The 54,201-nt window shown below is 65.7% G+C and carries 56 protein-coding genes (2 of these 56 only partly in view); 33 read left to right on the forward strand and 23 right to left on the reverse strand.

Annotation, left to right across the window (positions count from 1 at the left end):
- From ACN0V4_RS02415 to ACN0V4_RS02430, 4 genes are all read right to left on the reverse strand, one after another.
- Positions 1-462, reverse strand: partial view of a DUF1028 domain-containing protein gene (locus tag ACN0V4_RS02415; RefSeq protein ID WP_417672916.1) — the 5' portion only. The gene continues 216 nt to the left of window position 1, outside the view; the window shows 462 of its 678 coding nt (coding positions 1-462); the start codon lies at positions 460-462; its stop codon lies beyond the left edge, outside the window.
- Positions 463-471: 9 nt separating this feature from the next.
- Positions 472-885, reverse strand: coding sequence for a RidA family protein (locus tag ACN0V4_RS02420; protein WP_417672917.1), 414 nt, complete (start codon positions 883-885; stop codon positions 472-474).
- Between the two features lie 77 nt (positions 886-962).
- Entirely contained in the window at positions 963-2,225 is a 1,263-nt protein-coding gene (locus ACN0V4_RS02425; protein WP_417672918.1) for a flavin-containing monooxygenase, read from the reverse strand.
- A gap of 122 nt (positions 2,226-2,347) precedes the next feature.
- Positions 2,348-3,046 carry a TetR/AcrR family transcriptional regulator gene (locus ACN0V4_RS02430; RefSeq protein WP_417672919.1) on the reverse strand — a complete coding sequence of 233 codons (699 nt, stop codon included), beginning with the start codon at positions 3,044-3,046 and terminating at the stop codon, positions 2,348-2,350.
- Positions 3,047-3,171: 125 nt separating this feature from the next.
- Here ACN0V4_RS02430 and ACN0V4_RS02435 point away from each other — a divergent pair, with 125 nt between their 5' ends.
- Both ACN0V4_RS02435 and ACN0V4_RS02440 read left to right on the forward strand, forming a co-directional pair.
- Positions 3,172-4,326 carry an HlyD family secretion protein gene (locus ACN0V4_RS02435; RefSeq protein ID WP_417672920.1) on the forward strand — a complete coding sequence of 385 codons (1,155 nt, stop codon included), beginning with the start codon at positions 3,172-3,174 and terminating at the stop codon, positions 4,324-4,326.
- Positions 4,326-5,882: a DHA2 family efflux MFS transporter permease subunit gene (locus tag ACN0V4_RS02440; protein WP_417672921.1), complete on the forward strand. Its 1,557-nt coding sequence runs from the start codon at positions 4,326-4,328 to the stop codon at positions 5,880-5,882. Before ACN0V4_RS02435 ends, ACN0V4_RS02440 begins: the two co-directional genes overlap by 1 nt.
- Before the next feature lie 25 nt (positions 5,883-5,907).
- Here ACN0V4_RS02440 and ACN0V4_RS02445 read toward each other — a convergent pair whose 3' ends face one another.
- A complete protein-coding gene (locus tag ACN0V4_RS02445; RefSeq protein ID WP_417672922.1) occupies positions 5,908-6,357 on the reverse strand; it encodes a GNAT family N-acetyltransferase in 450 nt (149 codons plus the stop codon).
- A gap of 162 nt (positions 6,358-6,519) precedes the next feature.
- On the opposite strand from ACN0V4_RS02445, the gene ACN0V4_RS02450 reads away from it, so the two are divergent.
- The 5 genes from ACN0V4_RS02450 to ACN0V4_RS02470 all read left to right on the forward strand — a co-directional run bounded on the left by ACN0V4_RS02450 (position 6,520) and on the right by ACN0V4_RS02470 (position 11,897).
- A complete protein-coding gene (locus ACN0V4_RS02450; RefSeq protein ID WP_417672923.1) occupies positions 6,520-6,954 on the forward strand; it encodes a MarR family winged helix-turn-helix transcriptional regulator in 435 nt (144 codons plus the stop codon).
- Positions 6,951-8,603, forward strand: a complete 1,653-nt coding sequence (locus tag ACN0V4_RS02455; RefSeq protein WP_417672924.1) for an MFS transporter — start codon at positions 6,951-6,953, stop codon at positions 8,601-8,603. Before ACN0V4_RS02450 ends, ACN0V4_RS02455 begins: the two co-directional genes overlap by 4 nt.
- Complete coding sequence (locus tag ACN0V4_RS02460; protein WP_417672925.1) at positions 8,600-9,637, forward strand: HlyD family secretion protein; 1,038 nt, start codon at positions 8,600-8,602, stop codon at positions 9,635-9,637. Before ACN0V4_RS02455 ends, ACN0V4_RS02460 begins: the two co-directional genes overlap by 4 nt.
- A 121-nt stretch (positions 9,638-9,758) precedes the next feature.
- Positions 9,759-10,733 carry a lipid A-modifier LpxR family protein gene (locus tag ACN0V4_RS02465; RefSeq protein ID WP_417672926.1) on the forward strand — a complete coding sequence of 325 codons (975 nt, stop codon included), beginning with the start codon at positions 9,759-9,761 and terminating at the stop codon, positions 10,731-10,733.
- Positions 10,734-10,832: 99 nt separating this feature from the next.
- Positions 10,833-11,897, forward strand: coding sequence for a Hint domain-containing protein (locus ACN0V4_RS02470; protein ID WP_417672927.1), 1,065 nt, complete (start codon positions 10,833-10,835; stop codon positions 11,895-11,897).
- Positions 11,898-11,974: 77 nt separating this feature from the next.
- Here ACN0V4_RS02470 and ACN0V4_RS02475 read toward each other — a convergent pair whose 3' ends face one another.
- On the reverse strand, positions 11,975-12,802 hold the full coding sequence (locus tag ACN0V4_RS02475; protein WP_417672928.1) for an NAD(P)H-binding protein: 828 nt from the start codon (positions 12,800-12,802) through the stop codon (positions 11,975-11,977).
- Complete coding sequence (locus ACN0V4_RS02480) at positions 12,795-13,241, reverse strand: nuclear transport factor 2 family protein (protein WP_417672929.1); 447 nt, start codon at positions 13,239-13,241, stop codon at positions 12,795-12,797. Before ACN0V4_RS02480 ends, ACN0V4_RS02475 begins: the two co-directional genes overlap by 8 nt.
- Before the next feature lie 56 nt (positions 13,242-13,297).
- Here ACN0V4_RS02480 and ACN0V4_RS02485 point away from each other — a divergent pair, with 56 nt between their 5' ends.
- The 5 genes from ACN0V4_RS02485 (at position 13,298) to ACN0V4_RS02505 (ending at position 17,939) form a co-directional block, all read left to right on the forward strand.
- Positions 13,298-13,912, forward strand: coding sequence for a TetR/AcrR family transcriptional regulator (locus ACN0V4_RS02485; protein WP_417672930.1), 615 nt, complete (start codon positions 13,298-13,300; stop codon positions 13,910-13,912).
- A 319-nt stretch (positions 13,913-14,231) separates the two neighbouring features.
- Entirely contained in the window at positions 14,232-14,852 is a 621-nt protein-coding gene (gene rpsD, locus ACN0V4_RS02490; protein WP_417672931.1) for a 30S ribosomal protein S4, read from the forward strand.
- Between the two features lie 224 nt (positions 14,853-15,076).
- Entirely contained in the window at positions 15,077-16,162 is a 1,086-nt protein-coding gene (gene hisC, locus ACN0V4_RS02495) for a histidinol-phosphate transaminase (RefSeq protein ID WP_417672932.1), read from the forward strand.
- Positions 16,159-17,097 carry a prephenate/arogenate dehydrogenase family protein gene (locus ACN0V4_RS02500; protein WP_417672933.1) on the forward strand — a complete coding sequence of 313 codons (939 nt, stop codon included), beginning with the start codon at positions 16,159-16,161 and terminating at the stop codon, positions 17,095-17,097. The genes hisC and ACN0V4_RS02500 overlap by 4 nt, the downstream gene beginning before the upstream one ends.
- Complete coding sequence (locus ACN0V4_RS02505) at positions 17,094-17,939, forward strand: extensin family protein (protein ID WP_417672934.1); 846 nt, start codon at positions 17,094-17,096, stop codon at positions 17,937-17,939. The genes ACN0V4_RS02500 and ACN0V4_RS02505 overlap by 4 nt, the downstream gene beginning before the upstream one ends.
- A gap of 1 nt (position 17,940) precedes the next feature.
- Here ACN0V4_RS02505 and ACN0V4_RS02510 read toward each other — a convergent pair whose 3' ends face one another.
- Entirely contained in the window at positions 17,941-18,942 is a 1,002-nt protein-coding gene (locus ACN0V4_RS02510) for a DUF2125 domain-containing protein (RefSeq protein ID WP_417672935.1), read from the reverse strand.
- Positions 18,943-19,023: 81 nt separating this feature from the next.
- On the opposite strand from ACN0V4_RS02510, the gene ACN0V4_RS02515 reads away from it, so the two are divergent.
- From ACN0V4_RS02515 to ACN0V4_RS02525, 3 genes are all read left to right on the forward strand, one after another.
- Positions 19,024-19,554, forward strand: coding sequence for a gamma-glutamylcyclotransferase (locus ACN0V4_RS02515; protein WP_417672936.1), 531 nt, complete (start codon positions 19,024-19,026; stop codon positions 19,552-19,554).
- 67 nt (positions 19,555-19,621) lie between these two features.
- Positions 19,622-20,806 (forward strand): biopolymer transporter ExbB, encoded by a 1,185-nt coding sequence (locus ACN0V4_RS02520; RefSeq protein WP_417672937.1) that lies wholly within the window; start codon positions 19,622-19,624, stop codon positions 20,804-20,806.
- A 3-nt stretch (positions 20,807-20,809) separates the two neighbouring features.
- On the forward strand, positions 20,810-22,567 hold the full coding sequence (locus ACN0V4_RS02525) for a peptidoglycan -binding protein (RefSeq protein WP_417672938.1): 1,758 nt from the start codon (positions 20,810-20,812) through the stop codon (positions 22,565-22,567).
- Positions 22,568-22,661: 94 nt separating this feature from the next.
- Here the strand turns inward: ACN0V4_RS02525 and ACN0V4_RS02530 are convergent, their stop codons facing one another.
- The gene (locus ACN0V4_RS02530) at positions 22,662-23,459 is read right to left on the reverse strand and encodes an NAD(P)H-binding protein (RefSeq protein WP_417672939.1); all 798 of its coding nucleotides are present in this window, start codon (positions 23,457-23,459) and stop codon (positions 22,662-22,664) included.
- Between the two features lie 71 nt (positions 23,460-23,530).
- Between ACN0V4_RS02530 and ACN0V4_RS02535 the strand changes: the two genes are divergently transcribed.
- Positions 23,531-23,932, forward strand: a complete 402-nt coding sequence (locus tag ACN0V4_RS02535; RefSeq protein ID WP_417672940.1) for a winged helix-turn-helix transcriptional regulator — start codon at positions 23,531-23,533, stop codon at positions 23,930-23,932.
- A 78-nt stretch (positions 23,933-24,010) separates the two neighbouring features.
- Here ACN0V4_RS02535 and ACN0V4_RS02540 read toward each other — a convergent pair whose 3' ends face one another.
- From ACN0V4_RS02540 to gloB, 3 genes are all read right to left on the reverse strand, one after another.
- On the reverse strand, positions 24,011-24,994 hold the full coding sequence (locus ACN0V4_RS02540; protein WP_417672941.1) for a M23 family metallopeptidase: 984 nt from the start codon (positions 24,992-24,994) through the stop codon (positions 24,011-24,013).
- Positions 24,991-27,321: an ATP-dependent Clp protease ATP-binding subunit ClpA gene (gene clpA / locus ACN0V4_RS02545; protein WP_417672942.1), complete on the reverse strand. Its 2,331-nt coding sequence runs from the start codon at positions 27,319-27,321 to the stop codon at positions 24,991-24,993. Before clpA ends, ACN0V4_RS02540 begins: the two co-directional genes overlap by 4 nt.
- 354 nt (positions 27,322-27,675) lie before the next feature.
- Positions 27,676-28,446, reverse strand: a complete 771-nt coding sequence (gloB, locus tag ACN0V4_RS02550; RefSeq protein ID WP_417672943.1) for a hydroxyacylglutathione hydrolase — start codon at positions 28,444-28,446, stop codon at positions 27,676-27,678.
- 74 nt (positions 28,447-28,520) lie between these two features.
- Between gloB and ACN0V4_RS02555 the strand changes: the two genes are divergently transcribed.
- The 7 genes from ACN0V4_RS02555 to ACN0V4_RS02585 all read left to right on the forward strand — a co-directional run bounded on the left by ACN0V4_RS02555 (position 28,521) and on the right by ACN0V4_RS02585 (position 34,861).
- Positions 28,521-29,276 carry a class I SAM-dependent methyltransferase gene (locus tag ACN0V4_RS02555; RefSeq protein WP_417672944.1) on the forward strand — a complete coding sequence of 252 codons (756 nt, stop codon included), beginning with the start codon at positions 28,521-28,523 and terminating at the stop codon, positions 29,274-29,276.
- Positions 29,277-29,525: 249 nt separating this feature from the next.
- Complete coding sequence (locus tag ACN0V4_RS02560; RefSeq protein WP_417672945.1) at positions 29,526-30,086, forward strand: F0F1 ATP synthase subunit delta; 561 nt, start codon at positions 29,526-29,528, stop codon at positions 30,084-30,086.
- Entirely contained in the window at positions 30,087-31,625 is a 1,539-nt protein-coding gene (gene atpA / locus ACN0V4_RS02565) for a F0F1 ATP synthase subunit alpha (protein WP_417672946.1), read from the forward strand.
- A gap of 15 nt (positions 31,626-31,640) precedes the next feature.
- On the forward strand, positions 31,641-32,519 hold the full coding sequence (locus tag ACN0V4_RS02570) for a F0F1 ATP synthase subunit gamma (protein ID WP_417672947.1): 879 nt from the start codon (positions 31,641-31,643) through the stop codon (positions 32,517-32,519).
- Positions 32,520-32,538: 19 nt separating this feature from the next.
- Positions 32,539-33,963 (forward strand): F0F1 ATP synthase subunit beta, encoded by a 1,425-nt coding sequence (atpD, locus tag ACN0V4_RS02575; RefSeq protein ID WP_417672948.1) that lies wholly within the window; start codon positions 32,539-32,541, stop codon positions 33,961-33,963.
- Between the two features lie 11 nt (positions 33,964-33,974).
- Positions 33,975-34,391, forward strand: coding sequence for a F0F1 ATP synthase subunit epsilon (locus tag ACN0V4_RS02580; RefSeq protein WP_417672949.1), 417 nt, complete (start codon positions 33,975-33,977; stop codon positions 34,389-34,391).
- 119 nt (positions 34,392-34,510) lie between these two features.
- Positions 34,511-34,861 carry an H-type lectin domain-containing protein gene (locus ACN0V4_RS02585; protein WP_417672950.1) on the forward strand — a complete coding sequence of 117 codons (351 nt, stop codon included), beginning with the start codon at positions 34,511-34,513 and terminating at the stop codon, positions 34,859-34,861.
- A 27-nt stretch (positions 34,862-34,888) separates the two neighbouring features.
- On the opposite strand, the gene ACN0V4_RS02590 is transcribed toward ACN0V4_RS02585, so the two are convergent.
- Entirely contained in the window at positions 34,889-35,908 is a 1,020-nt protein-coding gene (locus tag ACN0V4_RS02590; protein ID WP_417672951.1) for a ribose-phosphate pyrophosphokinase, read from the reverse strand.
- A 105-nt stretch (positions 35,909-36,013) separates the two neighbouring features.
- On the opposite strand from ACN0V4_RS02590, the gene ACN0V4_RS02595 reads away from it, so the two are divergent.
- Both ACN0V4_RS02595 and ACN0V4_RS02600 read left to right on the forward strand, forming a co-directional pair.
- Entirely contained in the window at positions 36,014-36,616 is a 603-nt protein-coding gene (locus tag ACN0V4_RS02595; RefSeq protein WP_417672952.1) for a 2-hydroxychromene-2-carboxylate isomerase, read from the forward strand.
- On the forward strand, positions 36,616-37,431 hold the full coding sequence (locus ACN0V4_RS02600) for an alpha/beta fold hydrolase (RefSeq protein ID WP_417672953.1): 816 nt from the start codon (positions 36,616-36,618) through the stop codon (positions 37,429-37,431). The genes ACN0V4_RS02595 and ACN0V4_RS02600 overlap by 1 nt, the downstream gene beginning before the upstream one ends.
- Positions 37,432-37,507: 76 nt before the next feature.
- On the opposite strand, the gene ACN0V4_RS02605 is transcribed toward ACN0V4_RS02600, so the two are convergent.
- The 5 genes from ACN0V4_RS02605 to ACN0V4_RS02625 form a co-directional block, all read right to left on the reverse strand.
- The gene (locus tag ACN0V4_RS02605) at positions 37,508-38,551 is read right to left on the reverse strand and encodes a threonine aldolase family protein (RefSeq protein WP_417672954.1); all 1,044 of its coding nucleotides are present in this window, start codon (positions 38,549-38,551) and stop codon (positions 37,508-37,510) included.
- Complete coding sequence (locus ACN0V4_RS02610; RefSeq protein WP_417672955.1) at positions 38,551-39,021, reverse strand: YcgN family cysteine cluster protein; 471 nt, start codon at positions 39,019-39,021, stop codon at positions 38,551-38,553. The genes ACN0V4_RS02605 and ACN0V4_RS02610 overlap by 1 nt, the downstream gene beginning before the upstream one ends.
- Positions 39,018-39,950: a bifunctional riboflavin kinase/FAD synthetase gene (locus tag ACN0V4_RS02615; RefSeq protein ID WP_417672956.1), complete on the reverse strand. Its 933-nt coding sequence runs from the start codon at positions 39,948-39,950 to the stop codon at positions 39,018-39,020. Before ACN0V4_RS02615 ends, ACN0V4_RS02610 begins: the two co-directional genes overlap by 4 nt.
- A gap of 60 nt (positions 39,951-40,010) precedes the next feature.
- Positions 40,011-40,454 carry a MaoC family dehydratase gene (locus tag ACN0V4_RS02620; RefSeq protein ID WP_417672957.1) on the reverse strand — a complete coding sequence of 148 codons (444 nt, stop codon included), beginning with the start codon at positions 40,452-40,454 and terminating at the stop codon, positions 40,011-40,013.
- A gap of 104 nt (positions 40,455-40,558) precedes the next feature.
- Positions 40,559-41,434 (reverse strand): TIGR01459 family HAD-type hydrolase, encoded by an 876-nt coding sequence (locus tag ACN0V4_RS02625; RefSeq protein WP_417672958.1) that lies wholly within the window; start codon positions 41,432-41,434, stop codon positions 40,559-40,561.
- A gap of 168 nt (positions 41,435-41,602) precedes the next feature.
- Between ACN0V4_RS02625 and ACN0V4_RS02630 the strand changes: the two genes are divergently transcribed.
- Entirely contained in the window at positions 41,603-42,805 is a 1,203-nt protein-coding gene (locus ACN0V4_RS02630; RefSeq protein ID WP_417672959.1) for a hypothetical protein, read from the forward strand.
- 100 nt (positions 42,806-42,905) lie between these two features.
- On the opposite strand, the gene ACN0V4_RS02635 is transcribed toward ACN0V4_RS02630, so the two are convergent.
- The 3 genes from ACN0V4_RS02635 to ACN0V4_RS02645 form a co-directional block, all read right to left on the reverse strand.
- Positions 42,906-43,280 carry a hypothetical protein gene (locus ACN0V4_RS02635; protein ID WP_417672960.1) on the reverse strand — a complete coding sequence of 125 codons (375 nt, stop codon included), beginning with the start codon at positions 43,278-43,280 and terminating at the stop codon, positions 42,906-42,908.
- 75 nt (positions 43,281-43,355) lie between these two features.
- Positions 43,356-44,276 carry a manganese-dependent inorganic pyrophosphatase gene (locus ACN0V4_RS02640; RefSeq protein WP_417672961.1) on the reverse strand — a complete coding sequence of 307 codons (921 nt, stop codon included), beginning with the start codon at positions 44,274-44,276 and terminating at the stop codon, positions 43,356-43,358.
- Between the two features lie 106 nt (positions 44,277-44,382).
- Positions 44,383-45,369, reverse strand: a complete 987-nt coding sequence (locus tag ACN0V4_RS02645; RefSeq protein ID WP_417672962.1) for a TraB/GumN family protein — start codon at positions 45,367-45,369, stop codon at positions 44,383-44,385.
- A 95-nt stretch (positions 45,370-45,464) separates the two neighbouring features.
- Here ACN0V4_RS02645 and ACN0V4_RS02650 point away from each other — a divergent pair, with 95 nt between their 5' ends.
- The 7 genes from ACN0V4_RS02650 to ACN0V4_RS02680 all read left to right on the forward strand — a co-directional run bounded on the left by ACN0V4_RS02650 (position 45,465) and on the right by ACN0V4_RS02680 (position 52,642).
- Complete coding sequence (locus tag ACN0V4_RS02650) at positions 45,465-46,136, forward strand: DUF2161 domain-containing phosphodiesterase (RefSeq protein ID WP_417672963.1); 672 nt, start codon at positions 45,465-45,467, stop codon at positions 46,134-46,136.
- A 55-nt stretch (positions 46,137-46,191) separates the two neighbouring features.
- Entirely contained in the window at positions 46,192-46,830 is a 639-nt protein-coding gene (locus tag ACN0V4_RS02655) for a sulfotransferase family 2 domain-containing protein (RefSeq protein WP_417672964.1), read from the forward strand.
- 186 nt (positions 46,831-47,016) lie between these two features.
- On the forward strand, positions 47,017-47,304 hold the full coding sequence (groES, locus tag ACN0V4_RS02660; RefSeq protein WP_417672965.1) for a co-chaperone GroES: 288 nt from the start codon (positions 47,017-47,019) through the stop codon (positions 47,302-47,304).
- Positions 47,305-47,371: 67 nt separating this feature from the next.
- A complete protein-coding gene (gene groL / locus ACN0V4_RS02665; protein ID WP_417672966.1) occupies positions 47,372-49,012 on the forward strand; it encodes a chaperonin GroEL in 1,641 nt (546 codons plus the stop codon).
- A 409-nt stretch (positions 49,013-49,421) separates the two neighbouring features.
- Positions 49,422-50,552, forward strand: a complete 1,131-nt coding sequence (locus ACN0V4_RS02670; RefSeq protein ID WP_417672967.1) for a hypothetical protein — start codon at positions 49,422-49,424, stop codon at positions 50,550-50,552.
- A 10-nt stretch (positions 50,553-50,562) separates the two neighbouring features.
- Positions 50,563-51,411, forward strand: a complete 849-nt coding sequence (locus ACN0V4_RS02675; protein ID WP_417672968.1) for a DMT family transporter — start codon at positions 50,563-50,565, stop codon at positions 51,409-51,411.
- Between the two features lie 88 nt (positions 51,412-51,499).
- On the forward strand, positions 51,500-52,642 hold the full coding sequence (locus ACN0V4_RS02680) for an alpha-D-ribose 1-methylphosphonate 5-triphosphate diphosphatase (protein ID WP_417672969.1): 1,143 nt from the start codon (positions 51,500-51,502) through the stop codon (positions 52,640-52,642).
- 100 nt (positions 52,643-52,742) lie between these two features.
- Here the strand turns inward: ACN0V4_RS02680 and ACN0V4_RS02685 are convergent, their stop codons facing one another.
- Together ACN0V4_RS02685 and purE are read right to left on the reverse strand one after the other, a co-directional pair.
- A complete protein-coding gene (locus ACN0V4_RS02685; protein WP_417672970.1) occupies positions 52,743-53,819 on the reverse strand; it encodes a 5-(carboxyamino)imidazole ribonucleotide synthase in 1,077 nt (358 codons plus the stop codon).
- Positions 53,812-54,201: the 3' portion of a 5-(carboxyamino)imidazole ribonucleotide mutase gene (gene purE, locus ACN0V4_RS02690; protein WP_417672971.1), read on the reverse strand. 108 nt of this gene lie beyond the right edge of the window; 390 of the gene's 498 nt are visible here — the last part of the coding sequence; its start codon lies off the right edge, out of view — the gene reads right to left on this strand; it ends in the stop codon at positions 53,812-53,814. Before purE ends, ACN0V4_RS02685 begins: the two co-directional genes overlap by 8 nt.

A 54,201-nucleotide genomic window follows, 5' to 3' on the forward strand; every position in this document is an offset into this window, starting at 1 on the left:
CCCCTGGGTGAGGCCCGCCTGCATCGCGGCGATCAGCCGGTCGCCGATAGCGCCTGTTGTGGTTTCGAAGGCCGCGATCATGGCCGCCGGCACCCCGTCATTGGCCAGCAGGTTGCCGCCGGCGGCACAATCGCGCCCCTGCGCCTGGGTCCATATCCCCAGGGCCTGCGCGCCGGAGTGGATCGCGGTCCGGCCTTTGGCGTCGATTGCCAGCACCTGACGATAGGCGGCGAAAGGGTCGGTGGCGATGGCGGCGGCGACGGCGGCGGCGGCATCGTCCCCGGCCTGCAGCCGGCTCAGCGTCAGCGGCCCCAGCGCCGGATTGGTGACGTTCTGGCTGGCCACCGCGCCAACGCCGGCATGAGCAAAAGCGCAGCGCGCCGCCACCGCCGGAGAGGAGGAGGCGATCGCCATGCCGAAGCGCCCGGTTTCGGCGCAGCGCGCCACGATGGAAAAGGTCATCGCGCCGCCTCAGTCCGGGATCACGGCGGTGGCGTCGATCTCGACCAGCCAGGACGGGCGGGCAAGGCAGGTCACCACCACACCGGTCGAAACCGGGTGTACGCCTTTGATATAGTCCCCCATGGTCCGATAGACCGCCTCGCGGTGGCGCACGTCGGTCAGATAGACCACGACCTTGCACAGGTGTTCCATCTTGCCGCCGGCCTCTTCGAGCAGCTGCTGGATGTTCTGCATCACCTTATGGGTTTGTTCGACCGGATCGAAGCTGCCGATATCCGCGAAGGTGTCCAGATCCTGCGGACACTGGCCGCGGAGGAAGACCATCGTGCCGCGCGCCACCACCGCATGGCAGAGATCGTTGTCGAGCTTTTGTTCGGGATAGGTGTCGCGGGTGTTGAAGGGGCGGATGCGGGTATGGGCCATCGGATTCTCCGAAAGTTGGGTGGGGCGGCTTGTGGGCAAGCCTGACCCCGGGGGCGGGTCGGCTCAAGGGGCAGGGGTCAGGCGGGGGCGCTGTCGGGGCGATAGGCCAGATAGGCGCGCTGTTTGCAGATGTGATCGGCCAGATATTTGGCATCGAACCAGACCCCCCAGATGAAGGAGGAGCCGCGCCGGGTCTGCCACGGCAGGCCGAGGAAATAGACCCCCGGTTCGGCCGAGACGCCACGGATGTGGAGGGGGTGGCCATTGGCGTCGAAACTGTCGACCTGAAGCCAGCTGTAATCGACGCCGAAGCCGGTGGCCCAAATGATCATGGTGATCCCCGCCTTGGCCAGGTCGAGCGACAGGATGGGCTGGGTAAGGCAATCGGGATCGGGGCCGATCAGGTGCGCCTCGGGCTCCTCCGGCAGGTCGAGCCCGTTGGCCGCGACATAGGCGTCGGCCTCGCGCAGGAGAGACAGGTAATTCTCGTCCCCGCCGGCGATATTCGCGGCCAGATCGGGGGCAAAGCGCATCATGCCGGCGTCAAATCCTTCGGTTCGGCCCAGCAGGACCATGCCGCGCGAAGCCAGTTTGCGGAAATCGACCGTATGGCCGCCCGCCGCGCCGGACACCGCGATGGTGGTATGTTCGACGCCCGGGGTGGCCTCCATGTCCCATTTGTTCAGCACGCCGAGCCACCAGACGAAATCCCGCCCCCGATAGCGGCGCGGAGGTCGGTCGTGCGGCCCGACCGAGAGATAGACCTTGCGCCCGGCCTCCAGCAGCTCTGTCGCGATCTGCGCGCCAGAGGAGCCGGCGCCGACCACCAGCACCGCCCCTTCGGGCAATTGGCCGGGGGCGCGATAGGCGGCGGAATGGATCTGGGTCAGCCCGGTGGCTTCCGGCACCAAGGGCGGGATCAGCGGCGTCTGGAAGGCACCGGTGGCGGCGATCACATAATCGGCCTCGATCTCCTCTCCCGCGCCGGTCAGGGCGTGGAACCCGGGGCGTCCGATATTGCGGGTCACCTCGGTCACCTCGACCCCGCAGCGGATCGGCGCGTCGTATTTTTCGGCATAGGTTTCGAAATAGGCGGCGACCTCTTCCTTGCCGGGAAAGCCGTCGGGGGACGTGTCGGAGAACTCCAGATCGGGAAAGCGGTCGTGCCAGGCCGGGCCGTTGGCGACCAGCGACTCCCAGCGCGCGCTGCGCCAGCGTTCGGCGATGCGGTCACGCTCCAGCACCAGATGCGATACGCCCGCCGCGCCCAGATGGCGGCTCATCGCCAGACCCGCCTGGCCGCCACCGACGATCAGCGCCTCGACTTTTTCAACTGACATTCCTGGCCCCCGGCGTTCGAGTCGATATCGGGCAGCGTGGCGCAGCGGCGCCTTTGGGCAAAGAATTTCCTTCTTCAGCCTTGCTTAGGATCAGCCTAAGCAAGGCCGGGCCGGTCGCGTCGTCAGCAGCCGTAGGCAGCCATGAAGACGCGCACCGCCTCCTGCACGCAGCGCCTGATTTCTTCGGGGCTGGGGGGCTTGGGCTGCTGGCCGAACAGCCGCTTGCGCCAGAAGCCGACCGAGGAGAGTTCGATGAACTGCTGCGCGGCCAGCAGAGGATCATTGACCTTCAGGCGGCCGGCCTGAGCTTCGGCTTCGAACCAGGCGCAGAGATCGCCGAGAAACCGGCGCGCGCCGAATTCATAGAACCGCAGCCCCAGTTCCGGCATCCGTTCGACCATGCCGATCACCATCCGCTGGGCACGGATCGCCTCTTCCGAGGTCAGGAGCTTCGCCACGCCGACGCCATAGGCCGATAGCTGTTCCGCCGGGGTGCCGGGCCCGCGCAGTTTTTCGCGCAGCTCCTGGAACAGGGCCAACCGCTTTTCCCGGATGGTTTCGATGAACAGCTCTTCCTTGTCCTGGAAATAGACGTAGAGCGTGCCTTTCGAGACGCCGGCCGCCTTGCAGATGCTGTTCATCGAGGCCGCGTCAAAGCCCTGTTCCATGAAGACGCGCCAGGCGCCGGCGATGATCTGATCGCGTTTTCTCGGATCTTCGCCCGCCGCGTGGCGCCGCCGGTGCAGCGTGCAGCAGTCCTCTTCGGCCGCGGGCGGCGCGATGGAAAGGGTGCTGTCCTGGGACAAGGGGGCGTTTGACATGCCCGTGATATATTCGAACCGATCGGTTCGATAAAGGCTTGTCTTCGCGTCAGTGGCTGCCTATCTGTTTTCGAACCAATTGGTTCGATTTGTATTCGCGCAATCCTGATCAACGAAGGTCCACCATGTCCCGCCACGACCGCATCGACAATCCCGCCGAGGAAACCCGCCCGGTGCCGCCGGAGGTGCCTGCGATGGATGGTCCCGGCACGGGGGGCGGCAAGGCGGGCGGAAAGAAAAAGCGCGTGCTGCTGGGGGTGGCGCTGATCGCCCTTCTGGCCGGCGTCTACGAGGGCCACAAGTGGTGGACCGAAGGCCGCTTCATGATCGACACCGATGATGCCTATGTTCAGGCTGATCTGTCGTTGGTCTCGTCGAAGCTGACCGGCTATGTCGAGGCGATTCCGGCCAAGGCCAACCAGCATGTCAAGAAGGGCGATGTGTTGGTGCGGATCGACGATGGCGATTACCGGATCTCGCTGGAACAGGCGCAGGCCAAGTTGCCGACGCTGGATCGCACCCTGGCGCGGATCGACGCGCAGATCGCGGCGGCCCAAACCTCGGTCCTGCAGGCCCGGGCGCAATTGACCGCGGCCGAGGCGGCGCTGCGCACCGCGACCACCAATGCCGAGCGCACCCGTGATCTGGCGGCGCGCCAGGTGTCGTCGCAGGCCGCGCTCGACGCCGCGAACGAGGCGCTCGATACCGCCCAGGCCAGCAGGATTTCGGCGCTGGCGGCGATCGAGGGTGCCAAGGCGCAGGTCGAGGTGCTGAAGGCGCAGCGGGCCGAGACGGAATCGAGCCGGCGCGAGCTGCAGCTCGATGTCGATCAGGCGCAGCGCAATCTCGATCTGACCGTGCTGCGGGCGCCCTTCGATGGCACCGTCGCCAATATCGCCATCGAAGAGGGGGAGCTGGTCAGCGCCGGCGAACGCCTGGCCGCCGTGGTCCCCGATCATGGGCTTTATGTCGAGGCGAACTTCAAGGAAACCCAGCTCAGGGGCATTGCTCCGGGGGAAACCGCGCATGTCAGCATCGACGCGCTCGACGGTCACAGCGTCGAGGGCAAGGTGATCTCGATCGCGCCGGCGACCGGGGCGGTCTTCTCGCTGCTGCCGGCAGATAACGCCACCGGCAATTTCACCAAGATCGTGCAGCGGGTGCCGGTGCGGATCGAACTGCCGGCCGGGACCCCGGGGCTGCGCGCCGGGCTGTCGGTGGTGGTCGAGGTTGATCGGCGCACTGCGCCGGAGGGTGCCGTTTTCGCGGATGCCGAGTGATGAGCGCGGTGCCGGTCGATGAACCGCAGGTGACCCCGCGCCGGGTCGCGGCCTTCATGGTCATGGTCTTCGGCATGTTCATGGCGATCCTGGACATTCAGATCGTCTCGGCCTCGCTGCCCGAGATCCAGGCCGGGCTGGGCGCGTCTTCGGACGAGATTTCCTGGGTGCAGACGGCCTATCTGATCGCCGAGGTGATCATGATCCCGTTGTCGGGCCTGCTGGGCCGGATGATGTCCACCCGCTATCTCTTTGCGGCCTCGGCGGCGGGGTTCACCGCCGCCTCGTTCCTCTGCGCCACCTCCAGTTCGATCAACGAGATGATCCTGTGGCGGGCGCTGCAAGGGTTCCTTGGCGGCGGCATGATTCCTTCGGTCTTCGCCGCGGCCTTTACCGTCTTTCCGCCCTCCAAGCGCAATGTCGTCTCGCCGATGATCGGCCTGGTGGCGACATTGGCGCCGACGGTGGGGCCGACGGTGGGGGGCTATCTGTCTCATGCGATGTCCTGGCACTGGCTGTTCCTGGTCAACGTGCCCGCCGGCATTCTGGTGACGATTGGGGTTCTGACGCTGGTCGATTTCGACAAGCCCGACTGGTCGCTGTTCGATCGTTTCGACTGGCTGGGGCTGGGGGCGCTGGCCTGTTTCCTGGGGGCGATGGAATACGTGCTGGAGGAAGGCCCCTCGAACGACTGGTTCGACGACCGGGCGGTGGCGATCCTGTTCGTCGTCATGGTCGTGGGCGGTGTCACCACCTTCTGGCGGGCCTTCACCCGGACCGATCCGGTGGTGGATTTCAGCGCCTTCGCCAATACCAATTTCGCTGTCGGGTCGATCTTTTCCTTCGTGATGGGGATCGGGCTTTACGGGATGACCTATCTCTATCCGCTCTACCTCTCCTCGATCCGCGGCTATGACAGCCTGATGATCGGCGAGACGGTCTTTGTCTCCGGGTTGGCGATGTTCTTCACCGCGCCCTTGGCCGGCGCTCTGGCGTCGCGGATCGACCTGCGGGTGATGCTGATCTTCGGCTTTCTCTGCTTTGGCCTGTCGTCCTGGATGCTGACCGGGATGACGGCGGACTGGGATTTCCAGGAACTGCTGGTGCCGCAGATCCTGCGGGGCATGTCGCTGATGATCTGCATGGTGCCGATCAACAACCTGGCGCTGGGCACCCTGCCGCCGGCCAAGATGAAGGGGGCGTCGGGCCTTTACAACCTGACGCGCAACCTGGGCGGCGCGGTGGGGTTGGCCATCATCAACACGGTGCTGACCGATCGCGGCGCGCTGCATGCCGAGCGGTTGAGAGAGGCGCTGAACTGGGCCAATCCCGAGGCGTTGCGCCAGCTTGCTCTGATGGAGGCAAACCTTGACGCCCAGGGGCTGAACGGCAGCAAGGCGGCGCTGGCGCAGATGGCCGGCCGGGTGACCGAACAGGCGACGGTGATGTCCTTTGTCGACGTCTTCGTGCTGCTGACTGCGGTGTTCGTCGGGCTCGCGGTGATGGCGCTGCTGATGAAGCCGCCGCCCAAGGGGGTCAAGGCGCCGGCGCATTAGCCGGCTCGCGCTGGCCTCGGGGCCATCAGCCCAGCGGTTTTTCGAAATAGACCCGGTCGAAGCCATCCTCGTGCCGCCGGCCGGTTTCGACATAGCCGAGGCGCGGGTAGATCGACAGATTCTCGACCATCTTCACATTGGTATAGAGCTGGACCGAGCCGAGCCCCCGCCTGCGCGCCTCGCTTTCGCACCGGGCGATCAGCGCCTTGCCGATGCCCTGGCCGGCGGCCTCGGGGTGGACCGCGACGTTCTCCAGAAACATGTGATCGCCGCGCGGGAAAGAGACGATGAACCCCTGCAATGTGCCCGTGGTCTCATCTTCGGCCACCTCGATGTCCCCGGCGGCAATCTGGGCGGCGAAATCGGCCAGCATTGGCGCCGGTTTGCGCCCGATCGCCGCGACATAGCGTTGATAGGCCGCCATGGCACAGGCGCGGATCGCCTCCTCGTCCGCTGCGGTCGCGGGTCTGATCATGTCCTTCCTCCCTGAGGTCGCTGGAAAAATCTGCACGGATTCTGTGCCGGGGCAAGTTCCGAGACGCGGCTCACGGCACTGTGAGCGATCTCATCTTGCATTACATGCTGGATTCATGTTTAGCGAGCTAAGAACTTAGTATGCTAATGATCTGAGGCGCTGATGTCTGTCGATTCCGAGGTTCTCGATGCCCTGCTGCGGGTGATGCGCGAGTTGCGCCGGCATTATGATTCCAGCGCGCGCGAGGTCGGGTTGACCATGTCGCGGGCACGGGTGCTGTCGACCCTGGTGCGGATGGATGGGGCGACGCAGGCAGAGCTTGCCACCGAGCTGGAGATCGAGGCGCCGACGTTGAAGCGTCAGGTCGATGCGCTTTGCGCCGCGGGGCTGATCGAACGGCGGGCGATCGACGGGGATGCCCGCAAACGGGCCTTGTTCCTGACCCCCGCCGCCCGCCAGATTCGCGTCGTCCACTTCATTCAGGCTGCACGGGCCGGTCTGCTGACCGGGATCAGCGACGAGGATCAGGCGGTGACCTTGTCGGTGTTGCAGCGGATCGAGCAGAATGCCGCCAATCTGCTGGGGCGGGACGAATGAGCGCCGCCGCCCAGCCCGCTGCTGCCCAGCCCGCCGCCGCCCAGCCCGAGGCGGCGGCGGCGCTGCCGATCCGCCAGGCGCTGCCCTATGTCGGGGCAGGGGCGCTGGTGGCCTTGTCCCAGGGGTTGGGGCAGGGCTTCGTTTCGAACAATATTCCGCAGATCGCCGGCGATCTGGGGATCACCACCACCCAGGCGAGCTGGCTGATGGTGGCCTATATCGTGCCGCGTTCGGCCTTGCCGTTGATGCTGATCAAGATCCGCGCCCAGTTTGGCCTGCGCCGCTTCGCCGAGGTCAGCATCGTCATCTATGCGCTGATCGCCTTCGCGGCGCTTTGGATCAATGATTGGCGCTCGGCCATCGTGGTTCAGGCCCTGTCGGGTGCCGCTTCGGCGCCGCTGTCTACCTTGGCATTCCTCTATGTGCTCGAGCCGATGTCGGCGCGTTTCAAGATGGTGCTGGGGCTGCCGCTGGTGATGGCGTTTCTGATGGCCGGGCCGCTGCTGGCGCGGGTGGTTTCTCCGGTGCTGATCGGGGATGGCGGGCTTATACGGGTGCACCTGACCATTCTGGGGCTGGGAATGGTGTCGCTGGCCGCCATTTTCCGTCTGCCGCTGCGGCCGGTGCCGCATGCCAAGGTGATTCAGGCGATGGACGTTGTCAGCTTCGGGCTGATCCTGCTCGGCTTCGCCGGGCTGGCGACCGCCTTCGTGATCGGGCCGATCCGCTGGTGGACCGATGCCGCCTGGCTGGGCTGGGTGCTGGCCGGAGCCACTGCGGCCCTGGCGCTGGCGATGATGATCGAACTGCGCCGCGCGGCGCCGATGCTGGACGTGCGCTGGCTGGCCTCGCCGGCGATTTTGCACCTGATGGCAACCCTGTTCCTGTTCCGGGTTATCCTGTCCGAGCAGAGCTCGGGCGCGCCGAAGATGCTGCAGACCCTGGGAATGGGGCCCGCGCAGATGACCGATCTGTTCGTGGTGATCGTGATCGCCACCTTCGTCGGGGCGCTGGCCTGCCTGGCCTGGATGCGCCCGGGGCGCGAGGCCTATCTGCATCTGGTGGCCCTGGCGCTGATCGCGGCGGGGGCCTTCATGGATGCCCATGCCACCTATGACACGCGGCCCGAGCAGATGCTGATCAGCCAGGCGCTGATCGGCGTAGCGGGCATGTTGTTCATGCCGCCGGCGATGATGGCGGGCTTGCTCTCGGCGCTGGCGAAGGGGCCGAATTACATCCTGTCCTTCGTGATCGTCTTCGTTTCGACCCAGAGCCTGGGCGGGGTGATCGGGTCGGGCCTGTTCTCGACCGTGGTGAACCTGCGTCAGGCTTTTCATATCCAGCAACTCGCCGCCGAGCTGACGGCGACCAGCCCCGCCGTCTCCGCCGAGATCGCCAGCCGCATGGTGTCGCTTGCGCCCTATGCCCCCGATCTGGCGCAACGCAAGCTGCAGGCGATGTCGCAGATCGCCGCCGAAGCCTCGCGTCAATCCTATGTGCTGGCCTATAACGATGCCTATTTCCTGACCTTCCTGATCGCCGTCGTCGCGGCGGGGCTGCTGCTGTTGCATCTGTTTCGCGACGCGCTGGTTGCCCGCGCTCTGCGCCTCTCCTCTCCCTCTGACACCAAGAACCAGACCCAATCATGACCAAAGCTCACACTCTTCCCACCGCCATCGCCGGGATTATCGGACTTGCCGGGGTGCTCCTGTTGCTGTTCGCCTGGCATTTGCCGCCCTTCGCCTCGGCCATGCCGACCACCGAGAACGCCTATGTCCGCGGCAAGGTCACCACCTTGGCGCCACAGCTTGCCGGCTATCTGGTCGAGGTCGACGCGGTCGACTTCCAGGAGGTGAAGAAGGGCGACGTGATCGCCCGGATCGACGACCGCATCTATCGCCAGAAGCTGGCCCAGGCCGAGGCCAATCTGGAGACCGCGAAGACTGCGCTCGAGGTGGCCGAGCAGAGCGTGCGGTCGGCCGAGGCGTCTGAGCGGTCGGGCGAGGCTTCGCTCGATGCGGCGCGGTCGACCCTCGACAATGCGCAGACGAGCTGGGATCGCGCCCAGGCGCTGATGGCGCGGGGGATCAAGTCGCAATCCAGTCTGGATCAGTCCGAGCTGACCCTGCAGCAGGCCAAGGCCGCCGTGCGTCAGGCCGAGGCGCAACTGCAGGTGCAGAAGGAGAGCATCAACAGCGCACGGGTGCAGATCCTGGCGAAGAAGGCGGCGATCGACAGCGCTGAAGCGACGGTGGCGCTGGCCCGGATCGACCTTGAGAACACGGTGATCCATGCGCCCTCGGACGGCCGCCTGGGGCAGGTCTCGGCCCGGGTGGGGCAATATGTCACCGCCGGCACCGCGCTGGTGTCGCATGTCGGGCGCGATTACTGGGTGATCGCCAACTTCAAGGAAACCGGCATTCAGGGCATGCAGATCGGTCAGTCGGCCGAGTTCAGCGTCGATGCGCTGGGCGGCCAGGTGTTTCACGGCCATGTCGACTCCTTCTCGCCGGCCACGGCCTCGGAATTCAGCTTGCTGTCGGGCACCAATGCCACCGGGAACTTCACCAAGATCGCACAGCGGCTGCCGGTTCGAATCTCGATCGACGCGGATCAGGCACCGGCGGCGCTGCTGGCGCCGGGCATGTCGGTGGTGGTGGAAGTCGATACAGCGAAGCCTTGAAAAGTGAACTGACTTGTTTAGTTTTGCACAGGGAGCCGTGCGCCAGCGCAAGGTCGTTCGCTGGAAATTCGCCTGTGTTTCGCGTAGCTTGCCCCCTGTAAGATCGAGATGAGGACAAGAGATGTTGCGCAAAGTCGCCGCTGTGATCGCCGCCATGTCATCCATGGCCACATGGGTTCAGGCCGGCACGCTGGAGGAGGCTCCGGTCGGCGTCGTCGCCGTGGCGGAGCAGCAACCGGCCCAGATGCGGCGCCATGGCTTGGGAGCCGGCGTTTTCTGGGGCAATGATTTCCTCGGCGATCACGATGATCGCTGGCGCACCGGCTCGATCGGCGGGTCTTATGTGCGTGGCTATGACTGGACCGGCACGGCGCCGGCCGCGCTTGGCGATCTGATCGAATACCGCTTTCTGACCCAGGTGATCGCCCCCGACGATCTGGTGACGCCGAACGCTTCGGACCGGCCCTATGCCGGGGCGATCTCGCTCGGGGTGCATAGCCATATGAACCGTGGCGGGCTTGAGGTGGCGCTGGGGGGCGATCTCGTGTTCATCGGGCCGCAGACCGGTGTCGACAACTTTCACAAGACATTGCACGACCTCTTTGGGTCGGTCGAGCCGAGCGCGGCGATGCTGGCCAATCAGATCGGCAATACTGTCCGCCCCACCGCGGTGGCGGAGGTCGCGCGCAGCTATGATCTGAGCGAGCGAACCACCTTGCGTCCTTTCGTCGAGGCGCGCGCCGGGGATGAGACCCTGTTGCGCGTCGGGGCTGATCTGATGATCGGCCCGGCCGGGCGGGGCGAGCTGCTGGTCCGTGACCCGGTCAGCGGGCATCGGTATCGCGTCATCTCTGCCGGGCAGCGGGGCTTCAGCTTCACTTTCGGCGGTGATATCGCCTATGTCGCCGACAGCGTCTATTTGCCGTCCTCGCGCGGCTATGCGCTCAGCAACCACCGCGATCGGCTCCGCGCCGGGGTGCACTGGCAGGGTCAGCGGGCCGGCGTCTTTCTCGGCGTCGCCTATCTGGGGGAAGAGTTCGAGGCGCAGCCCGAAGGCCAGACCGTCGGGCTGCTGCAGGTCAAGCTGACGTTTTAAGATCACAGTCTAACTGCCCGGGATCCAGAAACTCTTTCTTCGGTCGAGTTCATTTGTTAACCTCCTCGCAACAATAAAATTGAGGCAGGCACAGAGCAGATGAGAACGGGCTTTCGTGGCACGTTCGTTATCTCTTGGTCGCAGACAGAGATCGACGGTCTGGAGGACGCGCCGCTCGGTGCGCTCGAGATCGGGGCGGCATGGTCCTGGCGCGGGGATACCCTGCGTGTCGATGGCCCAAACGGGCTGCTGCGGCTGGAAGGCGCGGACGGAGAGGTAGAGATACGCAGACGTGCGGCGCGCAGCGTGCGCCGTCTGGTCGGTGCCGCGGTGCAGAATGTCACCGATCTCGACGCCGTTGCCGTCGATGATCCGCTGATGGACCGTTATTTCGTCGTCACCGATGGCGCCCGCAGCTATACCGTCACCCTGATCGAAGCCGGCGGAAGCCGTCGGCCGCTGCTGATGTTCATTGACGATCTGCCGCCACGGCATACCGATCTCTGGGTGGTGCGCCATTCGCTCGCCGCCTCGGCCGACCGGTCACAGGGGCAGGGGCAGGGCGGGGTGATCTGCTTTACCCCCGGCACCCGACTGGCGACACCGGAGGGCTATCGCCCGATCGAGGAGCTGCGCGAAGGCGATCTGGTGCAGACCCGCGACAATGGGGCGCAGCCGGTGATCTGGACCGGCAGCCGGCGGTTGAGCGGGGCGCGGTTGCATGTGATGCCGCATCTGCGCCCGATCCGCCTGCGTCCCGGCGCGCTCGGCATCGAACGCCCGGATCAGGAGCTGCTGGTCTCGCCCGAACACCGCATGCTGGTGCACGGCCGCGCCGCCCGGGCGCTGTTCAACACCGACGAAGTTCTGGTCGCCGCCCGCGATCTGATCAATGACACCACGGTGATTCAGGATCACGCCCTGCGTGAGGTCACCTATGTGCATCTGTTGCTGCCGCAGCATGAGATTCTCATCGCCAACGGGGTGGAAACCGAAAGCTTCCATCCCGCCAATGCCGATCTCGGCTCGCTGGAGGCAGGGGATCGCGACCGGCTGCTGCGGCACCTGCCCGGTCTTGATCGCGATCCGGGGCTCTATGGCCCCGCCGCCCGGCCCAACCTCACCCGGTCCGAGGCGGCAATCCTGATGCATGAGGCGGCTTAGGTCCGTTGGTCAGCTATGCGGACCTTCCTGACATTCGCCGATAGGCGGCAGCCGTATATCGGCCCGCAATGCTTCGATCACCAGCGGGGCAGGTTGCGTTCGGCAAACTGCCGGAAGGATATCGGCTCCCGCCCGGTCAGCTGCAGGATTTCCGGGGTGGTCCGGTCCTCGCCCCCGTCGCGAATGACCTCGTCGAGATGCGCCAGCGCCTCGGCATAGTCGCGCGGCAGGCCCTGGGCCATGTGGCGCCGCACCAGATCCGCACTCTCCAGGCTGACATGGCGGACCGGACGCAACAGCAGGCCCGAGATCACCCCTGCGACATCACCGTAGCTCAGCGCTTCCGGGCCGGTGAGAATGGCATCCCTGTTGAGCGAGGTTTCGACCGTCAGCGCCGCGACAGCCGCCGCGGCGATGTCATCGGCGCTGATGAACCCGACGCGGCCGGTGCCGGTTGCGCTGAAGATCGCGTCTTCTTCGCGGATGGTCCGGGCATGCGGGCCGTGCGAGAAATTCTCCATGAACCAGGACGGCCGCAGGACGGCCCATTCGGGCACGGTCGCGGCGAGCCAGGCATGAACCTCGCCCATCATCGGGCCGCCTGACGCGAATTGCGACGAGCTGAGCAGCACGAAACGCCTGGTGCCACGCGCCATTGCGCGCTCGAGGATCGGCTGCATCACCGCCAGATGGTCGGTGCGGTCGGTGGGCGCCACGAGATAGGCGGCAGTGCAGCCGTCGAACGCGGCGGCGGAGGCCGGGTCGGCCCAGTCGAACGGGACATCGCTTGCCGCTTTCGGGCGCCGGGTTCCGATCGCCACCGGAATGCCCCTCTCTTCGAGGCGCCGGGCGACGCGGCTGCCGGTGGTGCCGGTGCCGCCCGTGACAAGAATACGCTCAGCCATGGGCCGCGTCCTCACCGGCCAGCGCCGCAACCCCGCCCTCCTCCCCGAGCGCCGCGCGCAGGATCAGCGGGTTCCAGTAGTCCCGGTACCGGGCAATGCGCCCATCCCTGAGGGTGACCACTGAAATGTAGCTCTGGTTGTAGGCCTTGCCGGTTGCCGCGCCACGCCCGTCGCAGGTGAATTCGAAGATGACCGTGTCACCAGATGGGTAGGAGGAGCTGAGCTCGAAGCCGTCGAATTCGAGCAGCGGGCCGAGCCGTTTCAGATGTGCGGCCAAGCTGTCGCGCCCGTCGAGGCGACGGGGCATCCCCGGCGGGGCATAGGGAAATTCGAAGATCACATCCTCGGCAAAGAGATCAAGGAAATCGTCGGTGGAGGTCAGGCGGGGGCCGAGGGCTCCCCTCAGGACGCCGCCGAAAGTGTCAAACTTGCCAGCCATGAGAAGCTCCGATAATGGTTGGAACGGTATCGTATCGACCATACGGGGGAATCTGGATGGAACGCAAGCGTTCCGACGCAAAAAGGAAACGCGCCCCGTCGGGCGCGGCGGTGCCCCGGGTCGATCTGACCGAGGCGCTCTATCGCGCGCTGTTTCTCGAATGGGCGGAGAAGGGGTTCGCGGCCGTCAGCCTCGAGCGGGTCGCCAGCCGGGCGGGTGCGGGGAAGGCGGCGATCTATCGGCGCTGGTCTTCGCGCGGGGAATTCGCCGCTGAGGCGCTCGAGGCGCTTGGCCTGCAAATGGCCATCATCGAGGATCAGGGATCGCTCGAGGCCGACGTGGAGGCTTTTCTCTTCCGGCTCCGCGCGGCGCTGCGGCATCCGCTGGTTCGGCGCATCCTGCCGGATATCCACGCGGAGGCGGTCCGGTCCTCGGAGATGCGCCAGTTGAATGCGCGCGTGGCAGGGCAGCGGCGCGGTCAGGGCCAGGCGCTCCTGTCGCGCGCCATATCGCGTGGCGAACTGCCCTCGACACTGGACCTGCAGCTCGCGCTCGACCTGCTCCCGGCACCGCTCTATTGGCGCATGATCGTCATCGGCATGACGCCCTCACGCGCGGAGGTGAGCAAACTGGCCGCGGCGATCACCGCGGGTCTGCGGGCAATGGGATGAACGTCAGCATCGCCTGACGTTCCCCTTGCGGCCTCCCACGCCACGCCGTGGGACACTCTGGTCCTCAGGGGGTCCGCAACGGTTACTAGGTCTTCCGCTTTAGCTGTGAATTCTGCACTGCGAAGGAATGTCTTGGATGGATTCTAGGTCGCCCTTCGCGCACACCCTGTTGACTCCCCGCCGAAGGCCTCTATAAGCGCCATCTCATTGGTGTTGGTGGCCCCCGCAAGGGGATGCCTGTCATGGGGGAGACCCCAAGAGGACAACGCCCTTCATAGCGGTCCCCTCGGTCCGCGACCATAACGAAGGAGATCAGACGGTGACCAAACGCACCTCTGCCAAGTACAAAATTGACCGCCGCATGGGCGAAAACATCTGGGGCCGTCCGAAGTCCCCGGTGAACCGTCGTGAATATGGCCCCGGCCAGCACGGCCAGCGCCGCAAGGGCAAACTGTCCGACTTCGGCATCCAGCTGCGCGCCAAGCAAAAGCTGAAGGGCTACTACGGCGATCTGACCGAAAAGCAGTTCCGCCGCATCTATGCCGAAGCCGAGCGGGTCAAGGGCGATACCGGTGAAAACCTGATCGGTCTGCTGGAGCGCCGCCTCGACGCCGTCGTCTATCGCGCCAAGTTCGTGCCGACCGTCTTCGCTGCCCGTCAGTTCGTCAACCACGGCCACGTGCTGGTGAACGGCAAGGCCGTGAACATCCCCTCCTACCGCGTGAAAGAGGGTGACGTGATCGAGGTCCGCGAGAAATCCAAGCAGATGGCCGTGCTGCTCGAAGCCGTGCAACTGCCGGAACGCGACGTGCCGGATTACCTCGAAGTCGACCACCACAAGATGGTTGCCACCTTCGTGCGCACCCCGGGCCTGGGCGACGTGCCGTACCCGGTGCAGATGGAACCGCATCTGGTCATCGAATTCTACGCGCAGAACTAAGTCTCTGCGCCACCCCGACTTTCCGAAACCCGCCGCGTTCCGCGCGGCGGGTTTTTCATGTCCGCCGCCGGCTGCGCCCTTTTTCTAGCTGCAAATATCCCGGGGAGTTTGAGGGGCTGGCCCCTCAATCCCGGCGGGTGCCGCCGGGCCGGCTCCGGTGATATCCCGGCTTCCCCTTGCGTCGCGCTGCGGCTATGACGGGCCCCAGTTAATGGAGTCCTGAAATGACCAAAATCACCCCTCAACCCGGCATCATGGAAATCGCGCTCTATCAAAGCGGCGCGGCGCATGTCGAGGGCGTGGCGAATGTGGTCAAGCTGTCGTCGAACGAGAACCCCTTCGGCCCCAGCCCCCGCGCCATCGCCGCCGTGCGTGACAGCGCCGCGGGGCTCCATCGCTATCCCTCGACCGATCACGGCGTTCTGCGCAAGGCCATCGGCGCGCTCAATGGCCTCGATCCAGACCGGATCATCTGCGGTGCCGGCTCGGACGAGATCATTTCCTTTCTCTGCCAGGCCTATGCCGGCCCGGGGGATGAGGTGCTTTATACCGAACACGGGTTTTCCATGTACCGGATTTCGGCGCTCGCCGTCGGGGCCACCCCGGTGGTGGTGCCGGAGCAGGACCGCGTGATCAGCGTCGACAATATCCTTGCCGCCGCCAATCCGAAAACCAAGCTGGTCTTCATCGCCAACCCGGCCAACCCCACCGGCACGATGATCGGGGCGGCCGAGGTGGCGCGGCTGGCCGAGGGCCTGCCGGAAGAGACGCTGCTGGTGCTGGATGGCGCCTATGCCGAATTCGTCGAAGGTTTCGATGCGGGCGCCGGGCTGGTTTCGGCCCGCGACAATGTCTTCATGACCCGGACCTTCTCCAAGATCTACGGGCTTGGTGGGCTGCGCGTCGGCTGGGGCTATGGCCCGCAAGAGATCGTGGACGTGCTGAACAGGGTGCGCGGCCCCTTCAACCTGTCGAACAGCGCGCTGGCGGCGGCGGTGGCGGCGCTCGATGATCAGGACTATGTCGACTATTGCCGGTCCGAGAACGCCAAGTGGCGCGGCTGGCTGGCCGAGGCGCTGGCCGAATGCGGCGTCGCCTCCGACACCTCCTGCGCCAACTTCATCCTGGCCCGCTTCACCGATCAGGCCGAGGCCGAGGCCTGCGATCAATATCTGCAGGGCCAGGGACTGATCGTGCGCCGGGTGGCCGGCTACGGGCTGCCCAATGCGCTCAGGATCACCATCGGGGACGAGGCCGCCTGCCGCCGGGTTGCCGGTGCCATCAAGGCCTTCAAGGAGGGCAGGGCATGAGCCTGCCCGCCACCAAACCGGTCTATGACCGGGTCGCGCTGATCGGCCTCGGTCTGATCGCCTCGTCGATGTTCTGGGCGATCCAGCGCGCCGGGCTGGCGGGCGAGGTGACGGGCTATGCCCGTTCCGAGACCACCCGCGACACCGCCCGCCGCATCGGTCTGTGTGACCGGATCTGCGACAGCGCCGCCGAGGCGGTCGAGGGCGCCGATCTGGTGGTGCTCTGCGTGCCCGTCGGTGCCATGGGGCAGGTCGCGGCCGAGATCGCGCCGGCGCTGAAACCCGGTGCCACGCTTTCGGATGTGGGCTCGGTCAAGCGTCACGTGATCGAGACGGTCTCTCCGCATGTGCCGGAGGGGGTGCATTTCGTGCCGTCCCACCCGCTGGCGGGGACCGAGCATTCCGGCCCGGAAAGCGGCTTTGCCGAGCTGTTCCAGAACCGCTGGTGCCTGCTGGTGCCGGTCGAGGATACCGAGCCCTCGGCGGTGATGCGGCTGCGTCGCTTCTGGGAGGGGATGGGCGCCAATGTCGACGAGATGGAGGCCGATCATCACGATCTGGTGCTTGCCGTCACCAGCCATACGCCGCATCTGATCGCCTATACGATGGTGGGCGTCGCCGACGATCTGCGGCGGGTGACCGATTCCGAGGTGATCAAATACTCTGCCGCCGGGTTTCGGGACTTCACCCGGATCGCGGCCTCGGACCCGACGATGTGGCGCGACATCTTCCTGACCAACAAGACGGCGACGCTGGAGATTCTCGGCCGGTTCACCGAGGAGCTCTTTGCGCTGCAACGGGCGATCCGGACCGGTGACGGCCAGCATCTGTTCGATTACTTCACGCGCACCCGCGCGATCCGGCGCGGCATCATCGAGGCGGGGCAGGATACCTCTGCGCCGGACTTCGGTCGCGGGGCCAAGGGCAAGGCATGATCCCTGCGCGCGGGGGCGTCGTCGCGGGGCTGCTGATCCTGGCATCGTCGGCGCTGGCCGGTGCGCCGGTGGAAAGCCTGCGCCCGCAAATGCGTGCCGTCGCCGCGGCCGAAGTGCCGCACGCGGCGGACGCCGAGGTGGTGGGGCTGCCCATCGGACCCGCGCCCGGCCCCGATGGGGGCTCTGCCGTGTCTCAGATCACCTCTGTCGCGACCCGGCAGGCGGCGCTGTCGCAATCTGGTCCCGTAACCTCTCTGCGTCCGCGGTCGCGGCCTGCGGGGTCTGCCGGCAAGGCGGTGCTGCGCCAGGTCGAACGGCAGCGCGGCGCCATCTGTGGCGATCCCGACATCCAGGGCGAGCAGGTCGGTCGGGTGCCGGGCAAGATCAAGGGCTGCGGCATCGACGAGGCGGTGCGGGTGCGCTCGGTCGCCGGGGTCAAGCTGAGCCAGCCGGCGCTGATCACCTGCGACGCCGCCCGGGCGCTTAAGACCTGGGTGGTGAATGGCGCCAAACCCGCCTTCCGCCAGCGTGGCCCGCTGGTCGAACTGAAGGTCGCCGCTGATTACGTCTGCCGCCCGCGCAACAATCAGCGGGGCGCCAAGATCTCGGAACACGGGCGTGGCCGGGCGATCGACATCTCGGGCTTCACCATGCAGGACGGCGAGGTCGTCACCGTGCTGCAGGGCTGGGGGCGGGGCTCGACGCTGCGCCCTCTCGGCCTGGCGCTCAAGGCCGCCTGCGGCCCGTTCGGGACCGTTCTGGGGCCGAAGTCGGACGGCTATCACGAGGATCACTTCCACATGGATGTGGCCCGCTATCGCAACGGCCCCTATTGCCGCTGATCTAGCGCAGGCGCAAATCCGGCGCCGGCCCCAGTGGCAGCGGCCCCAGCAGCATCATGCCTTCGGCAAAGCGTAATTCGGTGTCGAGCGTGTCGCTGTCGTCGCCGCTCCCCGCGAGCAGCGCCAGCACCCGGGCGAGCGGTTCGGCCTGCTGCGGCGACAGCGCGCCGGCGGCGACGCTCATGTCCAGCATCTGGCGCCAGTTCTCTGCCCGCAGTGCGATGGTGCCGCTCGGGCGACCCTGGGGGTCGATATCGAGCGCCCCGCGCGCCGAGAGCGTCAACTCGCCCCATCGGATATCGGCCTGATCGAGCAGCAGAGCGCGAGGCTGTGGTCGCCGCTCCTCAAGCGCGCGACGGTCCCAGGGGCGGTCGAAGCGGACGGTGGCCTGCAGGTCGAGGGCATCGAACCCCGGCGGCAGCGCCGCCCCGGCCGCCGCCGCCAGCCGCAGGGCGCCGCCGGGGGTGAAATCCGGGGCCGAGAAGGAGAGAGAATAGTTCTCTGGCGCGCCTTGCTGGACCATCGACAGGGTCAGCCCGTCGGCTCCCATCACCGTGCCATCGGCTGTCCTGAGCCGCCAGTCGCCGGCGCCCAGCTCCAGCCGGTCGAGCGACAGCGCGCGCCCCGGCCTTAGGTCAAGCCGCGCCTGCATCCCCGTCGCCCGCAGGACCGAGGTGCGGTCGAACACCGACAGCCGTTGATCGCTGTCGGGAAAGACCAGGGTCTGACGGCCGGGCCAGATCGCCGGGCTGTCCAGCCGCAGCCAGTCGGCGCGCCAGGCGGCGCCGGTGCCCGGGTCGGCCAGGGCCGGTGCGGCGATCTGGATCACATGCCGCAGCGGATAGCCCGCGCTGTCGAGCCCGGCCTGTTCCGCCTGCCAGCCGCGCGCCCGCTGCGCCGCGAACCACTGGTCGATGCCACGTTTCAGCCCATAGTCGGCGGCGATCCAGATGCCGGACCAGACCAGCCCCAGCAGCAACGCGATTTTGATCAGACGCCGCATCTGCGGTCCCCTTTTGTCGGTTCTGGTTTTGGTGTTTACAGGCAGCGATCGCACCAAGCAAAGGCGCAAGGAACCCGTCGCATGACCATGTGGGTATTCGGATATGGATCGCTGCTGTGGAACCCCGGCTTCGAGGTGGCGCAAAGCGCCGTTGCCCGGCTGCCCGGCTATCACCGGTCGTTCTGCATGCGCTCGATCCACCATCGCGGCACGCTGGAGGATCCCGGACTGGTGCTGGCGCTCGACCGGAACGAGGGGGCGGCCTGTTCCGGGCTCGCCCTGGCGGTGGCGGCGGGACGGGAGGCGGAGACGCTGGCCTATCTGCGCGAACGCGAGCTGATCTCCTCCGCCTATCTGGAAAAGAAGCTGCCGGTGGCGCTGGCCGACGGCGGCGAGGTGACCGCGCTGACCTATGTGGTCGATCCCGGCCACGGGCAATATTGTGGCGGTCTGGCGCTTGAGGAACAGGCGCGGATCATCGCCCATGCGGTGGGCGGGCGCGGACCCAATGCCGAATATCTGTTCAATACCGCCGCTCATCTGGCCCAGATCGGGCTGAGCGATCCGGATCTGGACTGGCTGGCGGCGCGGGTGCGGGCTTTGCTGGCATAAACCCTTGGCCTTGTCGGGGCTTAACTGTAATCTCCCGACCAGAGCAGAGATCACAGGACGCCCCAATATGGCGCAGAGACAGCGCGACCCCCGGCCGCAATTCTCACAACCAATCCGCCAGATCGTCATGATGTTGATCGCGGTGGGTCTGGCGGGCTTCGGTGCCTTCGTGGCGCTGCCGCGGGTGATGTCGGTGTTCTTCTCGAACATCTACCTGAACGGCTCGATCACGGTGGTCTTCCTGATCGGCGTCCTGGCCTGTTTCTGGCAGGTGACCCAGTTGATCAGCTCGGTCCGCTGGATCGAACGGTTCGTCGCCGGCGAGGCGGGCGAGATGCGGCCGCCGCAGCTTCTGGCGCCGCTGGCGTCGCTGCTGCGCACGCGGGGGGCGCGGATGCAGATCAGTTCCAGCTCGTCGCGGTCGATGCTGGATTCGGTGGCCGAACGCATCGACGAAGAACGCGAGATCACCCGCTATATTGCCAACCTGCTGATCTTTCTCGGCCTTCTGGGCACCTTCTACGGGCTTGCCACCACGGTGCCGGCGGTGGTCGACACCATCCGCAGCCTCGCGCCGCAAAAGGGGGACGAGGGGCTGACGATCTTCAGCCGGCTGATGACCGGGCTGGAGAGCCAACTGGGGGGCATGGGCACCGCATTCTCCTCCTCGCTCCTCGGCTTGGCGGGGTCGCTGCTGGTCGGGCTGCTCGAGCTGTTCGCGAGCCACGGGCAGAACCGCTTCTATCGTGAGCTTGAGGAATGGCTGTCCTCGATCACCCGGCTCGGCTTCTCCTCCGGCGAGGAGGGGGAGAGCGAGGCGAGCCTGCTCGAAGGCGTGATGGAACACATGTCCGAGCAGATGGAGGCGCTGAGCCAGATGTTCGCCCAGACCGACCAGAGCCGGGCGATGGTGGACCGCAAGCTTTCCGATCTGGCCGACAGCCTGGACCGCATGACCGACCGGATGGAGCAGAACGATACCATCACCGCCGCGCTCGAGCGGGTGGCGGTGGGGCAGGACACGCTGATCGAGCTGATCCGCGATCAGGGCACCGGCGACGGAATGGACGCCGAAAGCCGGATGCGCCTGCGGTCGATCGACGTGCAGATGCTGCGCATTCTCGAGGAAATCTCGGCCGGCCGGCAGGAAAGCATGGCCGAGCTGCGCAAGGATATCGACATCCTGATCAAGGCACTTGCCCCGCGTCCCGGCCGGGGCGGGCGGGGGCGGTCCGACCCGGCGGAGGGCTAGGGCATGGCCCTCTCCCGTCGCGGCAGCCAGCATTCGAACAGCCCGATCTGGCCCGGCTTCGTCGATGCGATGACCGGGCTTCTGATGGTGCTGATGTTCGTCCTGACCATCTTCATGGTGGTGCAATTCGTCCTGCGCGAGACCATCACCGGACAGGAAAGCGAGCTGGACAAGCTATCGGCCGAGGTCGCCACGCTGGCGCAATCGCTGGGGCTGCAGGAAAGGACCAACGCCCAGCTCAAGGCGCGGATGGGGGCGCTGACCTCGACCTTGAACGATACCCAGTCGAACCTGGATCAGGCCCAGGCCGCTTTGGCCGCGCTGACCGCGGAGCGGGATCAGAAGGTGGCGGCGCTCGATGCCGCGCAGGGCCGCATCGCCAGTTTCGAGGAACAGGTCGCGGGGCTTCTGGCCGACAAGACCAGGGTCGAGGGGCAGGTCGCCGCATTGGAGGGCGAGAAGGCCAAGCTGATCTCGGAGCAGGAGGCGCTGAACCTGGCGCTGGCCAAGCACCGCGAGGAGATCGACGCCCAGGCCGAGGCCGCCCGGCTTGACGCCGCCAAGCGAGAGGCGCTCGAGGCGCTGGTCGCCGATCTGCGCAAGAAGGATGCCGAGGGGGCGACCCAGATGGGCGCGCTGCAAAGCCAGCTCAGCGAGGCGGAGAAGGCGCGGCTGGCCGAAACCGCCGCTGCTGAGGCGCTGCGCGACAAGTTGAAGAATTCCGACGCCGAGCTGACCGCGATGACGCTGGAGCTGGAGCGTCAGCGCAAGGCGGCGGAGGACACGCTGACGCTGCTGGCCGCGGCGGATGCGGCGAAGAAGGAACTTGACCAGAAGTTGGCCGCGGCGCTTGCCGATCTCGATGCCAGCAAGGGGGCGAGCACCGATCCGGAGGAGCTGCGCCGCCAGTTGACGGCGGCGCTGGCCGCCAAGGCGGCGGCGGAAGTCCAGGCCTCGGACCAGCTCAGCGAGGCGGAGCAGCGCCAGATCTTGCTTGCCAAGGCCAGGGAGCAATTGGCCAAGGAACAGGAGATCTCGGCCGAGGCGCAGCGGCAGACGGCGCTGTTGAACCAGCAGGTGGCGGCGCTGCGTGGCCAGCTTGGCAGCCTGCAGGCGCTGCTGGACGATTACAAGGAACGCGACAGCTCTCAACAGGTGCGGCTGGACAGCCTTGGCAAGGATCTGAACGCCGCGCTCGCCCGTGCCGCCAGCGAGGAACGCAAGCGCCGGGTGCTGGAGGAGGCGGAGCGCAAGCGGCTTGAGGTCGAGGCGGCCAAGCTGAAGGAACAGACCAAGGATCTGGAACGCTACCGGTCGGAATTCTTCGGGCGGCTGCGCGATGTGCTGGGCACCCAGGAAGGGGTGCACATCCAGGGCGACCGCTTCGTCTTCTCCTCAGAGGTGCTGTTTCCCACCGGCGAGGCCGAGCTGTCGGATGCCGGCAAGGCGGAGCTGTCGAAGATCGCCCGGATCCTGCGCGGCATCGCCGCCGAGATCCCGCCCGAGATCGACTGGGTGATCCGGGTCGACGGCCATACCGACAACGTGCCGCTGCGTCCCGGTGCCATCTTCAAGGACAACTGGGAGTTGAGCCAGGCGCGCGCCCTGTCGGTGGTCCGCTATCTGGTCGATCAGGAGGGCATCCCGCCGGGCCGGCTGTCGGCCAACGGTTTCGGGGAATATCAGCCGATCAACCCGGCCAACACCCCCGAAGCCCGCGCCCAGAACCGGCGGATCGAGCTGAAGCTGACCGAGAAATAGGCCGGGGCGGCAGGGGTTTGAGCCGGATGGCTGCGGGTGCATCGTTTGGCGGGCGCTGGGGCATTGAGCCCAAAGTCGCCCGTCTGTTTTCCTGCTATAGGCCAGACATCGCGATTGCGCAGGCAATTTCCAGCGGATCGCGAGGGGCCGCAACCAGGGCCTCAAGATCGGTCTCCTGTGTTTCCAGAAACCCTGCCGTCGCGCTGGACGCAATCGACATCAACATAGGGGGTTGGAAGGGAAGGAGCGGCAGGCCCTCCAATCCTGCGCGCTCGGTCGCGAAATCTGTGGGCAGATAGGGGGCACCTATCCGTGACGCGATCTCGGCTGCCGAAAAAGCATGTGTTCCGGTCAGGTCGTAACAACGCCCTGTATGCCTTTCGGGAGCCGCCAGAACGGACAGCGCGGCCTGTGCCAGATCGGCCCGAGCGACCGCGGAAATCCGGCCATGTCCGAATGGCACGGCGATCCGTCCGTCGCGGGGTGCAACCAGCGCTCCGATCAGCTCAGCGTAAAGGCCATTCCGCAGAATGGTCCAGCGCAGTCCGCTGGCTTGGATCTCACGCTCTGTCCAACGGTGCGCGAGGGCGAAACCCAGATGGTCGCCGGAGTGGGAAAGGCTGGTGTAGATCACATGCTTGACGCCTTGCGCGCGCGCTGCATCCAGAACGGCGCCATGGCGGCGCATCACGACATCATCCTCTGCATAGCCGGCAGAGGTCAGAAAAAGTGTCTCGATTCCGGTGAAATCAAGTGTTTCCGGCCTGTCGAAATCCATGCGGCGATCTGCATCGGGCGACCGGCTGGCGGTCATTGCAGTGAGGCCGAGCCGCTTCGCTCCGGTTGCAATCTGGCTTGCGAGCTGGCCGGAGGCTCCTGTGATCAGAATCATGCGACTTCCTTTCTTGTCTGGATTTTCGATAAGATAGGGCGATCGCTGTTCTGCCATAAGAAGGCACAATCTTGTCTGATACGCACAATAATGTCCGGGATGTCGCCGCCTTGTCTCCCTGTGGGGCGCCCGAACATGAGGATTGCGGCCTGCGGCTGAGCCTCGACCGATTGGGAGAAAAATGGACGGTCATGACGTTGGCAGAGCTCTCGAACGGTCCCCGGCGCTACCGCGAGCTTGAACGGGGGCTGGTGGGGATTTCGCAGCGGATGATGACCCTGACGCTGCGTCGCCTAGAACGTGACGGGTACGTTCTGCGTCACGTGGAGGCAACGGTGCCGCCGGCAGTGACCTATGAACTCTCGGCCCTTGGTCACTCTTTTGCTGCGCAGGTGGTAACTCTGGTGGCCTGGAGCCAGAAAAATAAGGCTGCAATCGAGAAGGCCCAGGGCGAATACGACCGTCGCCCATGACGTTGGCCCATGCGGGGCATGATGTGCTGGTGATCGCCCACGTCGTCCCGCATGGCTGCCAGTCAGCCTGTGTCGGGTTTACCTGATCGCCATCTGCACCCGCTCGCGGTCGATCTCCTGGCCGCCGCGCAGCAGGCGCACGATACCGACATAGTCGCCCTTCGGCCAGCCGCCCGGCGGTTGCCGCTTGCCGGCGGCGGTGAACAGTTGCGCCTGGGTTTTCTTCAGCCCCTCGCTATGGGTGATCACCTGGCCGTTGGGGCCGTTGATGGTAATCTCGATCACATCGCCCTGCCGGCCGCCGAAGGCATAGCCATAGAGCACCAGCGCCGGCGCCTGGGTGTCGAGCGCGTCTTCGGCGGCGGTTCCGGCCTTGACCGCCTCATAGCTTGGCACGCGGGTGGCGAAACCGGCGGCGATCAGCCCGCCGGGCTGATAGGGCGGCGTCTTCTGCCATAGATCATGGGCCGGGGCTGCCCCGCAGATGCCACCGTCGGGGGCGAAGGGGTCGACCACCGCACCATCGTGGCGGACCGAGAGATGCACATGCGGGAATTGGGTATAGCCGCTGAGGCCCACCTGCCCGAGGACATCGCCCTTTGCCACCTCCTGCCCCTCGCGCACCGCGATGGAGCCGGATTTCATATGGCAATATTGGGTTTCCCAGCCGTCGCCATGGTCGATCACCACGCCATTGCCGCATTCCCGCCCGGTGGACTGGTCGCGGTTGGCCTCGGTCATCAACTGGTCGGCCATGCCGTCGCGCAGCGCCTTGACCCGTCCGGGGGCGGCGGCCAGCACCGACACGCCGGCGCGCATCGCGGCCAGCGAGGTCACCGCGAAATCGGTCCCCTTGTGCCCCTCGTAGCTGAGCGGGCCACAGCGGAAATCCTGCGCCCCTGGGCCTGGATCGGCATCGACAAATTGCTGGATATAGCAGCTTTCGCCCAGCGTGCAGTCGAGCGGCAGCCCCAGAACGATATCGCCCGCCGTGGCGGGCGCCGCGACGCAAGCGAACAGGGCGGCAACAGCCGCCCTGCCAAGTCGGTATCGCCGTGTCATCCCGCAGTCAGCAGCGGCGGTTTGCTTCCCGTCAGGCGCTTGTGCCCGGGCCCTTCGATATCGAGGACGATCTTGTCGTCCTTGACCCCGACACGAACCATCCCGCCCTTGGCGAGCTTGCCGAACAGCAGCTCTTCCGCCAGCGGCTTTTTGATGTGCTCCTGGATCACCCGGCCCAGGGGACGCGCGCCCATCTTGTCGTCATAGCCCCTGTCGGCCAGCCATTCGGCCGCCGGCTGGGTCAGCTCGATCGCCACGCCGCGATCCAGCAGCTGGGCCTCAAGCTGCAGCACGAACTTCTCGACCACCTGCAGGATCACCGTTTTCGGCAGCGGCGCGAAGGAGATCACCGCATCCAGACGGTTGCGGAACTCCGGCGTGAAGGTCCGCTCGATGGCGGCGGTATCCTCGCCTTCGCGACGGTCGCGGCCGAAGCCGATGGCTGCCTTCTGCATGTCCGAGGCGCCGGCGTTCGAGGTCATGATCAGGATCACGTTGCGGAAATCCACCGTCCGGCCGTTGTGGTCGGTCAGCTTGCCGTGATCCATCACCTGCAGCAGGATGTTGTAGACATCCGGGTGCGCCTTCTCGATCTCATCGAGCAGCAGCACGCAATGCGGGTGCTGGTCGACCCCATCGGTCAGCATGCCTCCCTGGTCGAAGCCGACATAGCCCGGAGGCGCGCCGATCAGGCGGGAGACCGCGTGTTTCTCCATGTACTCCGACATGTCGAAGCGCAGCAGTTCCACCCCGAGGGTTTCGGCCAATTGCTTGGCGACCTCGGTCTTGCCGACGCCGGTGGGGCCGGCGAAGAGATAGTTGCCGATCGGTTTCTCCGGTTCGCGCAGCCCGGCGCGGGCCAGCTTGATGGCCGAACTCAGCGCCTCGATGGCCGCGTCCTGGCCGAAGACCACCCGTTTCAGCGTCTTCTCCAGATCCTTCAACACCTCGGCATCGTCCTTGCTGACGCTCTTCGGCGGGATGCGGGCGATCTTGGCAACGACGGCCTCGATCTCCTTGACGCCGATGGTCTTGCGCCGCTTGCTCTCGGCGACCAGATGCTGCGCCGCGCCGGCCTCGTCGATCACGTCGATCGCCTTATCGGGCAGCTTGCGGTCATGGATGTACCGCGCCGCCAACTCCACCGCCGACCGGATCGCGTCCGAGGTGTACTTGACCCCGTGGTGATCCTCGAAATAGGGCTTCAACCCCTTGAGGATCTTCACAGAATCCTCGACCGAAGGCTCGTTCACGTCGATCTTCTGGAACCGGCGGCTCAGCGCGCGATCCTTTTCGAAATGCTGGCGGAACTCCTTGTAGGTGGTGGAGCCCATGGTGCGCAGCTTGCCGCCCTGAAGCGCGGGCTTCAGCAGGTTGGAGGCATCCATCGCACCGCCCGAGGTGGCGCCGGCGCCGATCACCGTGTGGATTTCGTCGATGAAGAGCACCGCGTCGGGATGTTCCTCGAGCTCGGTCACCACGGCTTTCAGCCGCTCCTCGAAATCGCCGCGATAGCGGGTGCCGGCCAGCAGCGCCCCCATGTCGAGCGAATAGATGGTGGCATGGGCCAGCACCTCGGGCACCTCGCCGCGGACGATCTTGCGGGCCAGGCCTTCGGCGATGGCGGTCTTGCCGACACCCGGATCGCCGACCAGCAGCGGGTTGTTCTTGCGCCGGCGGCACAGCACCTGGATGCAGCGCTCGACCTCCTGATCGCGGCCGATCAGCGGGTCGATATCGCCGCCGCGCGACTTGGCGTTCAGATCGACGCAATATTTCCCCAGCGCGCTTTCCTTGTTCTCGGCCGGTTCGGCGGCGGCGCTGTGGTGATGCGTCTCCTCCTCGTCCGAGGCGCCCTGAACCGGGCGCGCCTCGCCATAGGCGGGGTTCTTGGCGACGCCATGGGCGATGAAGTTCACCGCGTCATAGCGCGTCATGTCCTGGTTCTGCAGGAAATAGGCGGCGTTGGACTCCCGCTCGGCGAAGATGGCCACCAGAACGTTGGCACCGGTCACCTCGGTGCGTCCGGAGGATTGCACATGGATCGCGGCGCGCTGGATCACGCGCTGGAAGGCGGCCGTCGGCACAGCTTCGGAGCCGTCGATATCCGTCACCAGATTCGACAGATCCTCATCGATGAATTCGACAAGCGTGTTGCGCAGTTCGCCCAGATCGACGCTGCAGGCTTTCATCACGCGGGCGGCGTCGGGTTCGTCCAGCAATGCCAGCAGCAGATGCTCCAGCGTGGCGAATTCGTGACGACGCTCGTTGGCGAGAGCCAGGGCAGCGTGAATGGCCTGTTCAAGAGTGCTCGAGAATGAAGGCACGTGGGTGCTCCTCTTGATCTGGGTCGGTTTGGGGAGGGGGTGTTGGCCCAGTCCCCGTGCCAACCGTGTCGTTATACCTATAGAGTTTGGTTTATCGCGGCCCAGCTTCAAGGGTTTTCTTGTGCCGACCGATCACAAATCCCGAAACCGATGCCCTTCGGTTCACTTTTGACGCCGGGGAAAGTGCCAGACCCTCAACAGTCGCAGAGATGGGGTGCGATCGTTGCGAGGTCAACAGCGGGCAGGGGAGCCTGCCGATCACGATGGCGCGCCACGGGGCAGGGGGCGTGTGGGCAGGCTTGCACGCGGAGGGCGGCAGGGTCGTGCACATGGCGGCAGGACCCTGCGGCGGGCTCAGAACTTGTCCTTGCGGGCGCGGATTTCGCCGAAGACCTCGGCGTCGGTGGCGCTTGCCAGCCCGAGATGCCGGCGGATCGCCGGATCGGCCGCGCGCAGAAACGGGTTGGTCGCCAGTTCCAGCGCCAGGGTCGAGGGCACGGTGGGCTGTCCGGCGGCGCGGGCGGTGGCGATGTCCGCGATGCGGGTCTGCAGGGCGGGGTTGTCGGGGTCGATGGTTTCGGCGAAGCGGCCGTTCGACTGGGTATATTCGTGGCCGGAATAGACCACGGTTTCCGGCGGCAGCGCGGCGAGCTTGCAGAGCGAGGCCCACATCATCGGCATGGTGCCTTCGAACACCCGCCCGCAGCCGAGCGCCATCAGGCTGTCGGCGGTAAAGACGGCGTGGCTGGCAGGGAAATAATAGGCGATATGGCCGACGGTATGGCCGGAGACGTCGATCACGGTGCCCTCTTCGCTGCCGATGGCGACGGTGTCGCCCTCGCTGACCTGAACGTCGAGCGGCGGCAGCCGGTGCGCATCGGCGGCGGCACCGGTCACCCGCGCCGCCGGCCAGGCCTTGAGGATCTCGGCCAGCCCCTCGACATGGTCCCAATGGTGGTGGGTCAGCAGCACCTGGGTCAGTCGCCAGCCCTTCGCCGCCAGCGCCTCGAGCACCGGGGCGGCCTCAGGGGCGTCGATCAGCGCGGTCTCTTCGCTGGTGGCATCATGGGCGAGAAAGGCGTAGTTGTCCGACAGGCAGGGGATTGTGAGGATTTCCAGCGGCATGGCCATTCTCCCTTTCAATGGAAAGTGGGCTTGTTAAACTAGGCCGAGCTTGGCCGATACCATGGACGCCCGCAATGCATCTGGACGTGCAGGATCTTCGAAATTTCTATTATCGCAGCACCCTTGGCCGGGCGGCGCAGGCCTCGGTGCGCACGGCGATGCTCGAGCTCTGGCCCGAGGCCAAGGGGCAGACCGTGGCGGGCTTCGGGTTCGCGGTGCCCTTGCTCCGGCCCTATCTCGACGATGCGCGGCGTGTTGTCGCACTGATGCCGGGGCCGCAGGGGGTGATGCCCTGGCCGGCCGGGCTGCCCAATGTCTCGGTCCTGTGCGAAGAGGTTCTGTGGCCGCTGGAGACCGGCCATGTCGACAAGCTGATCGTGATGCATGGGCTGGAGGCGACGGATCAGCCGACATTGCTGCTGGAGGAATGTTTCCGGGTGCTGGGGCCGGGGGGCAAGGCGCTGTTCGTGGTGCCGAACCGGGCCGGGCTCTGGTCGCGCAGCGATCGCACGCCCTTCGGCTATGGCCGGCCCTATACGGTGGGGCAACTCGAGGCGCAGCTTCGCCAGCATCTGTTCCTGCCGGAACGGGTGCGGGCGGCGCTTTACCAGCCACCGTCGTCCAAGCGGTTCTGGCTGCGGGCCGGACCGTTGATCGAAACGGTGGGGACGCGGTTGCCGACGGTGCTGGCGGGGGGCGTTTTCATCATCGAGGTTTCCAAGCGCGTGCAGCCGCCGCGCGGCAGTTCGGTCAAGGATCTCGCCCGCCGCCCGATCGGGGCGCTCGACGGGCTGACCAAGCCGGTTTTCCCTGTTTCCGGAAGGAATTGAGGCGGCAGGAATCGCTCCCCCGCGACGTTTTTTTGTGCTCTTATTTCGAGCAATCCGCCGCACATTGGCTAACCCGGTGAAAACAGGCGGATAATGTCGATCACGGATTTCGTGATAGGTTGTTGCGGGGTGGGGGCTGCTCTGCTACATCCACGCTGATTTTGATGACCTGCGTTTTCGCGGGTCGTTTTTCACGCTCCCGGGCGCTGTTTCGGCGGAACTCCGGGGCCAACTGTCGGAAGGGTGGACGTGTCCGAACCAGCTTCGATTTCCGCAGGCATCGCTGCGCGATATGCCACTGCGATCTTTGAGATTGCGAAAGAGAACAATGACCTCGCCGGTCTTGAATCCAGCCTCAACGATCTGGCGGCTGCGCTGGGCGAAAGCGATGATCTGCGCGACCTGATCTTCTCGCCGATTTACTCGCGCGCCGAGCAGGACGCGGCGATCACCGGGGTGGCGAAGAAAATGGGGCTGGCGCCGTTGATGATCAATGCTCTCGGCCTGATGGCCAAGAAGCGCCGCCTGTTCGTGCTGCCGCAGCTGATTACCGCTCTGCGGGGGCTGATCGCCGACGAGCGCGGCGAAGTCTCCGCTGACGTGGTCTCGGCCAAGGCGCTGACCAAGGCGCAGACCGAGACGCTGGCCAAGACCCTTGCCGCACGCGTGGGCAAGACCGTGAAGCTGAATGCGACCGTCGATGAGAGCCTCATTGGCGGTCTTGTTGTTAAAGTGGGCTCGAAGATGATCGACACGTCGATCCGCGCCAAGCTCGCTTCCCTCCAGAATGCAATGAAAGAGGTCGGATAAATGGGTATCCAAGCAGCAGAGATTTCTGCGATCTTGAAGGACCAGATCAAGAATTTTGGTCAAGAGGCCGAGGTGGCAGAAATCGGCCGCGTGCTCAGCGTCGGTGACGGTATCGCCCGCGTCTACGGCCTCGATAACGTCCAGGCCGGCGAAATGGTCGAGTTCCCGGGCGGCATCATGGGCATGGCGCTGAACCTCGAAGCCGACAACGTCGGCGTCGTGATCTTCGGCACCGACCGCGAGATCAAGGAAGGCGACACCGTCAAGCGCACCAACTCGATCGTGGACGTGCCGATCGGCCCCGAGCTGCTGGGCCGCGTCGTGGACGGTCTGGGCAATCCGGTGGACGGCAAGGGCCCGATCAACACCACCGCCCGCGGCCTCGCCGACGTCAAGGCGCCGGGCATCATCCCGCGTAAATCGGTGCACGAGCCGATGGCGACTGGCCTGAAATCGGTCGACGCCATGATCCCGGTCGGCCGGGGCCAGCGCGAGCTGATCATCGGTGACCGTCAGACCGGCAAGACCGCGATCGCGCTCGACACCATTCTGAACCAGAAGTCCTATAACGAAGCCGCCGGCGATGACGAGGGCAAGAAGCTCTACTGCATCTACGTCGCCATCGGTCAGAAGCGTTCGACCGTCGCCCAGCTGGTGAAGAAGCTGGAAGAGACCGGCGCCATCGACTATTCGATCATCGTCGCGGCCACCGCGTCCGAGCCGGCGCCGATGCAGTATCTGGCCCCCTATACCGCGACCGCGATGGCCGAATACTTCCGCGACAACGGCAAGCATGCTCTGATCATCTATGATGACCTGACCAAACAGGCCGTGTCCTATCGCCAGATGTCGCTGCTGCTGCGCCGCCCGCCCGGGCGTGAAGCCTATCCGGGCGACGTGTTCTATCTGCACTCCCGTCTGCTGGAACGTTCCGCGAAGCTGAACGAAGATTTCGGCTCGGGGTCGCTGACCGCGCTGCCGATCATCGAAACCCAGGCGGGTGACGTGTCGGCCTATATCCCGACCAACGTGATCTCGATCACCGACGGTCAGATCTTCCTGGAAACCGACCTGTTCTACCAGGGTATCCGCCCGGCCGTGAACACCGGTCTGTCGGTGTCGCGTGTGGGCTCTGCGGCCCAGACCAATGCGATGAAGTCGGTTGCCGGTTCGGTGAAGCTGGAACTGGCGCAGTACCGCGAAATGGCGGCCTTCGCGCAGTTCGGTTCGGACCTCGACGCCGCCACCCAGCGCCTGCTGAACCGTGGTGCCCGTCTGACCGAGCTGATGAAGCAGCCGCAATATTCGCCGCTGACCAACGCCGAGATCGTCTGCGTCATCTTCGCCGGCATCAAAGGCTATCTGGACAAGCTGCCGGTGCGCGACGTCGCTCGCTTCGAAGCCGGGTTGCTGACCTTCCTGCGGACCAAGAAGGCCGATCTGCTGCAGTGGATCACCAACGAGGATCCGAAGATCAAGGGTGATGCGGAAGACAAGCTCAAGGCTGCGCTGGACGAATTCGCCGCCGACTTCGCCTGAGGGGAGAACTAGGCAATGCCCAGTCTCAAGGACCTAAAAACCAGGATCGAGTCGGTCAAATCGACCCGCAAGATCACCAAGGCCATGCAGATGGTGGCCGCCGCAAAACTGCGGCGGGCACAGGAATCTGCCGAAGAGGCCCGCCCCTATGCCGAACGGTTCAACGCCGTGATGGCGGACCTGGCGGCCTCGGTCGGAGGCAGCGACACCGCGCCGAAGCTTCTGCGCGGCACCGGCAGCGACCAGGTTCATCTCCTGGTCGTCATGACGGCGGAACGCGGCCTCTGCGGTGGCTTCAACGGCAATATCGCCAAGCTGGCGCGCACCCATGCGCACCGGCTGCAGGCACAAGGCAAGACGGTCAAGATCCTCACCGTCGGCAAGAAGGGCCGCGACGCCATCAAGCGTGACGTCGGGGACCTTTTCATCGGCCATGTGGATCTGAGCGAAGTGAAGCGGCTGTCCTACGCGGATGCGCAGGGCATCGCCAAGCAGGTTCTGACCAGCTTCGACGCCGACGAGTTCGACGTGGCGACGATCTTCTATTCGAAGTTCGTCAACGTCGTCACCCAGGTGCCGACGGCGCAGCAGATCATCCCCGCCCAGTTCGAACGGGGTGAGGAGGAAAGTGCTGCGTCCGCGCTCTATGACTACGAGCCGAGCGAGGAAGCCATCCTGGCCGAGCTGCTGCCCAAGGGCGTGGCAACCGCCATCTTCAGCGCATTGCTCGAGAACGGCGCCTCGGAACAGGGCGCGCGGATGTCCGCCATGGACAACGCGACCCGCAACGCCGGTGAGATGATCGACAAGCTGACCATCGAATACAACCGTTCGCGTCAGGCCGTGATCACCAACGAGCTGATTGAAATCATTTCGGGCGCGGAAGCCCTGTAAAAGAACCGGAGACGAAACAATGGCAAACAAAGAAGGCAAGATCACTCAGGTGATTGGCGCCGTTGTGGACGTTCAGTTCGACGGCCACCTGCCGCAGATTCTGAACGCCCTCGAAACCGACAACAACGGCAAGCGTCTGGTGCTGGAAGTTGCTCAGCACCTGGGCGAAGGCACTGTTCGCACCATCGCCATGGACGCCACCGAAGGTCTGGTGCGTGGCCAGGCCGTGACCGACACCGGCGAACCGATCTCGGTTCCCGTCGGCAACGCCACCCTGGGCCGCATCCTGAACGTCGTCGGCGAGCCGGTTGACGAAAAGGGTCCGATCAAAGCGACCGAGCGGCGCGCCATCCACCAGCCGGCTCCGACCTTCGCCGAACAGGCGACCGAGTCGGAAATCCTGGTCACCGGCATCAAGGTCGTCGACCTGCTGGCGCCCTATGCCAAGGGCGGCAAGATCGGCCTGTTCGGCGGCGCCGGTGTGGGCAAGACGGTTCTGATCATGGAACTGATCAACAACATCGCAAAGGTGCACTCGGGCTTCTCCGTGTTCGCCGGTGTTGGCGAACGGACCCGTGAAGGCAACGACCTCTATCACGAAATGATCGAATCCAACGTTATCAAACCCGATAACCTGGAAGAGAGCCAAGTGGCCCTGGTCTACGGTCAGATGAACGAACCGCCGGGGGCCCGTATGCGCGTTGCCCTGTCGGGTCTGACCCTGGCCGAGCAGTTCCGCGACCAGTCCGGGACCGACGTTCTGTTCTTCGTCGACAACATCTTCCGCTTTACCCAGGCGGGTTCGGAAGTGTCGGCGCTGCTGGGTCGTATTCCGTCCGCCGTGGGTTACCAGCCGACGCTGGCCACCGACATGGGCGCGATGCAGGAACGCATCACCTCGACCAAAGCCGGTTCGATCACCTCGATCCAGGCCGTCTACGTTCCCGCGGACGACCTTACCGACCCGGCGCCGGCAACCACCTTCGCCCACCTCGATGCCACCACGGTGCTGTCGCGGGCGATCTCGGAACTCGGCATCTACCCGGCCGTGGACCCGCTCGACTCCACCTCGCGTCTGCTCGACCCGGCTGTGATCGGCGACGAGCACTATCAGGTGGCGCGTGACGTTCAGGGGATCCTGCAACGCTACAAGTCGCTGCAGGATATCATCGCCATCCTCGGCATGGATGAACTGTCGGAAGAGGACAAGCTGACCGTGGCCCGCGCCCGGAAAATCCAGCGCTTCCTCAGCCAGCCGTTCGACGTGGCCAAGGTCTTCACCGGTTCGGACGGCGTCCAGGTGCCGCTCGAGGACACCATCAAGTCGTTCAAGGCGGTTGTGGCCGGTGAATACGACCACCTGCCCGAAGCGGCCTTCTACATGGTCGGTGGCATTGATGACGTGATCGCCAAAGCCGAAAAGCTGGCGGCTGAAGCCGCCTGAGGAGAGGCCTGATGGCAAACACGATGCAATTCGACCTCGTCAGCCCGGAGCGACGCCTGGCGTCGCTTCTGGTCAGCGCGGTCCGGCTTCCCGGTGCGGAAGGCGAGATGACGGCAATGCCCGGGCATGCGCCGCTCATCACGACGCTGCGTCCCGGAGTGCTGCGGATCGAGAGCCCGGAGGGCACCTCCGAGTTCGTCGTGACCGGTGGCTTCGCCGAAATCGGCGCCGAGTCGATGTCGGTTCTGGCCGAGAAGGCCGTGCCGCTCGGCGAGATGACCCGCGCCCATATGGAAGAACTGATCGAGGAAGCCCGCTCCGCCCATGCGGCGGCCAAGGCCTCCCCGGAGGTGGCTCCGAACATCGTCGACGAGGCAGCCAAGCTGCTCGCCGACATGGAGGCCCTGGGCACCCATATGTCGCTCTGATGCGGTCACTGACCCGCAGATGACAGAACAGAAGCCGGCCCCTTGTGGGCCGGTTTTATTTTGACAACAGGGTGCAGAGATGCTCTCTACCCCAAGTTGTTGGGGGGCGACGGACTGCGATGAAGAAATTGCATAACCACCTGATCGGCGTAGATCAGGGTGATGTGGCGCTATTCGCCGATTTCGAGGACGGCGGCCCGATGTGGACCGCAACTGGCCCACGGGAGAAGCGGCGTGCGGTGCAGTTCTCCACTCCGTTCAAGGCGCCGCCTTCGGTTCAACTGTCCATTGCGCTGCTGGATGCGGACACGCAATCCGCCGTGCGGCTCGAGCTGGTGGCAGAGAACGTCACCGCCGAGGGGGTCGAAATCGTCTGCCGCACATGGCTCGACACCCGCATCGCGCGGATGCGGGTGTCCTGGATGGCGATCGGATCGCTGCCGCACGCGGACGACTGGGAACTGGACTAGCCGTTCCAGCCGCTCCGACGATGCGGATCAGTCCATCGCGTAGAGCGATTCGTAGATCGGCGTCAGGGTGCTGTCTTCGAACAGGGAGGACACGCTGGTGCCGTACCAGATGTTCAGGATCGCCTGAGAGAAGATCGGGGCGGTGGGCACGATACGGATGTTCGGCGCCGCCTTGACCGCCTCGGAGGGCTGGATCGTGTCGGTGATCACCAGCGACTTCATCACCGAATTGGTCACCCGGGTCACTGCGGGGCCGCTCATCACCCCGTGGGTGATATAGGCGTGCACTTCCTTGGCGCCGTTCTCCAGCAGCACCTCTGCCGCCTTGCAGAGCGTCCCGGCGGTGTCGCACATGTCGTCGACGATGAGGCAGATCTTGTCGGTCACATCGCCGATCACGGTCATCTCGGCCACTTCACCCGGTTTCTCGCGCCGCTTGTCGACGATCGAGAGGGGCGAGTTGATCCGCTTGGCCAGTTCACGGGCGCGGGCCACGCCGCCGACGTCGGGCGACACGACCATCAGGTCATCCATCTGCCCCTTGAAGTTCGACTTGATGTCGAGGGCGAAGATCGGCGAGGCATAGAGGTTGTCGACCGGAATGTCGAAAAAGCCCTGAATCTGCGCCGCGTGCAGGTCCATGGTCAGAACCCGTTCGATCCCGGCCTGGGTCAGCAGGTTGGCGACCAGCTTGGCCGAGATCGGCGTGCGGGCCTTGGTGCGGCGGTCCTGACGGGCATAGCCGAAATAGGGGATCACCGCGGTGATCCGGGCTGCCGAGGACCGGCGCAGCGCGTCGGCCATGATCAGCAGCTCCATCAGATTGTCATTCGCCGGATTCGAGGTCGGCTGGATGATGAACATGTCCTCGCCGCGGACGTTCTCATAGACCTCGACGAAGATCTCGCCGTCATTGAACCGCTCGACGCGGGCATCGACCAGACCGAGCTGAACGCCCCGGTTCATGCTCATGCGGCGTGCGATGGCTTCGGCAAGCGGAAGGTTGGCGTTCCCAGCGATAAGCTTGGGTTCGTTCATGGTAGCCATATGCTGGTATCCCCGAGCAGCAATGTCTGTGACAGATTCGTGATGTTGACACCGCTTAACATCTCCTTACGGTCGCGCAAAGCGCAGGGCGGGAGAAAAGCTAACATGCCACATCATATCGACTATTTCTTTACGACATTATCGCCCTATGTCTACCTCGCCGGAGCCCGGCTGGAGGAGATCGCGGCGAAACATGGCGCGACGATCACATATAAGCCGGTTGATCTGCTGACCTTGTTCACCCGGACCGGCGGGGTCAAACCGGCCGATCGTCACCCCTCGCGGATGGAGTATCGCGCGCAGGAGCTGACGCGGCAGGCGAAGAAGCGCGGCATGCCATTCAATCTGAAGCCGGCGCATTGGCCGGTGAACCCGGCGCCTTCGGCCTATGCGATCATCGCGGCGCAGGCGGCGGGCGGTGGCGATCTGGGCGGATTGGTGCAGAGTTTCGCCCGGGGCTGCTGGGCTGAGGAAAAGGATGTGTCCGACGATGCGGTGATCCGGGCCTGCCTTGAGGCCGCGGGCTTCGATCCGGCGCTGGCCGACACGGGGTTGCTGGCCGGGGCGGAAACCTATGCCGCCAATTTTGAGGAGGCCGCCGCGCGCGGTGTCTTCGGCGCGCCGTTCTACATCACCGAGGATGATGAGCGGTTCTGGGGCCAGGACCGGCTGGAGGATCTCGACGCGCATCTCGCCGGAAACCTGTGATGGATGTCGCCGTTCTGCCGCAGCCGGTCTTTACCCGCGATCTCGGCGGCGGCGCGCGTCGGGCGCTGGCGATCCACTGCACCCTGGCCCATTCCGGCGCCTGGCGCGGTCTTGCGGCCGCGCTCGAGGGGCAGGTTCACTTGGCGGGCTTCGATCTGCTGTCGCATGGGAACAGCCCGGATTGGGACGGGCAGGGGGATATCCAGGAGCGTCACGTGGCGATTGCCGAGACGCTTCTGACCGAACCGATGGATGTGATCGGCCATTCCTTCGGCGGCACGGTGGCCTTGCGGCTGGCGGCGAGGCATCCGGATCTGGTGCGCAGTCTGACCTTGATCGAGCCGGTCTATTTCGCCTTCGCGCTGCGGGATGCCCCCGATCTGCTTGCCCGGCACGAGGCCGATGCGGCGCCCTTTGCCGAGTTGCTGGCGCGTGGCGATTTCGCGATGGGCGCCCGCATCTTCAACGCCATGTGGGGCGGTGATGCCGGACCGGGGTGGGAGGCGCTGCCCGAACGTGCCCGTGCCGGGATGATCCGCTCCATCCCCCTGGTCCCCGCCTCGCGCCGGGCGCTTTATGACGATCCGGCCGGGATCGCCGCCCCGGGAGGGCTCGACCGGGTGACGATGCCGGTGCTGTTGTTGCGCGGCAGCGACAGCCATCCGGTGGTCGCCGCGATCAACGCGGCGATCGCCGCCCGTCTTGCCGATGTGCGCAACGAGGTTGTCGAAGGGGCAGGGCACATGTTGCCGATCACCCACCCGGAACAGGTGGCAGCGCATCTGCGCGACCTGCTTGCCCGGGCAGGGGCCTAGGCGGCTCGCCGGCGCCTGTTCCAATCGAGGGCGGGCGGTGTCGCTATTGGTTCCTTGACTAGCGCCGCGAGAGGGCTCAGCCCTTCGCCAGATCCACGAATTGGTCGATAAGCGCCTCGCTGATCGACCAGTCGCAGACCAGCCGGCAGCCCAGCATGTCTTCGCCGTCGGGGTCTTCCAGCGGGCCGTCCTGCAGGTAGTACATCGCGCCGGCCTCTTTCAGCCGTTCATGCACGCGACGGGGCAGGGCGGCGAAGATGATATTGGCCTGGGGATCGTTCAGAAGCTCCGCCTCGGTGCCGCGCAGCCCCCCGGCCAGGCGGGCGCAATTGGCATTGGCGCGGGCGGCCATCTCAAGCCAGAGATCGTCGGCCAGATAGGCCTCCATCTGCGCCGAAAGATAGCGGTGCTTGGACAGCAGATGTGCCCCCCGCTTGCGGCGCAGCTCGAACTCCCAGGATTTTTCCGGATCGAAGAAGATCACCGCCTCGACACCCATCAGCCCGTTCTTGGTGCCACCGAAGGACAGCACGTCGATCCCCGATTTCCAGGTCATCTCGGCCGGGGCGCAGCCGAGCGTCACCAGCGCGTTGGTGAACCGCGCCCCGTCCATATGCACCTTCAGGCCGAAGTCGCGGGCCACGGCGGTCAGGGCCTGCAGCTCGTCCAGGCTGTGGACCGATCCGCGTTCGGTCACCTGGGTGATCGAGACCGGGCCGCGCTGCGCATGGTGGACGATGCCGCTGCCCTGAGCCGCGATGGTGCTGCGCAGGGCCTCGGGGGTCATCTTGTCGCCGCCGGGAACCAGCGTCAGCTTGGCACCGTCCGAGAAGAACTCGGGCGCGTTGCATTCGTCTTCGTGGATATGCGCGACGGGAGAGCAGAAGATCGTCTCATAAGGCGCGGTGAGCGAGGCGAGCGCCAGCGAATTGGCGGCAGTGCCGGTGGTGACCAGATGCACGGCGGCCTCGGGCGCCTCGAAGATCTCGCGCAGCCGGGCGCGAACGCGATCCATCGCCGTATCGGCGCCGTAACCGGGGGCGAAGCCCTGATTGGCCTTTGCCAATGCCTCCATGACTTTCGGGTGAACGGGACCGGCGTTGTCGGAGGCAAAGAACATCAGACAGGCTCCTCTATGATATAGTCTTCCCAGTCTTCCTCGGGCACTTCGAATTCGGGCACGGTGCGATGGCGGACCGACACGCCGGCCCGATGGACGCTTTCGGGGTCGCCGGAAATCAGCGGATGCCAGTCGTAAAGCGGCAGCCCTTCCCACAGCAGGCGATAGGCGCAGGTCTGCGGCATCCAATAGGCGTGGGTGTCGATATTCTCGGGGCGCAGCACGATGCATTCCGGCACGAACTGGTGGCGGATTTCGTATTGGGCGCAGAGGCAGGTCTCGTCATCCAGCAGCCGGCAGGCGACGCAGGTCAGCGCGACTTCGCCAGTGTCCTCGTCCTCAAGCTTGTTCAGGCAGCATTTGCCGCAGCCGTCGCAAAGCGCCTCCCATTCCCTGTCGGTCATCTGACGCAGGGGTTTGCGTTCCCAGAAGCGGGGCGCGAGGCCCTTGCGGTCGATCTGGTCGGTCATAGCGCGGACAGGATCTGGCGGGCGCGGGCGCAATCCGCATCCATCTGGTCGATCAGCGCCTGCAGCCCGTCGAACTTCAGCTCGGGCCGCAGATAGTCGACCAGGGCGACCGACAGCGTCGCGCCATAGAGATCGCCCGAGAAATCGAACAGGAAGGTTTCGATATTCGGCACCTCGCCGTCGAACATCGGCCGCACGCCGAGCGAGGCGGCGCCGTGATAGCTGCCCTTGTGCGGCCCGTCGAGCACATCGACCAGCACCGCATAGACGCCGAAGGCGGGCGGGTGCAGCCCTTCGATCGACATATTGGCGGTGGGAAAGCCCAGCTCGCGGCCACGCTGCTCGCCGCCGATCACCGGGCCTTCGATCCAGTGCCAATGGCCCAGCATGGCGGCGGCCTCGCGCGGGCGGCCTTCGCTCAGCGCGGTGCGGATGGCGGTCGAGGAAATCGTATGGTCCGACTTCTCCAGCAGCGGCGCGATGGTGACGCCAAAGCCCATCTCGCGACCGAAGTGGATCAGATCCTCGGCCTTGCCGCTGCGCTTCTTGCCAAAGCAGAAATCGGCTCCGACCACGACATGGCGCAGCCCCAGCCCGTCCCGGATCACGTTGCGGGCGAATTCCTCGGGGCTGAGCCCGGCGAGGGCGGCGTTGAAGTTCAGTTCATAAAGCCGCTCCACCCCCAGCTTTTCCAGCCGGTGGGCGCGGGCCCCGCGCCGCATCAGCCGGAACGGCGGGCAGTCGGGGACGAAGAATTCGCGTGGATGGGGTTCGAAGGTGACGACGCCCAGGGGGGCATCGGGCTCGGCTTCGCGCGCCAGCCGGATCACCGATTGGTGGCCGATATGCACGCCGTCAAAATTGCCGATCGCGGCGCTGGCGCCGCGGTCCTGGGGTTCGACGAATTGATAATCCCGGATGATCCGCATGCGCGATGCCTAGCGCCCTGCGCCGGCGGGCGCAAGACGCTGCGCCCGCGGTTTGCGGTCTCAGTCGAACTTGCGGCTGGGCGCCAGCACCGTCGCCTCGCCGATCAGCACCTTTTTGCCCTCGACCGAGCAATGGCAGTCCAGCTTGACCCGGCGCTTGGCGATGTCGATGTCGATCACCTTGACCTCGGCATAGACCATGTCGCCGGGGCGGACGGGGGCGAGGAACTTCAGCGACTGGCCCATGTAGATGGTGCCGTGGCCGGGAAGCTGTTCGCCGATCACCGCCGAGACCAGCCCGGCGGTCAGCATGCCATGGGCGATGCGACCCTCGAAGATGGTATCCTGGGCATAGGCATCGTCCAGATGCACCGGGTTATGGTCGGTCGACACTTCGGCGAACAATTCGATATCGCGATCCGTCACCTGTTTGCGCAGATAACGGGTCATCCCCATCTCGATGTCTTCGATGCAGATCGTCCCGCGGGGCAGATTGTCCAACATGTCGTCCTCTTGTCTCATTGGCGCGGTAATAAACAACCATGAGTCGCCGCGTCACCGGCAACTTTATTACTTCGCAACCGCAGAAAATCAAGAGATTTCTTGTGTCAGCGCAACCGGCCGATGGCATAGGTGGGCGCGCGCATTTCCTTTTCCAGATAGGCGCTTAGCGCCGCCTCATCGGGCTGGAAGCCGGTTTTCGTCTCTTCCGCCGCGAGGCCACCGGTAATGAAAAGGGAATCGATATCCTCTCCCATCGCGCCGGCAACATCGGTGTGGATGCCGTCGCCGATCGCCAGAATCGAAGCTTGCGAGACCTCGACGCCCAGCGACGCCAGCCGGCGGCGGGCCAGGTCGTAGATCGGCGGATGCGGCTTGCCGAAATAGAGGCTTTCGCCCCCCATGTCGGTGTAAAGGCTCGCCACCGCGCCGGCGCACCATTCGCGCACCTCGCCACGGTCGACGATGATGTCGGGGTTGGCGCAGAGGAGCTTCATCCCCTTCTGCTTGGCGAAAAGCAGTTGCGGCCGCAGGATCGCCGGGTTCTCCTCGGGGTCGAAGGGGCCGCAGCAGACGATGCCCTCGGCCTCGTCCAGTTCGACCCTTGTGATCTCCAGCGGGTCGTCCAGTACGTGGATCGGTTCAAAGAACCCCTGGTCGCGTTCCCATTCGCCCATGAACCAGACCTTCTGGCCGACCACGCCTTCGAACATCGCGGCCCGCGCGCTGTCACCGCTGGTGGCGATGGTGTCATAGCACTCCTCGGGGACGCCGAAGATCTTGAGCTGTTCTGCCACGCCGGCACGGGGTTTCGGCGAATTGGTGACCAGAACCACCACACCGCCCCTTTCGCGATAGGCCTTGAGCGCCGCGACCGCCTCGGGATAGGCGGTGACACCGTTGTGCACGCAGCCCCAGAGGTCGACGAACATCGCGTCGTAGTTCTGGGAAATCTCGGAAAGGGCGGTGATGATCTGGGTCATGGTCTCGTGTCGTCCGTTTTCGGGCAGGGGTGGGGCGGGCGCGGAGCCCGGGCATAGGTCGCGCCCAGTAACACCGGATTGTGACAGAATGACAAGAAAGCCCACCGAATTCGGCAGTCACCTGCCCGGGGATGGATGTTTACCGCGGCAGGGCAGAGGATTAGAGCAATGATCATGTCGAATGTCCCGATCCTGCTGGCGACTGTGGTTGCCCTTGCCGTGCTGATGCTGCCACGGGTGTCCGAGGCGCGGCTTTGGCACGCGACCGTCACGCCACTGGCCTCGATCATCGGCAGCGGGTTTCTTGTGCTGGGGCCGGTGCTGGATCAGTCCTATGGGCTCTATGCGCCGCTCGCCATGGCGGCGCTCTGCCTCGGGGCCTGGGCCTTCGGGGCGGCGGTGCGGTTCAATATCGCCGCGATCGACCGCACCGAGGGCAAACGATCGCGCGCCGAGGAGCGGGTCGAGGTGCTCGCCTCCTGGGCGCTGGCCTTCGCCTATGTGATCTCGGTCTCCTACTATCTGAATCTCTTCGGCGCCTTCGCGGTCAGCCTGACGCCGCTCAAGGGGCCGGAGCACGCCAGAGAGGTGACCACGGCGGTCTTTCTGGTGGTGCTGATCGCCGGCTGGGCGCGGGGGTTCGGCGCGCTGGAGCGGATGGAGCAGGTGGCGGTCAGCCTCAAGCTTGCCATCATCCTCGGGCTGCTGGTGGGGCTGGCGCAATATGTGGCGCACCATGCCGTGGCGGGCGATCTTGTGCTGAACGACCCGGGGCTGAGCGGCTGGCCGGCGGTGACGCTGGCCTTCGGGCTGATCGTCACCGTGCAGGGGTTCGAGACCGCCCGCTATCTGGGCGCGACCTATGATGCGCCGACCCGGATCCGGGCGATGCGGCTGGCGCAGGGCTTGGCGACGTTGATCTACATGATCTACATCTGCCTGCTGGCCTTCGACTTTCCCGCCGGGCAGGTGGCGCTGACCGAAACCGCGATCATCGACCTGATGCGGCTGGTTGCGCCGATCCTGCCGGTGCTGCTGGTGGCCGCCGCGCTGGCGGCGCAATTCAGCGCTGCGGTGGCCGATACCGCCGGCTCCGGCGGGCTGGTGGCCGAGCTGACCGGCGGGCGGGTCAGTTCGCGCCAGTCCTACGCGCTGCTGGTGGCGGTGGGCATCCTGCTGACCTGGAGCGCCAATATCTTCGAGATCATCGCCTATGCCTCGCGCGCCTTCGCGGCCTATTACACGCTGCAGGCGGTCATCGCCGCCTTGGCGGCCCGAACGAGGCCGGGGGCGGTCTGGCGGGTTCCGGTCTTCGCCGCGCTGGCGCTGCTGGGGCTTGCCATCGTGATCTTCGGCACGCCGGTGGAATAGGCGGGGCCGGTCGGACCATGCTGCCTCTGGCGTGAAAATCCCGCCGGCAGAGCCGACGGGATGATCAAGGGCCGCGGATGGGGCCTGCAAGCCCGATCGGTCAGTCGGACGCTTTCACCGCGATACCGGTGCCATCGCGGCTGCCCCAACTGAAGGGGGAGATTTTGACTTCGGATATCTTGGCCTCGACCACCTTGGTCGCTCCCAGCTTGGCGGCATCTTCGCGCAGCTTCTGCTCGACCTGCTCCACCGTCGGATTGGCATGGAAGGCCGTGGTCTTGTTGACCGAGACCTTCAGGTCGCCCAGGCGGGTTTGATGCGCCGGATCATAGGCCGCAGAGGTCAGCACGACCTGGCTGGCCTGTACCTCGTTCACCGGAAGGTTGCGCAGGTTGCGGTCGATATTGGTGGTTTCCCATGTCTCGCAGGCAGACAGCGACAAAGCCGCCATCAGGGGGAGAATGAGCTTCTTCATCACCGGGGCCTCCTCATGAAACGGCCCCGCAGGTGGTATCTGCGGGGCCTGAAAGTTCAGATTAGGGTCTGGTGATCAGACCTTCAGGTTCGGGATGATCTGCTTCTTGCGGCTCATGATGCCGGGCAGCACCACGGTGTCACCCTCAACGGTGGCGCCGAAGCTCTTCTCGGCGACGGTCTTGACCAGATCGTTCGGCACCAGCAGCGTGGCTTCTTCATTCAGGATGTCGATGACGAAGAGCAGGACCTGATCGGCGCCGTCTTCCTTGGCGACGTCCACCATCGACTTCATCAGGCTGTCCTTGCGGTCCAGCACGATCTTCGGCGCGGTGGTTTCCAGCACCGAGACGCGGAATTCGGTGCCGTCGATGTTGTATTCCTTCGAGTCCATGCGCAGCAGCTCGGCGTCGGAGAAGGCGGAGACGTCCGATTTCGCCTCGAACAGCTCGGCGGCATAGGAGGGGATGTCGACGCCCAGCTCGGCTGCCAGCTTCTGCGCCACGGCCTTGTCGTGATCGGTGGTGGTGGGGCTGCGGAATTCCAGCGTGTCGGAGAGGATGCAGGACAGCGCCGCGCCCTTGATCGCCTCGGGCATCTTGTCGGCGTCATCGCCCATCAGGTCGATCATGATGGTGGCGGTGCAGGCCAGCGGCCGCACGGTGATGTCGATCGGCCCCTTGGTTTCGATCCCGCCGACCAGCTTGTGGTGATCGATGATGGCGCGGATGTCGGCGGCGTTGATGTCGGCCGGCAGCTCGGCCGGGTTGTTGGTGTCGACGATCACCACCGGCGCGCCGGCGTCGACGGCCGAGATGATTTCCGGCTTGTCCAGGTTCCAGCGCTTCAGCACGAAGGCGGCCTCGGTGTTGGGTTCGCCCAGGAGCTTCGGCGCGGCGGCTTCGCCTTTGATCTCGTTCAGGTACCAGGCCCAGACGATGGGCGAGCCGGTGGAATCGGTATCAGGGGATTTGTGGCCAAAGACTTGAATGGTCATGGGGGGCTATCCTGTTCAAAGATGAAACTTGCCGGCCTTATAAGGATGTCGTTTTGGCTTGTCACCATGGCTGAATGGCGCGGCGGCCGTCCTCCGCGCGTCAGAGTCAGAAGGCCGCACGTTCCAGTCTGTACCCCTCCTGGCCGAGCAGATTGAGAAGTCCGTGCTCGCCACTCAGATGTGCGGCGCCGACGGCGATCACGATGGTCGCCTCGTTCCGGTCCAGGATGCGCGGTAGCCAAAGCGCGTTGCGGTTCTTCACCAGCGAGGTTTGGAAGTCGTCCCACAGCTGGTCCCACTCCGGTTCCGGCAACTGGCTTTGTTCTTTGGCCTGGCGGTGCAGCACCTCCATATGGAACGCGAGGTCTTCGGCGAAATAACCTTCGCGCAAGGTGGCGAGGTAATCGGCGGAATTGTCATAGAGCGGCACTGCGACCAGCAGTTCCTTGACCTGTTGATCCAGGGGCTTGGCGTTCATGATGCCTATCAGCTCTTCCATGCGTTCCAGCGAGGCGACCGGCAGGTCTCGAGATTTGGCAATGGCATCCAGGCGCATGTCGAGCCCGGCGCTGGCTTGTTTGTCGATGCGGATGCAGGTCGGTAGTGTCAGCACTTGATCCAAAAGCCAGGGCCGCATCTTGGCGGCCATCCAGGGGGCGATCTGGTGTTCGCGCAGGACGGTTGAGAAGTCGGCCCAGTCCTTCTCCCCCATCAACTCGATCAGTGACGGCCCCTCTGTCAGTAGATAGGCCGACATATTGTCGAGCGAGTTGAAGTCGTTCATGTCCTCGGCGGAGACTTCCATCATCAGAAGCTCGGCCTGATCCAGCAGGGGCGACAGCCGATCGGCGATCGCCTCCATCCGTGGATCGTTGAGATGCAGGGTGCCGATCACATGCAGCGTCTGATCACCCCGGCGCGCGATCCAGTGGTTGCCTTGGGCATAGGGCACGGCCTCGACAGCGGTGCGAATCTCCTGCCGTTCGGCGTCGCTGAGTGTGGTGGCGAAATCGGTGCCGTCGCAGATTGGCGCGGCGAGAAGCGCGGCGGGGAGGAAAAGCAGGGCGAACAGGGTCGCAATCAGAACGGGCATAACACCTCCGGAACATTACCCTCAGGCTAGGGGGCGGGCGGAGGGATGGCAATGGGTGGCTTGGTTGTCGCCGCCTCTGGCGCTAGGTTGCGGCCATGGATCGGGAAGAGCAATTATATCCGCCCGTCAAGGCGTTGCTGGAACGTCAGGGCTATGAGGTGAAGGGCGAGGTCGGCGCCGCCGATGTGGTGGCCCGGCGCGGCGAGGAGCCTTTGGTGATCGTCGAGCTGAAGCTGCGCTTTTCGCTCGGACTCTATCATCAGGCGGTGGCGCGGCAGGCGATCAGCGATCTGATCTATCTGGCGGTGCCGCGCCCGGCGGGAAAGACCGCGCGGCGGGCGTTGAAGGACAATCTGGCGATGTGCCGCCGGCTGGGGCTGGGGCTGATGCTGGTGCGGCGGGATGGCAGGGGCGAGGCGCTGGCCGAGGTGCTTTGCGATCCGGGGCCCTACGCGCCGCGCAAGTCCAAGGCGAAACAGGCCCGGCTGCTGCGCGAATTCGACCGGCTCGCGGGCGATCCGAATACCGGGGGCAGCACCCGCGGCGGCATCGTGACGGGATATCGCCAGGACGCGCTGCGCTGCGCCGCCTATTTGTCGGAGCGCGATCTGGCCCGTGGGGCCGAGGTGGCGCGCGAGACCGGGGTGATCCATGCCACACGGCTGATGCGCGACAACCACTATGGCTGGTTCGACCGGCAGGGCACCGGGCTCTATGCGCTGAGCGAGGCGGGGCGCGCCGGGCTGGTGCAATGGGCCGGCGGTTGACAGGGCGGGAGCGGGCCGGCACCGTGCCCGGGCTGTCTCGCCCCGGTGCCCCAAGATGATTTCGCATCCCCGCAAGACCCTCTTCGTTCATGTCCCCAAGGCCGGCGGGCAGAGCATCGAATCGGTCTTTCTGAAGGACGCCGGGATCGGCTGGGACGAACGCGGCCAGATCTGTCTGGGGCGCAATCGCGATCCGGCGCGCGGGCCGACCCGGCTGGCGCATCTCTATGCGGATGAATATGTCGCCTGCGGCCATCTCTCGCAGGCCGACTTCGACGCCTACCTGAAGTTCGCCATCGTGCGGCACCCCTATGATCGGGCGTTGTCCGAATATCGCTATCGTGCGGCGGCGCGGCGCAAGCGCGGCGATCCGCCGGTGTCCTTCGACGATTTCATCCGCTGGGCGCCAGAGGATGAGCGGCTCGATATGGCGCGGCATCTGGCGCCGCAGAGCCGCTATGTGCTGGACGGGGCAGGACATCTTCTGGTCGATCACCTGCTGCGACTGGAGCGTCTGGAGGCGGAGATCGCCCCGCTTTTCCTGCAGATTTTCGGTGTGCCGGTGGCCTTGCCGCACCGCAATGCCTCGGCTGCGGCCGATGGGCCGACGCGGGCGGATCTGACTGCGGATCAGAAACGTTATCTGCAAGACCGCTATGCCGCGGATTTCGCCGCCTTCGGTTATGAGGCGTGATCGAGACGGATCGAGCGAAAATCCGGAAGAAACTGAACCGCGAATTTCATCAGGACGGTTGACAGCTGCAGCCTGTCTGCCTAGCTAACGGCCATTAGCACTCACCACCGTCGAGTGCTAGCACTGCCTCCCGAGGAGAGGAGGCGGCGAATAGAAACGAACTTTGAGCCTCAAGGAGCTGCAAAGATGGCATTCAAACCGCTTCACGATCGGGTGCTCGTGCGCCGTGTGCAGAGCGAAGAAAAGACCGCCGGCGGTCTGATCATTCCCGATAGCGCAAAAGAAAAGCCGAGCGAAGGCGAAGTCGTCGCCTGCGGTGAAGGCGCCCGCAAGGACAGCGGCGAGCTGATCCCGATGACCGTCAAAGCCGGGGACAAGGTCCTGTTCGGCAAATGGTCGGGCACCGAGGTGACCGTCGCCGGTGAAGAGCTGCTGATCATGAAGGAAAGCGACATCATGGGGATCATCGAGTAAGCGCCCGGCGCCGCTCTGATCTCACTGATCGCTTCCCTCTCGCAACAATTCTCAAGGAGAAACTGACATGTCTGCTAAGGACGTCAAATTCGGCACTGATGCCCGCAATCGTATGCTCAAGGGTGTGAACATCCTGGCCGATGCGGTGAAAGTGACCCTGGGCCCGAAAGGCCGCAACGTGGTCCTGGAAAAATCCTTCGGCGCCCCCCGGATCACCAAGGACGGTGTGTCGGTCGCCAAGGAAATCGAACTGGAAGACAAGTTCGAGAACATGGGCGCGCAAATGGTGAAAGAAGTCGCCTCGCGTACCAATGACGAGGCCGGCGACGGCACCACCACCGCGACCGTTCTGGCGCAAGCCATCGTGAAAGAGGGCATGAAGGCGGTCGCCGCCGGCATGAACCCGATGGATCTGAAGCGCGGTATCGACCTGGCCACCGCCAAGGTCGTCGAAGCCATCAAGGCCGCTGCCCGTCCGGTCAGCGACAGCAACGAAGTCGCTCAGGTCGGCACCATCTCGGCCAACGGCGAAGCCGAAATCGGCCGTCAGATCGCCGATGCGATGCAGAAGGTCGGCAACGAGGGTGTCATCACCGTCGAGGAAAACAAGGGCCTGGAAACCGAGACCGACGTGGTCGAGGGGATGCAGTTCGACCGTGGCTATCTGTCGCCCTACTTCGTGACCAACGCCGACAAGATGATTGCGGATCTGGAAGACTGCATGATCCTGCTGCACGAGAAGAAACTCTCGTCGCTGCAGCCGATGGTGCCGCTGCTGGAGCAAGTGATCCAGTCGCAAAAGCCGCTGCTGATCATCGCCGAAGACGTCGAGGGCGAAGCCCTGGCGACCCTGGTGGTCAACAAGCTGCGCGGCGGTCTGAAGATCGCTGCCGTCAAGGCTCCGGGCTTCGGCGATCGCCGCAAGGCCATGCTGCAGGACATCGCCATCCTGACCGGTGGTCAGGTGATCAGCGAAGATCTGGGCATGAAGCTCGAATCCGTCACCATGGACATGCTTGGCAACGCCAAGAAGATCTCGATCACCAAAGACGAGACCACCATCGTTGACGGTGCCGGCGAGAAGGCCGAGATCGAAGCCCGCGTGGCCCAGATCCGCACCCAGATCGAAGAAACCACTTCGGATTACGACCGTGAGAAGCTGCAAGAGCGCGTGGCCAAACTGGCCGGCGGTGTTGCCGTCATCCGCGTCGGCGGCATGACCGAAGTCGAAGTTAAAGAGCGCAAGGACCGCGTCGATGACGCGCTGAACGCCACCCGCGCCGCCGTGCAAGAAGGCATCGTGGTCGGCGGCGGTGTCGCCCTGGTGCAAGGCGCCAAGGCGCTGATCGGCCTGGAAGGCGTCAACAGCGACCAGAACGCCGGCATCAACATCGTGCGCAAGGCTCTGGAAGCACCGCTGCGTCAGATCGCCGAAAACGCCGGCGTCGACGGTTCGGTTGTGGCCGGCAAGGTTCGCGAATCCAGCGATCTGAAATTCGGCTATAACGCTCAGACCGACGAATATGGTGACATGTTCGCCTTCGGTGTGATCGACCCGGCCAAGGTGACCCGGACCGCTCTGGAAGATGCGGCCTCGATCGCTGGTCTGCTGATCACCACCGAAGCCATGGTCGCCGACAAGCCCGCCAAGGAAGGCGCGGCTCCGGGCGGCATGCCCGACATGGGCGGCATGGGCGGCATGATGTAAGCCTTTGCGCTAATCATTCGGAAAAGGCCCGCTTCGGCGGGCCTTTTTTGTGTCGGCTGGTTTTGTTTTTCATTTTAAATTTAAGATAGTGGCTGCGGTTTTTGGGGCTCCCTAAGGTTGTCTTGCATGGGGCTGTTGCCCCGATGTCGACGCACATCCTTGGAGGACAGACATGAAGATGCTTCGATCCGCCGCGAGTGTGGCGGCGCTGCTCTTGGCTCGGCAATCGCCGGCCCTGATCCCTTTCTCGGCGAGATCATGATGCTCTGGGGCGACTATCCGCCCCGCTGGTAAGCTGGCGCCGCGCCGGTGGTCGGCCCGTCGGCCTTGATCGCAGGCAGGGAAGTGGTGTCATGTTGTCCGGGTAATATTCCCCGCAAGGGGGTCATGTTCACGTGAGGAGGTATTCATGCGGTTCTTACTCGGATTTCTGATTGCCGCAGTGCTGGGGCCGGCGGCCTGGGCCGAGGCAGAGGGCGGCAGTTTCGCCATCGGTCGCGATGCGTTCCGCGCCGGCCAGAGCATCCGGCTGGAGGATGGTGGGCTGTCTGATCTCTTCCTGGCGGGGGAGACGGTTGCCTCTACGGCTGATATCGACGGCACCGCCCATATCGCCGGCCGCTTCCTGACGTTGTCGGGCAGGATCGGCGGCAATGCCTATGCGCTGGGGCAGACCGTGGAGGTAAGCGGGCCGGTGGCAGGCAATGCAACGCTCTTCGGGCAGGAGGTCACCGTTGCGGCGCCGGTCGGCGGCAATCTGCGGGCCACCGCCTCGGACCTGACCGTCACGGGCGATGTCGGCGGCTATGCGCTGCTGGCCGGGGAACGGGTCGAGCTTGACGGCGCCATCGCCGGCGATCTGGCGCTGACCGCGCGGGAGGTCGATTTCGGCACCAAGGCCAAGGTGGGCGGCAAGCTGATCCTTTACGAGACCACGCCGGGCAGCCTGACGGTGCCGGCCACCGTGGTGCCCGCCGACCGGATCGAACGGCGCAAGTCCGATGCCTGGGAGGGTGAGCACGGCTATGGATCGGGGTTCTTTTCCTGGCGGGCGGCGCTGGGCAGTTTCCTCTTCGGGGTGCTGGTGATCGCCGGGATCGCCGCGCTGATCGCCCTGTTGGCGCCTGAGGGGCTGGCGGCGATGCGGCGCCGCATCCTCGACCGTCCGGGGCGGACGCTGGGGCTGGGCTTTGTCAGCCTCTCTGCGATCTGCGGTGCCGGGCTGGTGGTGGCGCTGACCGGTATCGGCCTGCTGCTGACGCCGGCCTTCTTCCTGCTGGCCCTGTTGGCCGGGCTGCTGGGCTATGTCATCGGCGCCTATGCGCTGGGGGTGGCGGTTTTGCGCGCGGCCGGGCGGCATCTGCCCGAGCGGATCGGGGATCGGGCGCTGGCCGCGGGGGTCGGTGCGCTGCTGGCCGGGGTGGTCGCGCTGGTGCCCTTCATCGGCTGGATTTTCGTGCTGGCGCTGCTCTTGACCGGGCTTGGCGCCCTGGCGGCGCGGTTGCTGCCCGATCACCTGTCAGGCGCGCCGCGGTACTGAGGCGCAGGGGGTGCGCCTGCCGTTCCTGGTCGCGCTGACGATGATGGCCTTCGCGGCCAATTCGCTGCTGAACCGCTGGGCGGTCGACAGCGGCGCGATCTCCTCGGCCGGTTTCGCCGCGCTCAGGGTTGCTTCCGGTGCGGCGATGCTGGGCCTGCTGGCGCTGGGGCGGGGTCAATCCCTGCCATTGGCGCATCGGCGGCGCTGGGTCGGGGCGCTGTCGCTGGCGGCCTATATGATCGGCTTTTCACTGGCCTATCGCAGCCTCGACGCCGGCGTCGGGGCGCTGATCCTGTTCGGCGTGGTGCAGATCACCCTCTTTGCCGCCGCAGGGCTGATCGGAGCGCCGCTGGGGGCGCGCCAAATTCTCGGGGCGCTGGTGGCCTTCGGTGGGCTGGTGTGGATCCTCTGGCCCGCCGGCGGGGCCGAGGTGTCGCCGGCGGGGGCGGCGGCCATGGTGGTGGCCGGGCTGGGCTGGGGGGTCTACACCCTCGCCGGGCGGGGCGAGGTACAGGCGCTGGCGGCTTCGGCGGCGAATTTCCTGCTGGCGCTGCCGCTTTGCCTGCTGCCGCTGGGCGTGGGGCTGGCAGGGCCGGCGCCGACGATGCCGGGCATCGGGCTGGCGATGATTTCGGGCGCGGTGACCTCCGGGCTTGGCTATGCGCTCTGGTACGCGCTGGTGCCGCGGCTGGCCCCGGCGACAGCGGCAATGGTGCAGCTTTCGGTGCCGGTGATCGCTTTGGCCGCCGGTGCCGCGCTGCTGGGCGAGGCGCCGGGGCTGCGGCTGGTACTGGGCGCCGGGGTGGTGCTGGGCGGGATCGCCCTGGGCCTGCCGCGACAGGCCCGGCGGTCAGGCTGAGCGGTCTTTTCCTCTCCGTCGAAACCGCCTATCTGCCGGGGATGAGCCGTTGTTTCCGCCTTTGCTGCCCGGCCCCGCGAGGTCGGGCATGATCGGTCTCGATCTGATCGGGGCCAGAGTCCTGTTGCCGGACGAGGGGCTGGTGCCGCGGCGGCTCTCCTTCGCCGAGGGCCGGATCGTCTCCGACCCGGTGGGGCGGCGGGTCGATCTGTCGGGCTGCCTGATTCTGCCGGGGATCGTCGATCTGCATGGGGACGGGTTTGAGCGTCACGTCGCGCCCCGGCGCGGCGCGATGACCGACCCCGAGGAAGGCATCGTCACGGCCGCCACGGAACTGGCGGTCAACGGCATCACCACGGGGGTTCTGGCGCAATTCTACAGCTGGGAGGGCGGGCTGCGCGGGCCGGAATTCGCGGCCCGGGTGTTCGGGGCCATCGCCGTCGCCCGGGCCCGGGTCGTGCCCGACCTGATCCCGCAGCTGCGCTTCGAGGTCTCGCTGCTTGATGACTATGCGGCGCTGCCGGCGGTCTTGGCCGGCTGGGGCATCACCTATGTCGTCTTCAACGATCATCTGGCGCACGACCGGCTGGCGGCGGGGCGCAAGCCGCCGCGGTTGACCGGCCAGGCGCTGAAGGCGGGCTGCAATCCTGAGGCCTATTTCGAACGGATGCTGGCGCTGGAGGCGCGCATGCCGGAGGTTCCGGCGGCGCTCGACCGGCTTTGCGCGGCGCTGGCCGGGCAGGGGGTGCGCATGGGCAGCCATGACGATCGCGCCGCGGGCGGGCGCGACGACTGGCGCGCGCGTGGCGTGCGAATCGCCGAATTCCCCGAGACCTGGGGCGCGGCCGAAGCGGCGCGGGCGGGCGGCGACGCGGTGGTCATGGGGGCACCCAACGTGATGCGGGGCGGATCGCACAACGGCAATGTCTCGGCCCGCGATCTGGTCGTGGCGGGGCTTTGCGATGCGCTGGCCTCGGATTACCACTATCCCTCGCTGCGCCGCGCCGCCTGGAGCCTGGCGGAGGAGATCGGGATCGAACGGGCCTGGGAGCTGGTGTCGAGCGGGCCGGCGCGGGTTCTGGGGCTGAGCGACCGCGGCCGGCTGGAGCCGGGCCTGCGCGCGGATCTGCTGATTCTCGAAGAGCGGACGGGGCGTGTGGTGGGCGTCTTCGCCGAAGGCCGCGTCGCGCATCTGGCGGGGGATTTCGCCGGCCGCTTCCTGATGGCGTAAGGCGGATCGGGGCCCCGGATCTGCGGGCGGCGGCGCCGGAGGCCCGTTTCGGGAGCCTCCGGCGGGGATATTTGCAGCTAGAAAAAGGCGCGGGCCGGGGTCAGCGCGGGGCGCGGATCACCCGGTTGACATGGCCCATCTTGCGGCCTGGCTTGACCTCGGACTTGCCGTAGAGGTGGAGCGCGGTGTCGGGCTGGCGGGCGAGCGCGGGCACCCGGTCCATATCGTCGCCGATCAGGTTTTCCATCACCACATCCACATGGCGTCGACCGTCGCCCAGGGGCCAGCCGGCGACGGCGCGGATATGCTGTTCGAACTGGTCGACGGTGCAGCCGTTCTGGGTCCAATGGCCGGAATTATGGACGCGGGGGGCGATCTCGTTGACCACCAGCCCCTGGGGCGTCACGAAGAGTTCGACCCCCATGACGCCGACGTAATGGAGCGAATTGAGGATCTTGGCCGCCAGCAGCACGGCATCCATCCGCTGCGCCTCGCTCAGCCGGGCGGGGACGGTGGTGCGGCGCAGGATGCCGGCTTCGTGCAGGTTCTCGCCGGGGTCGAAACAGGCGATCTCGCCAGTCAGGCCGCGCGCGGCGATCACCGAGATCTCATGGCTGAACTCGACGAAGCCCTCGAGAATCGAAGGGGCGCCTGCCATGTCGGCGAGCGCCTGGGGGGCGTCCTCGGCGGTCATGACGCGGGCCTGTCCCTTGCCGTCATAGCCGAACCGGCGGGTCTTGAGGATCGCCGGCGCGCCGATCTCTTCCAGCGCCTCTGCCAGGTCGATGGCGTCATCCACGGCGGCGAAGGGGGCGGTCCTGAGGCCCAGATCGGTCAGAAAGGCCTTTTCCGTCAGCCGGTCCTGGCTGACCTTCAGCGCATTGCGGTTGGGCCGGATCGGGCGCAGCGGTTCCAGCAGGTCAAGCGCCGCGGTCGGGATGTTCTCGAATTCATAGGTGATGACGTCGACGGTTTCGGCGAAGGCGCGCAGGGCGTCCTCGTCCTCATAGGGGGCGGTGGTCACCCGGGCTGCCACATCGCCGGCGGGCGGGTTGGCGCCCGGTTCGTAGATATGGGTGGCAAAGCCCAGCCGGCTGGCCGCGACCGAGAGCATGCGGCCAAGTTGGCCGCCGCCGAGGATGCCGATCACGGCGCCGGGAGCGAGAGGCTCAGTCATCAATGGGGTCCTCCGGGATCGAGGCGGACAGGGCCGCGCGCCAATCGTCGAGCCGCTTGGCCAGCGCCGGATCCTGCAGCGCCAGGATGCCGGCGGCCATCAGCCCGGCATTGGCGCCGCCGGCGGCGCCGATCGCCATGGTGGCGACGGGAAAGCCCTTGGGCATCTGAACGATGGAATAGAGGGAATCGACGCCCGACAACGTGCGGGTCTGGATCGGCACGCCGATCACCGGCACCCGGGTCTTCGAGGCCATCATGCCCGGCAGATGCGCCGCGCCGCCGGCGCCCGCGATGATCACCTGCAGCCCGCGCGCCACCGCGCTTTTGCCGTAATCCCACAGCCGGTCCGGCGTGCGATGGGCCGAGACGATCTTGGCCTC

Origin of the sequence: Pseudodonghicola sp. (assembly GCF_048268305.1) — a bacterium.
In the GTDB taxonomy this organism is placed as follows: domain Bacteria; phylum Pseudomonadota; class Alphaproteobacteria; order Rhodobacterales; family Rhodobacteraceae; genus Pseudodonghicola.

Bases quoted from the DNA above. Each gene is read 5' to 3' on its own strand.
- ACN0V4_RS02420 (WP_417672917.1), bottom strand. From the start codon at position 885: ATGGCCCATACCCGCATCCGCCCCTTCAACACCCGCGACACCTATCCC.
- ACN0V4_RS02425 (WP_417672918.1), bottom strand. From the start codon at position 2,225: ATGTCAGTTGAAAAAGTCGAGGCGCTGATCGTCGGTGGCGGCCAGGCG.
- ACN0V4_RS02430 (WP_417672919.1), bottom strand. From the start codon at position 3,046: ATGTCAAACGCCCCCTTGTCCCAGGACAGCACCCTTTCCATCGCGCCG.
- ACN0V4_RS02435 (WP_417672920.1), top strand. From the start codon at position 3,172: ATGTCCCGCCACGACCGCATCGACAATCCCGCCGAGGAAACCCGCCCG.
- ACN0V4_RS02440 (WP_417672921.1), top strand. From the start codon at position 4,326: ATGAGCGCGGTGCCGGTCGATGAACCGCAGGTGACCCCGCGCCGGGTC.
- ACN0V4_RS02445 (WP_417672922.1), bottom strand. From the start codon at position 6,357: ATGATCAGACCCGCGACCGCAGCGGACGAGGAGGCGATCCGCGCCTGT.
- ACN0V4_RS02450 (WP_417672923.1), top strand. From the start codon at position 6,520: ATGTCTGTCGATTCCGAGGTTCTCGATGCCCTGCTGCGGGTGATGCGC.
- ACN0V4_RS02455 (WP_417672924.1), top strand. From the start codon at position 6,951: ATGAGCGCCGCCGCCCAGCCCGCTGCTGCCCAGCCCGCCGCCGCCCAG.
- ACN0V4_RS02460 (WP_417672925.1), top strand. From the start codon at position 8,600: ATGACCAAAGCTCACACTCTTCCCACCGCCATCGCCGGGATTATCGGA.
- ACN0V4_RS02465 (WP_417672926.1), top strand. From the start codon at position 9,759: ATGTTGCGCAAAGTCGCCGCTGTGATCGCCGCCATGTCATCCATGGCC.
- ACN0V4_RS02470 (WP_417672927.1), top strand. From the start codon at position 10,833: ATGAGAACGGGCTTTCGTGGCACGTTCGTTATCTCTTGGTCGCAGACA.
- ACN0V4_RS02475 (WP_417672928.1), bottom strand. From the start codon at position 12,802: ATGGCTGAGCGTATTCTTGTCACGGGCGGCACCGGCACCACCGGCAGC.
- ACN0V4_RS02480 (WP_417672929.1), bottom strand. From the start codon at position 13,241: ATGGCTGGCAAGTTTGACACTTTCGGCGGCGTCCTGAGGGGAGCCCTC.
- ACN0V4_RS02485 (WP_417672930.1), top strand. From the start codon at position 13,298: ATGGAACGCAAGCGTTCCGACGCAAAAAGGAAACGCGCCCCGTCGGGC.
- hisC (WP_417672932.1), top strand. From the start codon at position 15,077: ATGACCAAAATCACCCCTCAACCCGGCATCATGGAAATCGCGCTCTAT.
- ACN0V4_RS02500 (WP_417672933.1), top strand. From the start codon at position 16,159: ATGAGCCTGCCCGCCACCAAACCGGTCTATGACCGGGTCGCGCTGATC.
- ACN0V4_RS02505 (WP_417672934.1), top strand. From the start codon at position 17,094: ATGATCCCTGCGCGCGGGGGCGTCGTCGCGGGGCTGCTGATCCTGGCA.
- ACN0V4_RS02510 (WP_417672935.1), bottom strand. From the start codon at position 18,942: ATGCGGCGTCTGATCAAAATCGCGTTGCTGCTGGGGCTGGTCTGGTCC.
- ACN0V4_RS02515 (WP_417672936.1), top strand. From the start codon at position 19,024: ATGACCATGTGGGTATTCGGATATGGATCGCTGCTGTGGAACCCCGGC.
- ACN0V4_RS02520 (WP_417672937.1), top strand. From the start codon at position 19,622: ATGGCGCAGAGACAGCGCGACCCCCGGCCGCAATTCTCACAACCAATC.
- ACN0V4_RS02525 (WP_417672938.1), top strand. From the start codon at position 20,810: ATGGCCCTCTCCCGTCGCGGCAGCCAGCATTCGAACAGCCCGATCTGG.
- ACN0V4_RS02530 (WP_417672939.1), bottom strand. From the start codon at position 23,459: ATGATTCTGATCACAGGAGCCTCCGGCCAGCTCGCAAGCCAGATTGCA.
- ACN0V4_RS02540 (WP_417672941.1), bottom strand. From the start codon at position 24,994: ATGACACGGCGATACCGACTTGGCAGGGCGGCTGTTGCCGCCCTGTTC.
- gloB (WP_417672943.1), bottom strand. From the start codon at position 28,446: ATGCCGCTGGAAATCCTCACAATCCCCTGCCTGTCGGACAACTACGCC.
- ACN0V4_RS02555 (WP_417672944.1), top strand. From the start codon at position 28,521: ATGCATCTGGACGTGCAGGATCTTCGAAATTTCTATTATCGCAGCACC.
- atpA (WP_417672946.1), top strand. From the start codon at position 30,087: ATGGGTATCCAAGCAGCAGAGATTTCTGCGATCTTGAAGGACCAGATC.
- ACN0V4_RS02570 (WP_417672947.1), top strand. From the start codon at position 31,641: ATGCCCAGTCTCAAGGACCTAAAAACCAGGATCGAGTCGGTCAAATCG.
- atpD (WP_417672948.1), top strand. From the start codon at position 32,539: ATGGCAAACAAAGAAGGCAAGATCACTCAGGTGATTGGCGCCGTTGTG.
- ACN0V4_RS02580 (WP_417672949.1), top strand. From the start codon at position 33,975: ATGGCAAACACGATGCAATTCGACCTCGTCAGCCCGGAGCGACGCCTG.
- ACN0V4_RS02585 (WP_417672950.1), top strand. From the start codon at position 34,511: ATGAAGAAATTGCATAACCACCTGATCGGCGTAGATCAGGGTGATGTG.
- ACN0V4_RS02590 (WP_417672951.1), bottom strand. From the start codon at position 35,908: ATGGCTACCATGAACGAACCCAAGCTTATCGCTGGGAACGCCAACCTT.
- ACN0V4_RS02595 (WP_417672952.1), top strand. From the start codon at position 36,014: ATGCCACATCATATCGACTATTTCTTTACGACATTATCGCCCTATGTC.
- ACN0V4_RS02600 (WP_417672953.1), top strand. From the start codon at position 36,616: ATGGATGTCGCCGTTCTGCCGCAGCCGGTCTTTACCCGCGATCTCGGC.
- ACN0V4_RS02605 (WP_417672954.1), bottom strand. From the start codon at position 38,551: ATGTTCTTTGCCTCCGACAACGCCGGTCCCGTTCACCCGAAAGTCATG.
- ACN0V4_RS02610 (WP_417672955.1), bottom strand. From the start codon at position 39,021: ATGACCGACCAGATCGACCGCAAGGGCCTCGCGCCCCGCTTCTGGGAA.
- ACN0V4_RS02615 (WP_417672956.1), bottom strand. From the start codon at position 39,950: ATGCGGATCATCCGGGATTATCAATTCGTCGAACCCCAGGACCGCGGC.
- ACN0V4_RS02620 (WP_417672957.1), bottom strand. From the start codon at position 40,454: ATGTTGGACAATCTGCCCCGCGGGACGATCTGCATCGAAGACATCGAG.
- ACN0V4_RS02625 (WP_417672958.1), bottom strand. From the start codon at position 41,434: ATGACCCAGATCATCACCGCCCTTTCCGAGATTTCCCAGAACTACGAC.
- ACN0V4_RS02630 (WP_417672959.1), top strand. From the start codon at position 41,603: ATGATCATGTCGAATGTCCCGATCCTGCTGGCGACTGTGGTTGCCCTT.
- ACN0V4_RS02635 (WP_417672960.1), bottom strand. From the start codon at position 43,280: ATGAAGAAGCTCATTCTCCCCCTGATGGCGGCTTTGTCGCTGTCTGCC.
- ACN0V4_RS02640 (WP_417672961.1), bottom strand. From the start codon at position 44,276: ATGACCATTCAAGTCTTTGGCCACAAATCCCCTGATACCGATTCCACC.
- ACN0V4_RS02645 (WP_417672962.1), bottom strand. From the start codon at position 45,369: ATGCCCGTTCTGATTGCGACCCTGTTCGCCCTGCTTTTCCTCCCCGCC.
- ACN0V4_RS02650 (WP_417672963.1), top strand. From the start codon at position 45,465: ATGGATCGGGAAGAGCAATTATATCCGCCCGTCAAGGCGTTGCTGGAA.
- ACN0V4_RS02655 (WP_417672964.1), top strand. From the start codon at position 46,192: ATGATTTCGCATCCCCGCAAGACCCTCTTCGTTCATGTCCCCAAGGCC.
- groES (WP_417672965.1), top strand. From the start codon at position 47,017: ATGGCATTCAAACCGCTTCACGATCGGGTGCTCGTGCGCCGTGTGCAG.
- groL (WP_417672966.1), top strand. From the start codon at position 47,372: ATGTCTGCTAAGGACGTCAAATTCGGCACTGATGCCCGCAATCGTATG.
- ACN0V4_RS02670 (WP_417672967.1), top strand. From the start codon at position 49,422: ATGCGGTTCTTACTCGGATTTCTGATTGCCGCAGTGCTGGGGCCGGCG.
- ACN0V4_RS02680 (WP_417672969.1), top strand. From the start codon at position 51,500: ATGATCGGTCTCGATCTGATCGGGGCCAGAGTCCTGTTGCCGGACGAG.
- ACN0V4_RS02685 (WP_417672970.1), bottom strand. From the start codon at position 53,819: ATGACTGAGCCTCTCGCTCCCGGCGCCGTGATCGGCATCCTCGGCGGC.